Source organism: uncultured Roseovarius sp., from assembly GCF_947259555.1.
In the GTDB taxonomy this organism is placed as follows: domain Bacteria; phylum Pseudomonadota; class Alphaproteobacteria; order Rhodobacterales; family Rhodobacteraceae; genus Roseovarius.
Genome location: NZ_CAMYMD010000100.1, coordinates 1 through 55,728 on the forward strand (window position 1 = coordinate 1; position 55,728 = coordinate 55,728).

Annotated in this window: 55 protein-coding genes and 3 pseudogenes (1 of these 58 only partly in view); 35 read left to right on the plus strand and 23 right to left on the minus strand. The window is 62.9% G+C overall.

Going from position 1 to position 55,728, the window contains the following annotated elements:
• The 7 genes from Q0X85_RS16230 to mdoH all read left to right on the plus strand — a co-directional run.
• Positions 1 to 605, plus strand: a 605-nt coding sequence (locus Q0X85_RS16230) for a thiamine pyrophosphate-dependent enzyme (RefSeq protein ID WP_297773645.1), incomplete at its 5' end; no start/stop codon positions are given.
• A 10-nt stretch (positions 606 to 615) separates the two neighbouring features.
• Positions 616 to 1,791 (plus strand): CoA transferase, encoded by a 1,176-nt coding sequence (locus tag Q0X85_RS16235; protein ID WP_297773647.1) that lies wholly within the window; start codon positions 616 to 618, stop codon positions 1,789 to 1,791.
• Between the two features lie 78 nt (positions 1,792 to 1,869).
• Positions 1,870 to 2,340 (plus strand): DUF302 domain-containing protein, encoded by a 471-nt coding sequence (locus tag Q0X85_RS16240; RefSeq protein WP_297773648.1) that lies wholly within the window; start codon positions 1,870 to 1,872, stop codon positions 2,338 to 2,340.
• Positions 2,341 to 2,549: 209 nt separating this feature from the next.
• Positions 2,550 to 3,926: a tetratricopeptide repeat protein gene (locus Q0X85_RS16245; RefSeq protein ID WP_297773650.1), complete on the plus strand. Its 1,377-nt coding sequence runs from the start codon at positions 2,550 to 2,552 to the stop codon at positions 3,924 to 3,926.
• 36 nt (positions 3,927 to 3,962) lie between these two features.
• Positions 3,963 to 5,195, plus strand: coding sequence for an OpgC domain-containing protein (locus tag Q0X85_RS16250; RefSeq protein ID WP_297773651.1), 1,233 nt, complete (start codon positions 3,963 to 3,965; stop codon positions 5,193 to 5,195).
• Complete coding sequence (locus Q0X85_RS16255) at positions 5,159 to 6,697, plus strand: glucan biosynthesis protein G (RefSeq protein ID WP_297773652.1); 1,539 nt, start codon at positions 5,159 to 5,161, stop codon at positions 6,695 to 6,697. The genes Q0X85_RS16250 and Q0X85_RS16255 overlap by 37 nt, the downstream gene beginning before the upstream one ends.
• On the plus strand, positions 6,685 to 8,568 hold the full coding sequence (gene mdoH / locus Q0X85_RS16260) for a glucans biosynthesis glucosyltransferase MdoH (RefSeq protein ID WP_297773654.1): 1,884 nt from the start codon (positions 6,685 to 6,687) through the stop codon (positions 8,566 to 8,568). The genes Q0X85_RS16255 and mdoH overlap by 13 nt, the downstream gene beginning before the upstream one ends.
• 301 nt (positions 8,569 to 8,869) lie before the next feature.
• On the opposite strand, the gene Q0X85_RS16265 is transcribed toward mdoH, so the two are convergent.
• The 6 genes from Q0X85_RS16265 to Q0X85_RS16290 form a co-directional block, all read right to left on the minus strand.
• Positions 8,870 to 9,832 carry a D-glycerate dehydrogenase gene (locus Q0X85_RS16265; RefSeq protein ID WP_297773655.1) on the minus strand — a complete coding sequence of 321 codons (963 nt, stop codon included), beginning with the start codon at positions 9,830 to 9,832 and terminating at the stop codon, positions 8,870 to 8,872.
• Positions 9,833 to 9,835: 3 nt separating this feature from the next.
• Positions 9,836 to 9,994, minus strand: coding sequence for a hypothetical protein (locus Q0X85_RS16270; protein WP_297773657.1), 159 nt, complete (start codon positions 9,992 to 9,994; stop codon positions 9,836 to 9,838).
• A 15-nt stretch (positions 9,995 to 10,009) separates the two neighbouring features.
• Positions 10,010 to 11,353 (minus strand): amidase, encoded by a 1,344-nt coding sequence (locus Q0X85_RS16275; protein WP_297773659.1) that lies wholly within the window; start codon positions 11,351 to 11,353, stop codon positions 10,010 to 10,012.
• The gene (locus Q0X85_RS16280) at positions 11,343 to 12,764 is read right to left on the minus strand and encodes a TRAP transporter large permease subunit (protein WP_297773661.1); all 1,422 of its coding nucleotides are present in this window, start codon (positions 12,762 to 12,764) and stop codon (positions 11,343 to 11,345) included. Before Q0X85_RS16280 ends, Q0X85_RS16275 begins: the two co-directional genes overlap by 11 nt.
• A complete protein-coding gene (locus tag Q0X85_RS16285; RefSeq protein ID WP_297773664.1) occupies positions 12,761 to 13,345 on the minus strand; it encodes a TRAP transporter small permease subunit in 585 nt (194 codons plus the stop codon). Before Q0X85_RS16285 ends, Q0X85_RS16280 begins: the two co-directional genes overlap by 4 nt.
• 78 nt (positions 13,346 to 13,423) lie before the next feature.
• On the minus strand, positions 13,424 to 14,554 hold the full coding sequence (locus Q0X85_RS16290) for a TRAP transporter substrate-binding protein (protein ID WP_297773667.1): 1,131 nt from the start codon (positions 14,552 to 14,554) through the stop codon (positions 13,424 to 13,426).
• Between the two features lie 286 nt (positions 14,555 to 14,840).
• On the opposite strand from Q0X85_RS16290, the gene pncB reads away from it, so the two are divergent.
• Positions 14,841 to 16,133, plus strand: coding sequence for a nicotinate phosphoribosyltransferase (gene pncB / locus Q0X85_RS16295; protein WP_297773669.1), 1,293 nt, complete (start codon positions 14,841 to 14,843; stop codon positions 16,131 to 16,133).
• A gap of 25 nt (positions 16,134 to 16,158) precedes the next feature.
• Here pncB and Q0X85_RS16300 read toward each other — a convergent pair whose 3' ends face one another.
• From Q0X85_RS16300 to Q0X85_RS16315, 4 genes are all read right to left on the minus strand, one after another.
• Positions 16,159 to 16,878 (minus strand): metallophosphoesterase, encoded by a 720-nt coding sequence (locus Q0X85_RS16300; RefSeq protein ID WP_297773672.1) that lies wholly within the window; start codon positions 16,876 to 16,878, stop codon positions 16,159 to 16,161.
• 138 nt (positions 16,879 to 17,016) lie between these two features.
• Positions 17,017 to 18,612 (minus strand): phosphoglycerate dehydrogenase, encoded by a 1,596-nt coding sequence (gene serA, locus Q0X85_RS16305; RefSeq protein ID WP_297773675.1) that lies wholly within the window; start codon positions 18,610 to 18,612, stop codon positions 17,017 to 17,019.
• Positions 18,613 to 18,699: 87 nt separating this feature from the next.
• Entirely contained in the window at positions 18,700 to 19,854 is a 1,155-nt protein-coding gene (locus Q0X85_RS16310) for a phosphoserine transaminase (RefSeq protein WP_297773677.1), read from the minus strand.
• Positions 19,855 to 20,062: 208 nt separating this feature from the next.
• A complete protein-coding gene (locus Q0X85_RS16315) occupies positions 20,063 to 20,308 on the minus strand; it encodes an accessory factor UbiK family protein (protein WP_297773680.1) in 246 nt (81 codons plus the stop codon).
• 95 nt (positions 20,309 to 20,403) lie between these two features.
• On the opposite strand from Q0X85_RS16315, the gene lgt reads away from it, so the two are divergent.
• The 4 genes from lgt (at position 20,404) to Q0X85_RS16335 (ending at position 23,475) form a co-directional block, all read left to right on the plus strand.
• Positions 20,404 to 21,285: a prolipoprotein diacylglyceryl transferase gene (lgt, locus tag Q0X85_RS16320; protein ID WP_297773682.1), complete on the plus strand. Its 882-nt coding sequence runs from the start codon at positions 20,404 to 20,406 to the stop codon at positions 21,283 to 21,285.
• Positions 21,282 to 22,346: an SAM-dependent methyltransferase gene (locus tag Q0X85_RS16325; RefSeq protein ID WP_297773684.1), complete on the plus strand. Its 1,065-nt coding sequence runs from the start codon at positions 21,282 to 21,284 to the stop codon at positions 22,344 to 22,346. Before lgt ends, Q0X85_RS16325 begins: the two co-directional genes overlap by 4 nt.
• Entirely contained in the window at positions 22,343 to 23,098 is a 756-nt protein-coding gene (gene pgeF / locus Q0X85_RS16330) for a peptidoglycan editing factor PgeF (RefSeq protein ID WP_297773686.1), read from the plus strand. Before Q0X85_RS16325 ends, pgeF begins: the two co-directional genes overlap by 4 nt.
• A 239-nt stretch (positions 23,099 to 23,337) precedes the next feature.
• Complete coding sequence (locus Q0X85_RS16335; protein ID WP_297773688.1) at positions 23,338 to 23,475, plus strand: hypothetical protein; 138 nt, start codon at positions 23,338 to 23,340, stop codon at positions 23,473 to 23,475.
• Positions 23,476 to 23,536: 61 nt separating this feature from the next.
• Here Q0X85_RS16335 and Q0X85_RS16340 read toward each other — a convergent pair whose 3' ends face one another.
• Together Q0X85_RS16340 and mnmD are read right to left on the minus strand one after the other, a co-directional pair.
• Positions 23,537 to 24,403 carry a DMT family transporter gene (locus Q0X85_RS16340; protein ID WP_297773689.1) on the minus strand — a complete coding sequence of 289 codons (867 nt, stop codon included), beginning with the start codon at positions 24,401 to 24,403 and terminating at the stop codon, positions 23,537 to 23,539.
• Positions 24,400 to 25,077, minus strand: coding sequence for a tRNA (5-methylaminomethyl-2-thiouridine)(34)-methyltransferase MnmD (gene mnmD, locus Q0X85_RS16345; RefSeq protein ID WP_297773691.1), 678 nt, complete (start codon positions 25,075 to 25,077; stop codon positions 24,400 to 24,402). Before mnmD ends, Q0X85_RS16340 begins: the two co-directional genes overlap by 4 nt.
• Before the next feature lie 62 nt (positions 25,078 to 25,139).
• Here mnmD and Q0X85_RS16350 point away from each other — a divergent pair, with 62 nt between their 5' ends.
• Both Q0X85_RS16350 and Q0X85_RS16355 read left to right on the plus strand, forming a co-directional pair.
• Positions 25,140 to 26,168, plus strand: coding sequence for an FAD-dependent oxidoreductase (locus Q0X85_RS16350; RefSeq protein WP_297773694.1), 1,029 nt, complete (start codon positions 25,140 to 25,142; stop codon positions 26,166 to 26,168).
• 11 nt (positions 26,169 to 26,179) lie between these two features.
• Positions 26,180 to 26,578: a VOC family protein gene (locus Q0X85_RS16355; RefSeq protein WP_297773697.1), complete on the plus strand. Its 399-nt coding sequence runs from the start codon at positions 26,180 to 26,182 to the stop codon at positions 26,576 to 26,578.
• Positions 26,579 to 26,583: 5 nt separating this feature from the next.
• Here the strand turns inward: Q0X85_RS16355 and rlmH are convergent, their stop codons facing one another.
• From rlmH to Q0X85_RS16370, 3 genes are all read right to left on the minus strand, one after another.
• Entirely contained in the window at positions 26,584 to 27,054 is a 471-nt protein-coding gene (gene rlmH / locus Q0X85_RS16360) for a 23S rRNA (pseudouridine(1915)-N(3))-methyltransferase RlmH (RefSeq protein WP_297773699.1), read from the minus strand.
• Entirely contained in the window at positions 27,055 to 27,420 is a 366-nt protein-coding gene (gene rsfS, locus Q0X85_RS16365) for a ribosome silencing factor (protein WP_366130233.1), read from the minus strand.
• Between the two features lie 181 nt (positions 27,421 to 27,601).
• A complete protein-coding gene (locus Q0X85_RS16370) occupies positions 27,602 to 28,915 on the minus strand; it encodes a mechanosensitive ion channel domain-containing protein (RefSeq protein ID WP_297773704.1) in 1,314 nt (437 codons plus the stop codon).
• 97 nt (positions 28,916 to 29,012) lie between these two features.
• On the opposite strand from Q0X85_RS16370, the gene Q0X85_RS16375 reads away from it, so the two are divergent.
• The 5 genes from Q0X85_RS16375 to Q0X85_RS16395 all read left to right on the plus strand — a co-directional run bounded on the left by Q0X85_RS16375 (position 29,013) and on the right by Q0X85_RS16395 (position 37,009).
• Positions 29,013 to 29,942: a histone deacetylase family protein gene (locus Q0X85_RS16375; protein ID WP_297773706.1), complete on the plus strand. Its 930-nt coding sequence runs from the start codon at positions 29,013 to 29,015 to the stop codon at positions 29,940 to 29,942.
• Between the two features lie 28 nt (positions 29,943 to 29,970).
• Positions 29,971 to 31,143, plus strand: a complete 1,173-nt coding sequence (locus Q0X85_RS16380; RefSeq protein WP_297773708.1) for an MFS transporter — start codon at positions 29,971 to 29,973, stop codon at positions 31,141 to 31,143.
• A 206-nt stretch (positions 31,144 to 31,349) separates the two neighbouring features.
• The gene (locus Q0X85_RS16385) at positions 31,350 to 33,488 is read left to right on the plus strand and encodes a VWA domain-containing protein (RefSeq protein WP_297773710.1); all 2,139 of its coding nucleotides are present in this window, start codon (positions 31,350 to 31,352) and stop codon (positions 33,486 to 33,488) included.
• A 159-nt stretch (positions 33,489 to 33,647) separates the two neighbouring features.
• On the plus strand, positions 33,648 to 34,670 hold the full coding sequence (locus Q0X85_RS16390; protein ID WP_297773712.1) for an aspartate-semialdehyde dehydrogenase: 1,023 nt from the start codon (positions 33,648 to 33,650) through the stop codon (positions 34,668 to 34,670).
• A gap of 725 nt (positions 34,671 to 35,395) precedes the next feature.
• A complete protein-coding gene (locus Q0X85_RS16395; RefSeq protein ID WP_297773714.1) occupies positions 35,396 to 37,009 on the plus strand; it encodes a DUF4139 domain-containing protein in 1,614 nt (537 codons plus the stop codon).
• A 60-nt stretch (positions 37,010 to 37,069) separates the two neighbouring features.
• Here the strand turns inward: Q0X85_RS16395 and Q0X85_RS16400 are convergent, their stop codons facing one another.
• Positions 37,070 to 37,567 carry an invasion associated locus B family protein gene (locus tag Q0X85_RS16400; RefSeq protein ID WP_297773717.1) on the minus strand — a complete coding sequence of 166 codons (498 nt, stop codon included), beginning with the start codon at positions 37,565 to 37,567 and terminating at the stop codon, positions 37,070 to 37,072.
• A gap of 219 nt (positions 37,568 to 37,786) precedes the next feature.
• Between Q0X85_RS16400 and Q0X85_RS16405 the strand changes: the two genes are divergently transcribed.
• Together Q0X85_RS16405 and Q0X85_RS16410 are read left to right on the plus strand one after the other, a co-directional pair.
• Positions 37,787 to 38,782, plus strand: coding sequence for an asparaginase (locus tag Q0X85_RS16405; RefSeq protein ID WP_297773720.1), 996 nt, complete (start codon positions 37,787 to 37,789; stop codon positions 38,780 to 38,782).
• A gap of 293 nt (positions 38,783 to 39,075) precedes the next feature.
• Entirely contained in the window at positions 39,076 to 39,327 is a 252-nt protein-coding gene (locus Q0X85_RS16410) for an EF-hand domain-containing protein (RefSeq protein ID WP_297773723.1), read from the plus strand.
• Positions 39,328 to 39,374: 47 nt separating this feature from the next.
• Here the strand turns inward: Q0X85_RS16410 and serB are convergent, their stop codons facing one another.
• Entirely contained in the window at positions 39,375 to 40,253 is an 879-nt protein-coding gene (gene serB / locus Q0X85_RS16415; RefSeq protein ID WP_297773726.1) for a phosphoserine phosphatase SerB, read from the minus strand.
• 283 nt (positions 40,254 to 40,536) lie between these two features.
• Here serB and Q0X85_RS16420 point away from each other — a divergent pair, with 283 nt between their 5' ends.
• Entirely contained in the window at positions 40,537 to 40,800 is a 264-nt protein-coding gene (locus Q0X85_RS16420) for a hypothetical protein (protein ID WP_297773728.1), read from the plus strand.
• Positions 40,801 to 40,892: 92 nt separating this feature from the next.
• Here the strand turns inward: Q0X85_RS16420 and Q0X85_RS16425 are convergent, their stop codons facing one another.
• Entirely contained in the window at positions 40,893 to 41,768 is an 876-nt protein-coding gene (locus Q0X85_RS16425; protein ID WP_297773731.1) for a LysR substrate-binding domain-containing protein, read from the minus strand.
• Positions 41,769 to 42,108: 340 nt separating this feature from the next.
• Between Q0X85_RS16425 and Q0X85_RS16430 the strand changes: the two genes are divergently transcribed.
• From Q0X85_RS16430 to Q0X85_RS16445, 4 genes and pseudogenes are all read left to right on the plus strand, one after another.
• Positions 42,109 to 42,747 (plus strand): NAD-dependent epimerase/dehydratase family protein, encoded by a 639-nt coding sequence (locus Q0X85_RS16430; protein WP_297773733.1) that lies wholly within the window; start codon positions 42,109 to 42,111, stop codon positions 42,745 to 42,747.
• Between the two features lie 250 nt (positions 42,748 to 42,997).
• Positions 42,998 to 43,144, plus strand: a complete 147-nt coding sequence (locus tag Q0X85_RS16435; protein ID WP_297773735.1) for a hypothetical protein — start codon at positions 42,998 to 43,000, stop codon at positions 43,142 to 43,144.
• Between the two features lie 81 nt (positions 43,145 to 43,225).
• Positions 43,226 to 43,402 (plus strand): annotated as a pseudogene (locus Q0X85_RS16440) (DUF2493 domain-containing protein); the annotation flags it as partial.
• A 133-nt stretch (positions 43,403 to 43,535) separates the two neighbouring features.
• Entirely contained in the window at positions 43,536 to 44,555 is a 1,020-nt protein-coding gene (locus Q0X85_RS16445) for a GSU2403 family nucleotidyltransferase fold protein (protein WP_297773737.1), read from the plus strand.
• A gap of 579 nt (positions 44,556 to 45,134) precedes the next feature.
• On the opposite strand, the gene Q0X85_RS16450 is transcribed toward Q0X85_RS16445, so the two are convergent.
• Complete coding sequence (locus tag Q0X85_RS16450) at positions 45,135 to 46,211, minus strand: helix-turn-helix domain-containing protein (RefSeq protein ID WP_297773960.1); 1,077 nt, start codon at positions 46,209 to 46,211, stop codon at positions 45,135 to 45,137.
• 98 nt (positions 46,212 to 46,309) lie between these two features.
• Between Q0X85_RS16450 and Q0X85_RS16455 the strand changes: the two genes are divergently transcribed.
• From Q0X85_RS16455 to Q0X85_RS16475, 5 genes are read left to right on the plus strand one after another with little or no spacing between them, the layout of a single operon-like run.
• Positions 46,310 to 46,555, plus strand: coding sequence for a hypothetical protein (locus tag Q0X85_RS16455; RefSeq protein WP_297773738.1), 246 nt, complete (start codon positions 46,310 to 46,312; stop codon positions 46,553 to 46,555).
• A gap of 8 nt (positions 46,556 to 46,563) precedes the next feature.
• The gene (locus Q0X85_RS16460) at positions 46,564 to 47,388 is read left to right on the plus strand and encodes a GNAT family N-acetyltransferase (RefSeq protein WP_297773740.1); all 825 of its coding nucleotides are present in this window, start codon (positions 46,564 to 46,566) and stop codon (positions 47,386 to 47,388) included.
• A 16-nt stretch (positions 47,389 to 47,404) separates the two neighbouring features.
• Positions 47,405 to 48,007, plus strand: coding sequence for a DUF1326 domain-containing protein (locus Q0X85_RS16465; RefSeq protein WP_297773742.1), 603 nt, complete (start codon positions 47,405 to 47,407; stop codon positions 48,005 to 48,007).
• 5 nt (positions 48,008 to 48,012) lie between these two features.
• Positions 48,013 to 48,804 carry a DUF2182 domain-containing protein gene (locus Q0X85_RS16470; protein WP_297773744.1) on the plus strand — a complete coding sequence of 264 codons (792 nt, stop codon included), beginning with the start codon at positions 48,013 to 48,015 and terminating at the stop codon, positions 48,802 to 48,804.
• Between the two features lie 55 nt (positions 48,805 to 48,859).
• On the plus strand, positions 48,860 to 50,497 hold the full coding sequence (locus Q0X85_RS16475) for a hypothetical protein (protein ID WP_297773748.1): 1,638 nt from the start codon (positions 48,860 to 48,862) through the stop codon (positions 50,495 to 50,497).
• Positions 50,498 to 50,556: 59 nt separating this feature from the next.
• Here the strand turns inward: Q0X85_RS16475 and Q0X85_RS16480 are convergent, their stop codons facing one another.
• Both Q0X85_RS16480 and Q0X85_RS16485 read right to left on the minus strand, forming a co-directional pair.
• Positions 50,557 to 51,051, minus strand: coding sequence for a hypothetical protein (locus Q0X85_RS16480; protein WP_297773750.1), 495 nt, complete (start codon positions 51,049 to 51,051; stop codon positions 50,557 to 50,559).
• A complete protein-coding gene (locus tag Q0X85_RS16485) occupies positions 51,003 to 51,308 on the minus strand; it encodes a hypothetical protein (RefSeq protein ID WP_297773753.1) in 306 nt (101 codons plus the stop codon). Before Q0X85_RS16485 ends, Q0X85_RS16480 begins: the two co-directional genes overlap by 49 nt.
• Before the next feature lie 706 nt (positions 51,309 to 52,014).
• Here Q0X85_RS16485 and Q0X85_RS16490 point away from each other — a divergent pair.
• Together Q0X85_RS16490 and Q0X85_RS16495 are read left to right on the plus strand one after the other, a co-directional pair.
• Positions 52,015 to 52,257 (plus strand): annotated as a pseudogene (locus Q0X85_RS16490) (Tn3 family transposase); the annotation flags it as partial.
• Between the two features lie 200 nt (positions 52,258 to 52,457).
• Entirely contained in the window at positions 52,458 to 53,186 is a 729-nt protein-coding gene (locus Q0X85_RS16495) for a hypothetical protein (protein ID WP_297773755.1), read from the plus strand.
• A 93-nt stretch (positions 53,187 to 53,279) separates the two neighbouring features.
• On the opposite strand, the pseudogene Q0X85_RS16500 reads toward Q0X85_RS16495, so the two are convergent.
• Together Q0X85_RS16500 and Q0X85_RS16505 are read right to left on the minus strand one after the other, a co-directional pair.
• Positions 53,280 to 53,501: pseudogene (locus Q0X85_RS16500) on the minus strand (hypothetical protein); the annotation flags it as partial.
• Positions 53,502 to 53,528: 27 nt separating this feature from the next.
• Positions 53,529 to 53,711 carry a transposase gene (locus Q0X85_RS16505; RefSeq protein ID WP_366130243.1) on the minus strand — a complete coding sequence of 61 codons (183 nt, stop codon included), beginning with the start codon at positions 53,709 to 53,711 and terminating at the stop codon, positions 53,529 to 53,531.
• Positions 53,712 to 53,815: 104 nt separating this feature from the next.
• On the opposite strand from Q0X85_RS16505, the gene Q0X85_RS16510 reads away from it, so the two are divergent.
• Both Q0X85_RS16510 and Q0X85_RS16515 read left to right on the plus strand, forming a co-directional pair.
• Entirely contained in the window at positions 53,816 to 55,141 is a 1,326-nt protein-coding gene (locus Q0X85_RS16510; RefSeq protein ID WP_297773758.1) for an ATP-binding protein, read from the plus strand.
• Positions 55,138 to 55,728, plus strand: partial view of a HupU protein gene (locus tag Q0X85_RS16515; RefSeq protein WP_297773760.1) — the 5' portion only. The gene runs 402 nt beyond the window's last position; only the first 591 of its 993 coding nucleotides appear in the window; its start codon is at positions 55,138 to 55,140; its stop codon lies off the right edge, out of view. Before Q0X85_RS16510 ends, Q0X85_RS16515 begins: the two co-directional genes overlap by 4 nt.

Here is a 55,728-nt window from a genome sequence, read left to right on the forward strand (position 1 = left end):
CCGGCGGCGAGGTGGCCGGGGCGCGCGCGGCGCTGGCGCGGGCCTTTCCGAGCGATGATGACTGGGGCGCGGCGGCGGTGATCGCCGAGGCGCGTGCGGTGCTGCCCGAGGACAGCATCGCCACCGTGGACAGTGGCGCACATCGTATCCTGCTGTCGCAGATGTGGGTGACACATCACCCCCGTTCGGTGCTGCAATCCACAGCCCTTTGCACCATGGGCTGCGCCGTGCCGCTGGCGATGGGGGCCAAGATTGCCACGCCTGAGAGCACCGTTGTCAGTTTCTCGGGCGACGCCGGGTTCCTGATGGTGGCGGGCGAGTTGTCGACCGTGGCAGAGCTCAAGCTACCGGTAATCTTCGTCGTCTTCGTCGATGCGAGCCTTGCGCTGATCGAGAAGAAGCAGCGCGAGCGGCAGATGCTCAATCTGGCTGTCGATTTTGGCCATCATGATTTCGCAGCCATTGGGGCCGCGTTTGGTGGCAATGGCGTGCGCGTCACCAACCGCGCCGAATTGCGCGCGGCATTGGACGAGGCGCAACAGGCCGACACGTTTACCGTCATCGCCGCCGAGATCGACCGCGGCTCTTACGACAACCGGATCTGAGGAGATGCCCATGCCCGGCCCGCTTGACGGACTCGTCGTTCTCGACCTCAGCCGTATTCTGGCGGGGCCGACCTGCACGCAGCTTTTGGGCGATCTGGGGGCCGAGGTGATCAAGATTGAGAGCCTGGCGGGGGATGACACGCGGCAATGGGGGCCGCCCTTCGCGGTGGATGCGGCGGGGCAGGCGACGGACCTGTCGGCCTATTTCATGTCCTCGAACCGCAACAAAAAATCGGTGGCGGTGGACCTGACCGACCCTGAGGTGCAGACCATGCTGCACGATCTGGCCGGACGCGCCGATGTGGTGATAGAGAATTTCAAGCCCGGGGGTCTGCGCAAATACGGTCTCGATCACGAGACGCTTTGCGCCGCCTATCCGGGACTTGTTTATTGCTCAATCTCGGGCTTTGGCCAGACCGGGCCGAACCGCGACAAGCCGGGCTATGACCTGATGGCGCAGGGCTTTGGCGGGATTATGTCGATCACCGGCGAGGCGGGCGAAGAGCCGATGAAGGTCGGCGTTGGCGTGGCCGATGTGGTCTGCGGGCTTTATGCCGCCACGGGAATTCTGGCGGCGTTGCGGCACCGGGATGCGACCGGTGAGGGGCAGCATATTGACCTGGCGCTAGTGGATACGACGATGTCCTGGCTGGTCAATCAGGGGCTGAATTACCTGACTTCTGGTGTCGCGCCGATGCGTGCGGGCAATGCACATCCCAATATCGTGCCCTATCAAGTCTTTGCCACATCGGATGGGTATGTGATCGTCGCGGTGGGCAATGACAGCCAATATGCCCGGTTTTGTGATTATCTGGGCCAGCCCGACTGGGCCACCGATCCGCGTTTCGTCACGAACACGGCGCGATTGGCACATCGCGAGACCCTCGTGCCGATGATCGCCGAAGCGCTGATGGGCCGGACGATGCAGGATGTGATCGACGGGCTGGAGGCGCGCAAGGTGCCCGTGGGGCCGGTCAACACGATTGAGCAGGCGCTGGAAAGCGATCAGGCGCAGGCGCGCGGGATGACCGTCACCCTGCCCGCGCCGCAGACCGCGACGGGCGAGGTGCGGTTGATTGGCAATCCGCTCAAATTCTCGCGCACGCCTGTCAGCTATCGGTTCGCGCCACCCGCCACGGGGGCGGATACCGAGGCGGTATTGAAGCGGCTAAACGACGATCTGTAACCTCGGATCGCGGGCACGTGATTTGCCGCAACTCGAGGTGTCGCGTAGCTCTCCGGGTATCAACCCGGAGGATTATTCATGCAACGGTTTCTGAAACTTCTCGCAATTCTCACTGTCCTTGCCGCGCCCGCGCAGGCGCTGGAGCCGCGCGAGGGCTGGGTGATCCACGACACCGGCAAGAGCTTTGCCGATCTGGTGCAGGCGGTGCGTGATGCCGTCAGCGCCGCGCCCATCGCCATCGTGACACAGGCGAGCGCCTCGGACGGGGCGCGCATGCAGGGCCATACCATCCCCGGCAACCGGGTCTTTGGGCTCTACCGCAACGATTACGCCCGCCGCATGCTGGAGGCGAGCATCGCCGCCGGGATCGAGGCCCCGATTCGCATGTATGTGACCGAAGACGCCGATGGCACCGCCACCCTCAGCTACAAGACGCCGACGGCGGTATTTTACCCCTATTTCGACGAGGGCGGCGATGATCTACGCGATCTGGCCACGGAACTGGACAGTGTTTTCGAAACTGTCGCGAAATCCGCCATGTCCGAGTGATCCTTGGGCGAGCAACTGCCGATTGCGCGCACTCTGGGCAGAAATGCGCCTATTTTGTTCGCGTTATACGCGACTCGGAGTGCCGTTGTTTCGTCACATTGGTTAAACTCGGGATAACGTATTGGTGAGGTTGGTCCCTCCCGTGTTGCCGCTGTCATATATAGCGGGCTAGCTGAGTGTTGAATTACTGCCGAAAAGGATATCGGGTCATGCGTTTGGATCAATTCGGGTATGATATGACCGTATCATCGCCCATCGCCGCAGAAGCGTGGGACAAGATGGTGCTCGCCTTCCTCGCCCACGCCGCGACAACACCCGAATACCTGGGCAAGGCTCTCGGAGAAGAGCCGGATTTTGCCATGGCGCATGCGACCAAGGGGCTGTTTCTGCTGATGCTGGGGCGGCGCGAGTTGAATGCCACCGCACAAGAAGCCCACGTCACGGCAGAGGCCATCGCCGGGCGTTATGCCCTGACTGCTCGTGAGATGGGCTATATCCGCGCCCTCGGCGCTTGGCTCAACGGCCGCCCGTCCGAGACGGTGCGCGAGATGGAGGCGGTGCTGACGCGCTGGCCTGAAGACGCGTTGGCCATGAAGATCAGCCACGCCACCCGATTCATTCTCGGAGACCGCACCGGCATGCGTGCCTCGGTCGAGGCATTGCTGCCCGCCTACGACGCCCAGAACCCGGCACGCGGTTATCTCTTTGGCTGTCACGCGTTCTGTCTCGAAGAAACCGGAGAATATGCCCGCGCCGAGACGGCAGGGCGCCTGGGGCTCAGCCTCTCGCCGGACGACGCGTGGGGGTTGCACGCGGTCGCGCATGTCTTTGACATGACGGCCAATGCCCGCGCTGGGCTGAATTGGCTGGAAGGACGTGAACACGCTTGGGCGCATTGTAACAACTTTCGCTACCATGTCTGGTGGCACAAGGCGCTGATGCATCTTGATCAGGGCGAGATCGACGCCGTGTTTCGCCTCTATGACACCGAGGTGCGCAGCGATCATACTGACGATTTCCGTGACATCTCCAACGGTACCTCGCTGCTGATGCGACTGGAGCTTGAGGGGCATGACGTGGGCGACCGCTGGGAGGAACTGGCCGATATCTCCGAGCGGCGCACCGAGGATGCCTGCCTGATCTTCGCCGATCTCCATTACCTGATGGCTCTCATCGGTGACAATCGTGATACAGCGATACGACAAATGATGGCGCGCTTGCACCGCGATGCCAAGCACTCCAATAGTGGTGATCTCATGGCACGCATGGCCAATCCCGGCCTTTCGGCGGCAACAGGACTTGAGGCGTTTGGCGAAGGCGATTACAAGACCGCGTTCCTCAACCTTGGAAGAGCGAGACGTTCCATGCAATTGGCCGGGGGTAGCCATGCCCAACGTGACGTGTTTGAGCGGCTCACAATCGATTCCGCCTTGCGCGGCGGGTTTCTCGACGATGCCGAGACCATCCTGCAAGAGCGCACGGCACAGCGCGCGGGGCGGCTTGATGGCTATGCCAGTTCACGGCTTGATCTGATCGCCGATGCCCGCAGTGGGTGGGACGAGGCAGACCGCCTGCCTGCGGAATAGGTGCCGACAAATAAAAGAAAAGGAGCCGACACCGCAATGACGAGTGTTGCCGATCCTGCCATGACGCACCGCCTCGCGACCGAGGCGCATGCCAGTCCCGCCGCCACGACCCGCGATATCCGGCTGGATTTCTTTCGCGGGCTGGCGATGTTCATCATCCTCTGCGCCCATACCCCGAGCAATTTCTTTACCAGCTGGATTCCGGCGCGCTGGGGCTTTTCGGATGCGACCGAGATCTTCGTGTTCTGCTCCGGCATGGCCTCGGCCATCGCCTTTGGCCGCACCTTCGATCGGGCGGGCTGGACGCTTGGCACCGGGCGCGTCGGCTATCGCGTGTGGCAGGTCTACTGGGCGCATATCGGCATGTTCTTTGTCATCGCCACGCTGCTGGCGGCGTTCGACCACTTCGGCGATTTTGACAAGACCTATATCGGCACGCTGAACCTGTGGAAGTTCTTTGCCGATCCGGGGCCGCAGCTACTGGGCCTGTTTACGCTCACCTATGTCCCCAACTATTTCGACATCCTGCCGATGTATATGGTCATCCTCGTGATGATGCCGCTGATGATCGCGCTGAGCCGGATCAGCGTCTGGGCGGTGTTCGGAGCGATGGCGCTGATCTGGCTATTCGCACAACGCGCGGTGCTCGATGCGCTGGGCCTGATCGACCTGCATCTCGGCTTTCCGGCAGAGCCGTGGTCGGATCGCAAGTGGTTCTTCAACCCGTTCGGCTGGCAGCTGGTGTTCTTCACCGGCTTTGCCTTCATGCGCGGCTGGATTCCGAAACCGCCGGTGAACATGTGGCTGATCGGGCTGGCGCTGGTGATCGTCATCGCCAATGTGCCGCTGTCGCATATCGGCATGCGCGAGTTCGGCTTTGACTGGGCGCGCGGCTGGCGCATCGACAACACGGGCCTGTTCAATAAGTCCGATTTCGGAATTCTGCGCTACGTGCATTTCCTTGCCCTCGCCTATCTGTGCTGGGCTGCGGCGGGTGACGGCGGCGCGCGCCTCAGGGCAGTGGGGAGCGGGCTATTGTCGCGTATCTGGGGCGGGCTTCTGAAGATGATCCTCAAGGTCGGGCAGCAATCGCTCGCGGTGTTCGTGTTCTCGATGGTGTTTGCCCGGCTGTCGGGGTTCGTGATGGACCAGATCGGGCGCACGACGTGGAACATGGTGCTGGCCAATTTCGTGGGTTTTGGCGCGCTGATCGTGGTGGCCTATAGCGTCGCATGGTTCAAATCACAGCCGTGGCGGGCCGCGAAATGATCCGGCGTGACGTTCTGAAATCGCTGAGCGCGGTCGCGCTGTTCCCCGGCCTCGCCCGCGCGCAGGAGGCGCAGCCGTTTTCCGAAGGTATGCTGCTCGATCTCGCGCGCGAGGTGGCGGCAAAGCCCTATGCCAAACGCCCGACCGTGCCGCAGGCGTGGCGCGACATGAGCTATGACGAATATCGCTCGATCTGGTTCCGCAGCAAGGATGCGCTCTGGTCCGAGGCCGATAGCACGCTCGAAGTCGATCTTTTTCTGCCGGGGCTGTATTTCCCGCATACCGTCGAGGTGAACCTTGTCGAAGATGGCATGACCCGCACCCTGCCGTTTGATTTCTCGCTGTTCGACAAGACCGACAAGGCCCCCGATCTGCCGCTTGACGGGCATCTTGGCTATTCCGGCCTGCGCCTGCGGGCGGAACTCGAAAAGCCGGGGATTTTCCAGGAATACGCGGTGTTTCAGGGGGCCAGCTATTTCCGGGTGATCGCGCGCGATCTGGTCTACGGCCTGTCGGCGCGAGGGTTGGCGCTCAATACCGGCGCGCCCGAGGGTGAGGAATTTCCCGATTTCACCCGGTTCTGGATCGAGAAACCGGCGCCCGGTGTCAGCACCCACAAGGTGCATGCGCTGATGGAGAGCCCGTCGGTGACCGGGATCTACCATTTCACGATGCGTCCCGAGGGGGCGGAGACCGAGGTGGAGGTGCGCTGCACGCTGATGCCGCGCGTCGCGCTGGAGAATGTGGGCATCGCACCGCTGACCTCAATGTTCTATTTCGACGCCACCAACCGGCACCGGTTCGACGATTTCCGTGCGGCTGTGCATGACAGCGACGGGCTGAGTATTCTCAACGGCAATGGCGAAATGCTCTGGCGGCCCCTGGGCAATCCGCGTGATCTGCAAATTTCGAGCTTTGTGGACACCAATCCGCAGGGCTTTGGCCTGTCGCAGCGGTCGCGCGCCTATTCGGATTTCCACGATCTTGAGGCGCATTATCATGAGCGTCCCAGCCTGTGGATCACGCCGGGCGAGGATTGGGGGCGCGGGGCGGTCACGCTGGTGGAGATCCCTACGACCAAGGAAATCTACGACAATATCGTGGCCTATTGGCGCCCGCGTGAGCCGCTGGCCGACGGGGCTGAGCACAGTTTCAGCTACGGCATGACATGGACCGGCGGTATTGAAGAGAAAAAGCCGGTGGCGCGGGTGATCGAGACCCGGATCGGGCGCGGCTTTCCCAATGACCTGCGCCAAGTGGTGACGATTGATTTCGCCCCGCATGATGCGCTGCCCGAGGATTTCGACGATCTGGTGCTCTACGTCTATTCCGCCCGGCTGGAGACCTCGGAGGGTCTGGTGCAGCGCAATCCCGAAACCGGTGGACCGCGCCTTGCGTTTTCGTTTGACCCCGGCGAGGTGACGGCGGCGGAAATGCGCGCGCAGCTGTTCCACGAGGGGCGCGGCGTGTCGGAGGTGTGGCTCTACCGATGGACCGCCTGACTCCCTTTCCCGGCGCGGCGCATATGCCGCCGCCTGCCCCTCTGGATCACCCGATTCAGAGCCTGAACCGGGCGCATCACGACCCTAACGCGCCCGCCTGGCGACCCAATCTGAATTACTGGTGGCGGCGCGCGGCCACCTTCCTGCCCGCCACGCTGACCACCGGAGCGCTAGGCCTTGCCTTTGGTGACTGGCTGTCGGTGGGGGGCATGTGGTGGCTGGAATGGGTGCTGCTGGCGCTGGTGATGATCACGTTTTTCTGGATCGCGCTGGCCGTGGGCACCGCGACGCTGGGGCTGGCCTGTCACCTGATGCACAAGCGCGCGCAGGCGCGTGCCACGCCCGCGCCGCTGAGCGTGGCGCTGTTGGTGCCGATCTATAACGAGGAGACGTCAGAGGTGTTCGGCAATGCCTGCGCCATGATGTCGGCGCTGCGCGCGGCGGGGCCTGCGCACCGCTTTGACCTGTTCATCCTGTCGGACACGCAGGACGCGGCCATCGCGATGGCCGAGCAGCGTGCCTTTGCCACGTTGCGCGCCGCGCTGCCGCGCGATCGCGCGGTCTGGTATCGCCGCCGGGTGCAGAATACCGGGCGCAAGGTGGGCAATATCGGGCAATGGCTGGAAAACTGGGGGGCGGCGCATGATGCGATGCTGGTGCTCGACGCCGATAGCCTGATGAGCGCCGAGGCGATTGTCGCGCTGTCGGACGAGATGTCGGCCGATCCCACGGCGGGCCTCATTCAATCGGCGCCGATGGTGGTGGGGTCGGACACGCTCTTTGGCCGGATGCAGCAGTTTTCGGCGGCGGTCTACGGCACGCTGCTGTCCGAGGGGCTGGCGGGCTGGACCGGCTCCGAGGGCAATTACTGGGGTCATAACGCGATCCTGCGCACCCGGGCCTTTGCCGATTGCGCGGGGCTGCCGGAAATGCCGTCGCTGACCGGGCGGGGCGGATTGATCCTGAGCCATGATTTCGTCGAGGCGGGGCTGTTGCGGCGGGCCGGGTGGGCGGTGCGCTTCATGCCCTCGGTCAAAGGCAGCTATGAAGAGCCGCCTGCCACCCTGATCGATTATGCGCTGCGCGACCGGCGCTGGTGCCATGGCAACCTGCAACACCTTAGCCTGCTGGCCACGCGCGGCTTTCATGCCGTGTCGCGCTTTCACCTCTTTCACGGGGCGATGAGCTATCTGTTGTCGCCTGCTTGGTTCGGGCTCCTGGTGATCTGGGCGCTTCTGGGCAACGGGCATAACAGCGTGATCACCTATTTCTCGATGGAAAACCCGCTCTACCCGGTCTGGCCGGAGATGAGCCGGGTCAGTTCGGTTCTGATCCTGCTCTTCATGTATGGCATGTTGCTGGCGCCGAAGCTGATGGGCGCGGTGGCGCTTGGACTGACGGATGTGCCGATCCGCAGCTTTGGCGGGGCGCTGCGGTTCACCGTGTCGCTGGTGGTCGAGATCCTGCTGTCGATCCTGTTCGCGCCGATCATGATGGTGCAACAGCTGGTGGCGGTGCTGCGTTCGGTCATCGGGATGCGCCCGATCTGGTTACCGCAGGCGCGCAAGGGCGGCGATTACAGCCCCGGCACGGTGCTGAAATTCCACCTGCTGGAGACGGTGAGCGGGGCGCTGCTGTTCGCGGGCATGGCGGCGGGGCTCGTGTCGCTCTGGCTGTTGCCGATCGCGATCAGCCTGATCGCCGCCGTGCCGCTGTCGATGCTGTCGGGTCTGCGGCTGGGCGAATGGCGCTGGTTGCGTGACGTGATGGCGACGCCCGAGATGATCGACACGCCGTCGATCCTGGAGGAGGCCCGCGCACATCGCGCCCTGTTTCGCGCGGCAGACGCACCGCCGATTGCGGCGGAATAGGGTCTGATTTAAGTATCTTGCTACCAATATGGGTTGCCGGCGTGGTATTTGCGCGCCTGGAGCTGCCGTTGCCGTGAGCCGCGCATCGTCGTGCCGCGGTGTGGCGATCCAACGTGAGTTAGGCAGTCCTTTATGTCTGCCAAATCCGTAAAAGAACTGATCACAGAGCAGGTTGCAGCCAAATCGCCGCGCCGGGGGGCGGCACGGCGATGCGCGGCGGCCTTCGGTCGCGTTTCGCGCAGGGTACTTCAATCAGATGTGCGCTCCAGGCCAACACATACCCGCAGCCCACACCGCCCTCTCAAACCAGACGATCCCCCGGCGCATCCCCTGCAAAGAACGCATCCAGATTGTCGAGCGCCCGAAACCCCATCGCGTCGCGCGTGGCGCGGGTGGCACTGCCGATATGCGGCAGCATGAAGATGTTTTCATGGCCCGCGAAGGCCGGGTTACCGCCCGGCTCGACCTTGAAGCAATCGAGACCGGCGGCGGCGATATGATCGGACTCTATTCCGGCCAATAGCGCGTCTTCATCGACCAGCGCGCCGCGCGCGGTATTCACCACAACCGCCCCCTTGGGCAGCTTGGCGATACGCTCGGCATTCAGCAAATCGACCGTGTCGGGCGTCGCCGGGCAATGCAGGGACAGGAAATCCGCAACCTCCAGCAGGCTCTCCACATCTTCGTGAAAGACCGCGCCCTGCTCGACATCCGGCGCGAGGCGCGAACGGTTGTGATAGTGGATCTCCATGCCAAAACCGCGCGCCTTTTCGGCAAAGGCGCGCCCGACGCGGCCCATGCCCACGATGCCCAGCCGTGCGCCGGTCATCTGCTTGCCGACCATGAATGACGGCGACCAGCTGTCCCACTCGCCCTGCCGCACCAGACGATCACCGCGCACCGCATGGCGCGCCGCGCCCAGCATCAGCAGCATGGCGATCTCGGCGGTGGCATCCGACAGCACGTCGGGCGTGTTCGTCACCACCACGCCCGCACCTTTCAGCGCCTCCAGATCGCAGTGATCGACACCCACCGAGTGATTGGCCACGATCTTGAGCCGCGGATCAAGACGGGCCACCACATCCGCGCTGAAATGCTCGGAGTGACACGGGATCATCCCGTCCACCTTTGCGCTCATCGCGACGATGTCCTCGGCGCTGCCGGGGGTGTCGGCCTCGTTCACGATCACCTCGTAATCGCGGCGGGCACGCTCCAGCGTCGCATCCGACAGGCGGCGCGGAATCCAGATCACCGGCTTGGCCATGGCTCAGCTCTTGTTCTGGCTGGAGGTGATGAAGTCATAAGCCGCCAGCCCGGCGGCAAAGACCGTCACGATCCAGAGATCAATCGCGCCGATCTCGCTGGCCAGAATATAGAGAAACGCAGCCAGAACCGCGAAGGCGAAAAGGGCCAATAGCCTGTTCATGTCGTCATCCTTTCGTCATTCCCCGGCCTCGCTCAGCCAGGTTTGAAACCAGTTTGCCGTGCGCAAGAGGCGCGCATCATTGCCGCGCGCGGCGACCATCTGCACGCCCATCGGGAGGCCGTTCTCGGCGGTGAAGGCAGGCACCGTCACGGCCGGCACGCCGGTCAGCGTCCAGAGCCCGTTGAAGATCGCGTTGCCCGTAAATTCCAGCCCCTCGGGCGCGGGGCCGGTGGCGGCGGGGCAGAGGACCGCGTCGCAACGCTCGAAGATCTCTTCCAGCCCGGCATAGAGCACACCGGGCCAGTCGAGTGCCGCGAGGTAGTCGCGCGCTAGGATCGCGTTGCCCTTGGTCAGGGCGTCTTGTGTTCGCGGACCAAGCATATCCATCTGTTTGCTGTAGCGATAGTAATAGCGCGCCATTTCCGCGAAATTGATCCGTTCGCGAATAACCGCCGCCTCCTCGAACGCCTTGGGCAACGGCGCCTCGAAGACCTGATCGCCAAGCGCCTCGGCCAGTTCGTCAAAGGCGGCATGGAGTTGCGGGTCGGCCTCGGCCCAGCCGGGTGGTTTGACCAGAGCAAAGACCGGCTTTACCAGCGGTTTGGATTGCGCGATGGACAACAGGGCCGGGGTTGGCTGCGGCGATGTGGCCGTGTCCCCGGCATCGTGCCCCATCAGCACCTCGGACAAGAGCGCGGCATCCGCAGGCGTGCGGGCGAACACCCCCACGGTGTCGAGCGTTGGTGATTGCATCAGCACGCCTGTCCGCGGAATCGCGCCAAAGCTGGGCTTGTAGCCTGTCACGCCGCAATAGGATGCAGGCCGGATCACCGATCCGCCGGTCTGCGTACCTACGGCGAGCGGCACCATTCCATCAGCCACCGCCGCCGCGGACCCTGAAGAAGATCCACCGGGGCTGTACGCCGGATTGTGCGGGTTGCGCGTCTTGCCGCCCTGCAGATAGGCCAGTTCGGTCGTGACCGTTTTGCCCATGATCACCGCGCCGGCCGCCTTCAGCCGCTCCACGAGGGCTGCGTCCTTGATCGGCACGCGGCCCGCATCGAGGGCACAGCCGTTTTCCGTCGGTATTTTGGCGGTATCGATGATGTCCTTCAAGGCAACGGGTAGCCCGTGCAGCGGGCCAACGGGCCGCCCCGCCTGCCGATGCGCATCGAGCGCCTTGGCCTGATAGCGGGCGAAGTCGGGATCGAACCACGCCCAAGCCTGGACCTCGGGTTCGCGCGCCTCGATCCGGGCGATACAGGCTTCGATCAGGTCAACCGCCTTGATCGCGCCCGAGGCCAGACGCTCGCGCAAGGCGCAAGCGTCCAGGGAGAGCATGTCGATCTTATCCGCCATACATCAACTCCGGCAGATAAAAGACGATCTGCGGATAGATATACATCAGCGCCATTGATATGAAGACGCAGAACAGGAACGGCATCACCCCCGAGAAGATCTGTGTCAGCCGGATTTCCGGTGGCGCGATCCCTTTGAGATAATAGGCCGACATGGCCATTGGTGGCGTCAGAAAACTCGTTTGCAGGTTGAGCGCCACGAGAATGCCGAAGAACAGCGGATCGACCTCGAAGAACTGCAACAATGGCAAAAAGATCGGCACGAAGATGATGATGATCTCCGACCATTCCAGCGGCCAGCCGAGCAGGAAGATGATCAGCTGTGCCAACAACAGGAAGGCCAGCGGGCTGAGGTTGAGGCCCTGCACGAACTCTGAAATCACATGCTCGCCACCCAGATAAGAGAACACCGCCGAGAAGGTGTAGGAGCCGACGAAGAGCCAGCAGACCATCGCCGTGGTGCGCACCGTGAGATAGACGCTCTCGCGCATCCGCTGCCATGTCATCGCCCGGTAGACGAAGGCGAGGAAGATGCCGCCAAGCGCGCCGATGGACGCGGCCTCGGTGGGCGTTGCCAGACCGAAGAGGATCGAGCCGAGCACCGCCATGATCAGAAACGCCAGCGGCACGAAGGAGGTCACGATCATCAGGATGAGCTTGGTCATCGGGATGTCGGGCACTTCTTCCTTGCTGGGTTTCGGCGCAACCGAGGGCTGGATCATCGCGCGTCCGATCACGTAGATCAGATAGAGGCTCACCAGTGTCAGGCCGGGCAACAACGCCGCCGCGTAAAGCCGCACGATCGACACGTTCGAGGCCGCCGCATAGACGATCAGCATGATCGACGGCGGAATGAGAATGCCCAATGTGCCGCCCGCGCAGATGATGCCGGAGGCGAACGACGGATCGTAGCGCGCCTTGAGCATCGCCGGCAGCGCCAGCAGACCCATCAGCGTGACAACCGCGCCGACGATGCCGGTGGCGGTGGCAAAGAGCGCGCAGGTGATGAGCGCGGCCACACCCATCGAGCCCGGCATGTTCTTGGCCGCGACATTGAGCGTGGAAAACAGCCGGTCGACGATATTGGCGCGTTCGACGATATAGCCCATGAACAGAAACAGCGGCACGGCGGTCAGAACTTCGTTCGACATCACCGTGAAGGTCTGATTCACGAACAGATCGAATATTCGGTTGCTGAAGAACCCCTCTATCCAGAGAGACCACTGGTCCCATGTGCTCGCCACCGTCTCATCGAGACGGTTGAATTCGCGCCACATCCGGCGCTCTTCGAAATAGGCGTAATAGCCAAAGCCGATGCCCATGGCCATCAATGTAAAGGCGATCGGAAAGCCCAGAAACACGAAGACGATGAACAGGCCCAGCATCATCAGGGCGATTTGCGGATCGGTCATGGATGTGCGTCCTTTTCGGCCTCGGCGGCCTTTTGCATCAACAGGTCTTCGGTCTCGAAGACGTCTTCCTCGGCGGCCAGCCATTCATTGGTGCGCATGCAATGAATGCAGCGGCAGACCTGGGCCAGTCCCTGAATGAAGAGCAGAATGCCTGCGGCAACGATCACCGTCTTGAACTGGTAGATCGGCACACCCGCCGGGCTGTTGACCGACACCTCGCCATAGGACCACGAGCGCGCGGCGTATTTCCACCCCGCGAGGATCAGAGCGGTGACGCCCGGAAAGAAGAACAGGATATAGAGCACCAGATCGATCTTGGCCTGGTTGCGCGGCTGCCACAGGCGATAGAGGAAATCGCCCCGCACATGCCCGCCCCGCGACAGCGTATAGGCCCCGCCCATCATGAACAGGGTCCCGTACATTATAAAGGACACGTCGAGGGCCCAGGCCGTCGGATTGTTGAAGAGGTAGCGCGAGACCACCTCATAGCCGGTACCGACCGACATCAGAACGATCAGCCAGGCGAATGCCTTGCCGAACCAGGCCGACAGGTTGTCAGCGAAACGTATGAAACCGATCACGCGGAGCCCCCATTAGTTGGAAAGCGGCCCCGGCGTTTCATGCGCCGGGGCCTGTTTCAATCAGGTCTTTGCCCGTGCTCAGAGCTTGAGCTTGCCGGGGAAATAGTGATCGTAGGCCAGGGCATAATCCGGCGAGTTCATCAGCTCATAGAAGGTCACCTGCTCGACCCAGGCGCGCTGGCTGTCGAGGGTCTTCTTCATGAACGGATCCTGCTCCAGTTCCGGGATCAGCTTGTCCCAGGCTTCAAGCTGTGCCGCGAGGATGTTTTCCGAGGTGCGGTGCACGGTGACGCCCGCCTCTTCCTGCAACCACTTGAGATCGGACGAATACCGACGCATCGCCTTGGCGGTGTTCGCGGTCGAAGCGGCTTCGACGCCGTATTTCAGGATCGCGCGCAGATCCGGGTCCAGCTCTTCCATGGTGAATTTGGAGAACAGGAACTCGAAGCTTTCCGATGCCTGGTGGTAGGACGACAGATAGTAGTTCTTCGCCACGTCATGCGCGCCGAAATCCTTGTCCGAGGACGGGTTGTTGAACTCGAACGCGTCAATCACGCCACGCTCCATCGCGGGCACGATCTCGCCGCCCGGAAGCTGTGCAACCGACATGCCCATGCTCTGCAGCAGGTCCGCCGCGAGGCCAACGGTACGATACTTGAAGCCGTCGAGGTCCTCGGCGGTGTTCACCTCTTCCTTGAACCAGCCAAAGGGCTGCGCGAACATCGGGAAGCCGAGATAGCCGTCAACATCCATGCCGAGGATGTCCTGGGTCAGCTCGTCATAGAGCGCCTTGCCGCCGCCTTCGTAGAACCAGCTCAGCATCGTGGTGGCCGAGCCACCAAAGACCGGGCCGGTACCAAAGAGCGATGCGGCCTTGTTCTTGCCATACCAGTAGACCGGCACCGAGTGCGCGGCGTCGAGAACACCATCGTTCACCGCATCGAGCACCTGGAACGCAGCCACGACGGCGCCTGCGGGCAGCACGTCGATCTTGAGACGGCCACCGGACATTTCCTCCACCCGGTCGGCATAGTCCTGTGCGAATTCCTGCCAGATATTCCCGGCCCCCCAGGATGTCTGCATTTTCAGCACGATCGGCGCTTGCGCCAATACCGCCGGTGCCGCGAGCGTGCTCGCAGCCGCCACCGGCGCCCCTACCGCCGCGCGGCGCAGGAACGAACGGCGGTCAAACTTCGCCTTGTCTGTCATAGTATCCTCCCATAGTTTTCTTGCGTCAGATCGCGATCTGGATGGCGGGCAAACCCTATTTACCACGGCCGATTCGAGGCCCTGCAATCCTCCACACGAGCACAATCGTAACGGTTATCCGTCCAAAGGCAAGCATTCTGGTAAGATTAATTTACCAAATACCCGCATTTTGCACGTCAAACAGCCTCCGCGGGCCACGGCTCGGGGCAAAGGCCCCTCCGATCCGCCTTGCACGCCCCGGTTCGCTTTGCTTTAACCGCTGCAATTATCCCCCGGAGGTCGCGCCATGGTCGATATTGCCGCACGTGTGCACAATCACAAATGGAAGATCGACCCGATCGTCCGGTCCCTGATCGACACGGATTTTTACAAGCTCTTGATGTGCCAATCAGTATTTCGCAACAGCCGTGATACGACCGTAACATTTTCACTGATCAATCGCAGCACCTCCATTCGCCTCGCCGATCTGGTGGACGAGGGCGAATTGCGCGAACAACTCGATCACATCCGCTCGCTGTCATTGTCCCGCGGCGAGAGCACGTGGATGCGGGGCAACACATTCTATGGCAAACGCAGCATGTTCACGCCCGAATTCATGGACTGGTTCGAGACGCTGCGCCTGCCACCTTACCATCTCGAAAAACGCGATGGTCAGTACGAACTGACATTCGAAGGAAAATGGCCCGAGGTCATGCTCTGGGAAATCCCCGCGCTGGCCGTTCTGATGGAATTGCGCTCACGCGCGGTGTTGCACGACATGAAGAAATTCGAGCTTCAGGTGCTCTATGCCCGCGCGATGACCAAGCTGTGGGAGAAAGTCGAGCGCCTACGGCCCATTGACGGCCTGCGCATCGCCGATTTCGGCACACGGCGCCGACACTCCTTTCTGTGGCAGGACTGGTGCGTTCAAGCCATGCACGAAAGACTGGGCCAGCGGTTCGTCGGAACATCCAACTGTCTCATCGCCAAGAACCGCGATCTGGAGGCCATCGGGACCAATGCCCATGAATTGCCGATGGTCTACGCCGCCCTCGCCGACGATGACGCGGCCTTGGCGCGCGCGCCCTACGATGTTCTGTCGGATTGGCACGAGGAACACGACGGAAACCTGCGCATCATTCTCCCGGACACATATGGCACCAAGGGTTTTCTGGAAAACGCGCCAGACTGGCTCGCGGGCTGGACCGGTATACGCATAGACTCGGGCGACCCCGAGGCCGGCGCGGAAATCGCGATAGACTGGTGGCGCGACCGCGGCGAGGACCCCAGGCAGAAGATGGTCATCTTCTCCGATGGCCTAGATGAAAATCGTATCATCGCTCTGCACCAGCGGTTTTCAGGGCGAGTGCGCTGCTCTTTTGGCTGGGGCACTCTATTGACCAACGATTTTCGCGGATTGACACAGGATGACTCGCTGGCCCCGTTTTCTCTGGTCTGCAAGGCCGTCGCGGCAGACGGCCGCCCCACCGTCAAGCTGTCGGACAATCCTCGCAAGGCGATGGGCCCCGAAAGCGAGATCGCGCGTTACAAGCGCGTGTTCGACGTCGGCGCGCAAGAAGAAATCGACGTGGTCGTATAAACGCCGCCGCGCGCAGGCCCTTCGCTCAGGGCAAGAGCGCGCGGCGACCGTCATCCGTCAAGAGCCAGCACTGCCCCGCCTCGAAGACGGCAGGCCAGAGCGGGCGACCATAGCCCGCACCGCCATCCAGATCGATCCGATTGCCGAAATGTTGCGGCCAATCCAATGCGGTGTGCCCATGCACCACCAGCCATGGATGCGCGGCCTCGTGATCAAGAAACCCCTTCCTGATCCACATCAGATCGGCGGCGTCCTGATCGTGCAGCGCAACACCCGGCCGGATTCCTGCATGAACGAACAGCAACGGGCCCGCCTCGTGCCAGAGCGGCAAGCCCGCGAGCCAGTCACGATGGGCCTGTGGCACGGCCGCCCGGGCCTCGGGCCAGGCGGGCATGTCCTCAGTCGCGATCACATTGTAAGAGGCAAGCGTCGCCGCGCCGCCAAGCCGGGGATTCAACCAGCTGAGACCCGAGCGCACATGCTCCGAACGCGTCGCGCCGGTATCGATGAAATCCACAAACATCTGATCGTGATTGCCCCGCAACACGGTCCACGGACGGCCCTGCGCTTGTCCGGTCATCAAACGCTCGATCACGTCGCAGGAGGCAGCCCCCCTGTCGACCAGATCGCCCAGAAAAACGATGGGCGCATCCGCCCCGCCGTCCTGAAAAACCAGATCCAGAGCGGCATCGAGCAAGGCGATCTGCCCGTGAATGTCAGGAATGGCATATATGCGATCAGTCATGCGCCCGTTGAACCCGTGCAAGCCGCGGATGTCCAGTCATTTCCCGATGCACATTCCTCAAGTCCGACATGCAAAACCGCCGCCCAAAGGTCGTTGGGCGGCGATCGTCTCGGCTGAATGAAACAGGATATCCGGGCTTTAATTCACATCGAACCGCAATTCGCGAATCTGCTGGAACTTGCCGGTCGCATGCAATGCCTTGATCGCCGCATCCGGCACCGAGGCATCGACATACAAGAGCGCAATCGCCTCGCCCCCCGCATCCGAGCGGCCAAGGGTAAAGTTGGCGATGTTCACGCCATTCTCGCCCATCGTGTGGCCGAGCGTGCCGATGATTCCCGGCACGTCCTCGTTCGTGGTATAGAGCATGTGGCGGCCGATCTCGGCGTCGATATTGATGCCCTTGATCTGGATGAAACGCGGCTTGCCATCGCTGAACACCGTGCCGCCGATGGAGCGCTCGCGCTTGTCGGTGACGACGGTGATCTTGACATAGCCCTCGAAGGCGCCGGACTTGTCCTGCTTGGTGGTCGAGATCTTGACCCCGCGTTCTTTGGCCACCACAGGGGCCGAAACCATGTTCACCTCGGGGTTCACCGATTTCATGATCCCCGCCACGGCGGCAGAGGTCAGGGCGCCGAGGTTCATTTCGCTGGCCACACCATCGTACAGGATGTTGATCGCCTTGATCGGCTCGTCGGTCATCTGGCCGATGAAATTGCCCAGGTGATCCGACAGCTTGATCCACGGCCCCATCACCTTGGCCTCTTCGGCTGTCACCGACGGCATGTTGAGCGCGTTGGTCACAGCGCCCGTCAGCAGGTAGTCGGACATCTGTTCGGCCACTTGCAGCGCAACGTTTTCCTGTGCCTCGGTGGTCGCGGCCCCGAGATGCGGCGTGCAGACCACGTTGGGCAGGCCGAAGAGCGGATTGTCCACCGCTGGTTCCTCGGCAAAGACATCAAAGCCCGCGCCCGCGACATGGCCGTCTTTCAACAGATCCGCCAGCGCCTGTTCGTCCACCAGCCCGCCACGCGCGCAGTTGATGACGCGCACGCCGGTCTTGGTTTTTTCGAGGTTCTCACGGCTCAGGATGTTGCGGGTCTGATCCGTGAGCGGCACATGCAGGGTGATGAAATCGGCGCGCTTCAGCAACTCGTCAAGCTCGACCTTTTCCACCCCCATCTTGTCGGCCTTTTCCTGCCCGAGGAACGGGTCATAGGCCACCACCTTCATCTTGAGGCCGCGCGCGCGATCGCAGACGATGCCGCCGATATTGCCCGCGCCGATCACGCCAAGCGTCTTGCCGGTCAGTTCGACACCCATGAAGCGCGACTTTTCCCACTTGCCTGCTTGGGTCGAGGCCGACGCCTCGGGGATTTGCCGCGCCACGGCGAACATCATCGCAATGGCATGCTCGGCGGTGGTGATCATGTTGCCGAACGGCGTGTTCATCACGATCACGCCTTTTTTCGAGGCCGCGACCTTGTCGATATTGTCGGTGCCGATGCCCGCCCGCGCGATCACCTTGAGGTTTGTCGCATTGGCGAGGATCTTTTCCGTGACCTTGGTGGCCGAGCGGATGGCGAGACCATCATACTCGCCGATCACTTCGGCCAGCTTGTCCTTGTCTTTGCCCAGATCGGGCTGGAAATCCACGTCGATGCCGCGATCGCGAAAGATCTGCACGGCGGTTTCAGAGAGTTTGTCGGATACGAGTACCTTGGGAGCCATTTTTGCTGGTCCTTTGATGAAACATTTGGGGGGAGGGCCCGAATTCCTGCACGGAATTCGGACCGATTTCTTTTCAAGAAATCGGGGTCACGCCGTCTCGGACAGCGCCGCGATTTCAGCCTCAAAGGCCCATTCGATCCATGGCATGAGCGCGGCCACATCGGTGGTCTCGACCGTACCGCCGCACCAGATGCGCAATCCGGGGGGCGCGTCGCGATAGGCGCCGACGTCATAGGCCACGCCCTCGGCCTCCAGCCGCTTGGCCACCGCCTTGGCGAAGGCCGCCCCATCGGTGATACGCTCATCAGTGAACTTCAGGCAAACGGAGGTGTTGGACCGGATCGCCGGCTCGTCCGCCAGAAAGGCCAGCCATTCGGCCTTTGCGACAAAGCTCTGCACCGCCGCGAGGTTGGCATTGGCGCGCGCGCGCAGGCCGTCGAGCCCGCCCACTGACTCCGCCCAGTCCAGCGCCACAAGGTAATCCTCGACCGCGAGCATGGAGGGGGTGTTGATCGTCTCGCCCACGAAAATCCCGTCGATCAGCTTGCCGCTCTTGGTGAGGCGAAATATCTTGGGCAGCGGCCATGCCGGCGTGTAGCTTTCCAGCCGCTCCACTGCGCGGGGGCTCAGGATGATCATGCCATGCGCGGCCTCGCCGCCCAGCACTTTTTGCCAGCTGAAGGTGGTCACATCCAGCTTGTCCCAAGGCAGGCGCTGCGCGAAGGCGGCCGAGGTGGCGTCGCAGATCGTCAGACCAGCGCGATCCGCCTTGATCCAGTCGCCATTGGGCACGCGCACGCCAGAGGTCGTCCCGTTCCAGGTGAACACCACGTCTTTATCGGTATCCACGCTCTCCAGATCCACGATCTCGCCGTAGTCGGCTGTCTTGACCTCTGCATCGAGCTTCAACTGCTTGACCGCGTCGGTGACCCAGCCTGCGCCGAAGCTCTCCCATGCGAGCACTTCGACAGGACGAGCACCGAGCAGGTTCCACATCGCCATTTCCACCGCCCCGGTATCGGAGGCGGGAACGATGCCGATGCGATAGTCGTCGGGGATGCCCAAAATCTCACGCGTCCGCTCTATCGCGGCCTTGAGCTTGGCCTTGCCCACGGCGGCACGGTGACTGCGCCCCAGTGATGCGTCAGACAGCTTGTCGAGCGAGAATGTCGGGATTTTGGCACAGGGGCCAGAAGAAAAACGCGGATTTGCCGGCCGCGTCGCCGGGTATTGCATAGCCATTGCTGCTATCCTTCCAGATAAGCGCCCCTCGTTGGGGAGGGGTGTCCCACCGAGGTGGATACGCCCAAGAAGGATAATCGGCAAGGGTTACAAATGCCGCAGCTGCAAAAAGACGCCCATTTCAAGGTGCAAAGCGGCACTTGGGTTTCCGATCGGCGCCAAGGCGACGATTTACGACACCTCGCCAAGCGGGCCCTGCCCCGGCCTGTCAGCCGGCGCGGTTTTCCAACGCTTCTATCCGTGCCTTCAATGTCTCGTTTTCCTCGCGGGCCTTCTGCGCCATGGCACGCACCGCGTCAAATTCTTCGCGGGTCACGAAATCATGCTCCGAGAGCCAACGGTCAATGAGCGACTTCATGGCCGTTTCGGCCTCTGTTCGCGCCCCTTGCGCCACGCCCATGGCATTGGTCATCAACTGGCTGATATCGTCGAGCACTTTGTTTCGGGTCTGCATCGATCTCTCCGGCATTGCATTCGCCCTCTTATATGGGTCACGAGACGCAGATCACAAGGTTGACTTGCCCCCGGCCCAGAGGCAGAGAGACGCATATGCACGCCATGATCCCCTTTCCCGACATCAGCCCTGAATTGTTCTCCATTTCGGTTTTCGGGATGGAGTTCGCGCTGCGCTGGTACGCCCTCGCCTATATCGCGGGCATCGTGATCGGCTGGCGTCTGGTTGTGGCGAGTGTCAGGCGGCCCGACCTGTGGCCGGATCGCACCGCGCCGATGGATCCGCGCGCCGTCGAGGACTTGCTGACCTGGGTCATTCTAGGGGTCATTCTGGGCGGTCGGCTTGGGTATGTCCTGTTCTACCAGCCTGGGTATTACATCGCCAATCCCGGCGAAATCCTCGCCGTCTGGCAGGGCGGCATGGCGTTTCACGGCGGCTTGCTCGGCGTCGTTGTGGCTGTTCTGGTGTTTTCCATGCGGCGCGGTATTCGCTGGCTATCTGTGGCCGATGCGCTCTGCATGGTAACGCCGGTCGGATTGCTGCTCGGCCGGATCGCGAATTTCATAAATGCAGAGCTGTGGGGCCGTCCGACCGACCTGCCATGGGGCGTAATCTTTCCCGGCCGCGCGGCACAGGATTGCGCGGAGGTTGTCGGTCTTTGCGCACGCCATCCGTCCCAGCTCTATGAGGCGGCGCTTGAGGGGCTGCTGCTCGGCGCGGTGCTGTTGTGGCTGGGCTGGCGCCGCGGCGCGCTCCGGGCGCCGGGTACGCTCACGGGGGTATTCTTTGCTGGCTACGGGGCGGCACGGTTTCTGGTCGAATTTGTCCGGCAGCCCGATGCACAGTTCGTCAGCCCCGGCAATCCGCTGGGTCTTGCGGTGCACATCGACGGCTATGGCCTCACGATGGGACAGCTCTTGTCCTTGCCGATGATCGCCTTCGGGATCGCAATGGCGCTATGGGCACGGCGGGCATGACCGGGCTGCACACCGACCTCATACGCCGGATCAGTGAGACCGGGCCGATCACCTTGGCCGACTTCATGGCGACCTGTTTGATGGACCCGACGCATGGCTACTACGCCACCCGCGATCCCTTTGGCACGGACGGCGATTTTGTCACCGCTCCCGAGATCAGCCAGATGTTTGGCGAGTTGCTCGGCTTGTGCCTTGCGCAATCCTGGCTGGATCAAGGACAGCCCGCTCCTTTTATCCTGGCAGAGCTAGGACCGGGGCGCGGGACACTCATGGCCGACATCCTGCGCGCCACACGCGCCATGCCCGGCTTTGCCGAGGCCGCAGAGGTGCATTTCGTCGAGGGCTCATCCGCATTGCGACGCATTCAGGCCAAAACCGTTGGTCGGGATGATATTGTCTGGCATTCACACATCGAGAGCCTGCCCGATGCGCCGCTCTGGCTTGTCGCAAACGAGTTCTTTGACGCGCTGCCGATCCGCCAGTTTCAGCGCCACGACGATGCGTGGCGTGAGCGGGTCGTCGGGGTTCAGGACCAGACCCTCGCATTCGGTCTCGGCGGGCCGGTGGACCCTCCGGCGCTGACCGAGAGGCTTGACGATACCCGCGATGGCGATCTCGTCGAGATCTGCGGACCGGGCGAGGCCATCGCCGCCGGTATCGGTCACCGCATTGCCACACAAGGCGGCGTCGCGCTGATCGTGGATTATGGAGACTGGCACTCCCTGGGCGACACATTTCAGGCGGTTCAGGGCCATGCCCCCGTCGATCCACTCTCAGAGCCGGGCGCGGCGGACCTGACCGCACATGTGGATTTTGAGGCGCTGGCGCGAGCGTCAGCCCCGTGCGCCCATACGCGCCTGACGCCGCAGGGCGTCTTTCTTGAGCGGCTTGGGATCGGCGCGCGGGCAGAGGCGCTGGCGCGCAATCTGGACGGCCCGGCACGCGAAAACCATCTCGCCGCATATCGACGCTTGACCGACCCTGCTGAAATGGGGAGGCTCTTCAAGGTGCTCGGCCTCTATCCCGAGACCGCCACGCCGCCACCCGGATTGGACCCATGACGCTCGAAATCCTGACCTCGGATAGCCTGGCACCACTGCGCCACGGGTTCTTTACCCGGCGGGGCGGGGCATCTTCGGGCGTGTTTTCCGGCCTCAACTGCGGGCCGGGTTCTTCGGATCAATCCGATGTCGTCCGTATCAACCGGACGCGCGTGGCCGAGGCGATGGGCGTCCTGCCGGAAAATCTCATCACCGTGCATCAGGTGCATTCGGCCGATGTGGTGCCGATAAGCGGCCCGCTCGGAGCAAAACCGCGCGCCGATGCGATGGTCAGTGCGACCCCCGGCGTGGTGCTTGGCGTCCTGACCGCAGATTGCCAGCCAGTGCTCTTCGCGGATGCCGACGCCGGCGTCATCGGAGCCGCGCATGCTGGGTGGCGCGGAGCGCTCGATGGCGTGCTGGAGGCCACAGTCGACGGGATGGAACAATTGGGCGCGACCCGCTCCAGCATCACCGCCGTGATCGGGCCTTCGATTTCACAGGCCGCTTATGAGGTAGGGCCGGAATTCCTAGAAGATTTCCTTGCCGAAGACCCGGAGAACAGCTGGTTTTTCGCCAATGGCAAGGATGGGCGATATCACTTCGACCTGCCCGGCTATGGTTTGCACCGGTTGCGCAGCGCGGGCATCGGCCTGGCAGAGTGGACGCGCCATTGCACCTATGTCGATCCCGCGCGGTTCTATTCATACCGGCGCAGCACCCATGCCGGCGAGGCCGATTATGGGCGCTTGATCTCGGCAATCCGCCTCTGATTGCGGCGTGAATCGGCCCCAAAGCACGGGTTTTTGGCAGAAATTAAGGCGCACCTTCTTCTTGAAATCAGGAAATTTCATTTTTTTCATAGAGTTATGAGGTGATCCCCGCCTCCCTGATCTGACCTGTCTTGCCTGAATTTTTACCATTTCCGTCAAAACTTGGCCCCAAAGCCTGAGCATAGTTGCGAGTAGAGAAACAATGCGGCCTGCGGGTCCAGACCAAAGAGGACAGAGTCATGAAAGCACGTTGGTTGAAATCCGTGGTGAAGCACAGCAAAGAGGCGGCACCGTCCCTGCCCTACTCCCGGTCGCAGCGACGCATGACACCGCGCGCACGGATCGTCGACTTGCCCAAGCCTGCAAAAACCGCCTGATCAAGAGGGGTGGGGCGGTATCTCGAAGCTCCCGCTCCGAGTGCGCCGGAAAGATCGGGCTCTACGTTGCCTGCCGCTGACGCCAGAGCGTGAACAATCCCGCCGCCACGATCAGCGCACTGCCCAAGGCCACGTTCAGGCGGATGGCCTCGGAGAACACCACGATGCCGATGGTGCTGGCAAAGAGCAGTTGAAGGTAGGCAAAAGGCTGCACGGCGCTCGCTTCGGCCACTTCGTAACATTTGATCAGCGTGTAGTGGCCTGCCGCCCCTGTTATGCAAAGCGCACCCATCCAGATCCAGTCCGGGCGGGTCATCGGCTCCCAATACCACATGCCAACGGCGGTCATCGCCACCGAGCCCACCGTCCCGGTCCAGAAAAAACTGGTCGCGGCGCTGTCGAGCCGGGCGACGTATCGGGTCAGCAGCCCGTAGAGCGCGAACATAAGCGCGGCGATGAAGGGAACGATGGCCTGCGGCTGGAACACGCCGATGCCGGGTTTGAGGATAATGATCACCCCAATAAAGCCCACGCCAATCGCGACCCAGCGCCGCCAGCCCACGCTCTCGCCCAGCACCGGCCCCGAAAGCGCGGCGATCAGCAACGGGTAACAGGCAAAGACCGCATGGCTCTCGACCAGACCCAGCAGAGTAAAGCCAAAGATCATCACGCAGATCTCGGCCACCAGCAGCACGGCGCGAAATCCCTGCATCAGCGGCTGGCGCGTGGCGGCGGCGGCGCGCAGCCCACCGGCCTTGCGCGCGGCGATGGACATCACGAAGGCGGCGAAGAACCAGTAGCGGATCATCACCACCATCAGGACATTATATTCGCCCGCCAGATGCCGCGAGATGCCATCCTGCACCGCGAAAATGAACGTGGTCAGCACCATCAACCAGATGCCGAGGCGGGTGTTTTGCAGGGTCATGGCTGGCCTTTCACAGCGGTGGTCATGTGCCGCTTGCGCCCATAACCCGCCTGACGGGTAACACAAAACCCGGCAGCCTCAAGACCCCTGCGGACAAAGCCCGCTGCGGTATAGGTCGCAGCGGTGCCTCCTGAACCGGTATGGCGGGCAACCTCTGCCATCAGCTCCGGCTGCCACAGTTCGGGGTTCCTCGCCGGGGAGAACCCGTCCAGAAACCACGCATCGGCCAGGCCCGGCCACGCCGCCACGGTTTCGCGCGCATCCCCCGTGACAAGGTGGAAACACAGGTCGGGCAGCTCGATCCGTTGCGACTGACCTTGCCAATGCGGCGCAAGCTCTGCTGCGATATCAGCCAGTTGCCCAAAGCGATCTTGCGCGCGGCGCATGTCGGCGGGTGCCATTGGAAAGGCTTCGAAACTGGTGAAATACAACCTTCCCGCACAGCCCCTGTTACGCCACGCATCCAGAGCCGCCAAGAGATTCAGCCCGGTGCCAAACCCCAGCTCCGCAATGTGAAAGCCATCGGTGAACCGCGCTGGCAGATCGTTGCCGGCAAGAAACACGTGGCGGGTCTCTTCAAGCCCGTTTTCAAGGCTGAAATAGGGATCGTCGAATCGCGTCGAGACGGGAACATCGTCGTCGCGCCAGATCAGGTCTGCGGGATGGTCCTGCACGCGGCGATCCTCTAAGACAGGGGGGACGCGCGCAACCATGGGGTGGGAACAGGCGAATGGCAATGGCCGATGTCACGGTAAGGGGAGCGGGTATTTTCGGCCTCTCCGTCGCATGGGCCTGCCTGCGTCGCGGCGCGCGGGTGCGGGTGATCGACCCATATGGCCCCGGTGCCGGCGCGTCGGGTGGCGTGGTCGGGGCGCTCGCCCCGCATGTGCCGGAGAACTGGAATGAAAAGAAGGCGTTTCAGTTCGAGAGCCTGCTGATGGCCGAACAGTTTTGGGCCGAGGTCGCTGACATATCGGGGCTGTCGCCCGGCTATGCACGTCTGGGCCGGATACAGCCGATTACGGACGCTGCCGGATTAGCGCTCGCGCGGGCGCGCGAGCACGGTGCCGCACAGCTCTGGCAGGGCAAGGCGGGCTGGCATGTTGAGCAGGCTGACAACGCGTGGTGTCCCGCCAGCCCCAGCGGATACGTGATCCGGGATACGCTGACCGCACGGCTGCATCCCCGCCATGCCTGCGCCGCGCTTGTTGCGGCGCTGCGCGTGACGGGGGCGGATGTGGCGCCCGATGGCTCAGACGAGGGGCGCGTGCTCTGGGCCACCGGCGTCGCCGATCTCGAACGGCTGAACGCCACCCATCACCGTCTGGTCGGCAATGGCGTCAAGGGTCAGGGCGCAGTGCTGGATTTCGACGCCCGCGACCAGCCTCAGCTATTTGCCGACACGGTGCACATCGTGCCCCACGCCGACGGGACCACAGCCGTAGGCTCAACCTCCGAACGCGAATATAACGACCCAACCGACACCGACGCGCAGTTGGACGCCGTGATTGCACGGGCCCGTCAGGCGGTGCCCGCCCTGGCCGAAGCGCGTGTCATCGCACGTTGGGCCGGTGTGCGCCCGCGCTCGCGCTCGCGCGCGCCGATGCTCGGGGCACATCCACTGCATCCGGGCGCGTTCATCGCCAATGGCGGGTTCAAGATCGGCTTTGGCATGGCACCCAAGGTGGCACAGGTGATGGCCGATCTGATGCTCGACGGTGTCGACCGCATCCCCGAGGGCTTTCGTCCCGAGGCATCGCTTTGAAAGGGCCAGACATGGCACCCAGGATTGACCGCATCGACCACCTTGTCCTGACCGTCGCGGACATCACGGCAACCATCGCATTTTACCGCGACGCACTCGGCATGGACGCGGTGGTGTTTCATCCCTCGGATGGCACGACCCGGCATGCTCTGCGGTTCGGCACCCACAAGATCAACCTGCACCCGGCGGGCGCGGAATATGAACCCAAGGCGAGTCATCCGCGTCCCGGCAGCGCCGATCTGTGTTTTCTCAGTCCGACTCCGCTTGCGGAATGGCAAGCGCATCTCGCGCGCCTCGGCGTGCCTGTCGAGCAAGGTCCGGTAGACCGGAGCGGCGCTGTGGGGTCACTACTGTCGATCTATCTACGTGACCCGGATGGCAACCTCATCGAGATATCCAACCAGCAATAACGCAGTCAGACCCGGTGATAGGGACTACCGGCGAGGATCGAGGCGGCGCGGTAGAGCTGTTCGCTCAGCATCACCCGGGCCAGCATATGCGGCCAGACCATCTTGCCAAATGACAGCGAAAAATCGGCCTGCGCGCGCAAGCCCGGCGCAATTCCGTCCGCGCCGCCGAGGACAAAGGCCACATCGCCGCGCCCGGCATCGCGCCATCCGGCCAGACGGTCTGAAAAGTCAGGGGAAGACATGAGCGTGCCACGCTCATCCAGCACCACGATCACCGCGCCCTTGGGGATCACACGCTCCAGCAGGGCGGCTTCGGCCTCCATGCCGCCGCCCTTCTTGTCCTCGACCTCGTGCAGAGCAAGCGGGCCGAGGCCCAGCGCCCGCCCCGTTCGGTCGAACCGGGTGATGTAATCGTCGATCAATGCGCGTTCCGGGCCGGTCCGCAACCGGCCCACCGCGCAGATATGCACCCGCATTCAGGCTTGGGTCGCTGCCGTCTGCCCGGTGGGCATCCACATCTTCTCAAGCTGATAGAACTCGCGCACTTCGGGGCGGAACACATGGACGATCACATCGCCCGTGTCGATCAGCACCCAATCGCCGGTCTCCTTGCCCTCGGTGCGGGCCAGAACGCCGTGCTCCTGCTTGAGCCGATCCATCAGCTTTTCCGCGATCGACGAGACCTGCCGCGAAGAGCGGCCCGAGCAGATCACCATGTAATCACCAATGGCAGTCTTGCCGCGCAGATCAATCTGCACGACATCCTCGGCCTTGTCGTCTGAAAGGGATTGAAGGATCGCCGCAAGCTGCGCTTCGCTATCTGCGACCGTTCCGGGCGTCATCGAAAACGCCCCCTGCTCAGCGGCGCCTGCCGCATGCGTCGTAAAAGACAGGACATAGTCCTCCTCTCTGGCACACCGCAAAGCCCCGGTGCCGGGCGTGCATTAAAAATAGCAAGACACACGTGACTTTTCAATGAAGCGCAACCCGAGATACGGTCACACACGCGAATATGCGTGATTTTTACCCATGGTTGGCCTCTTCGCCCAACATCCGAACCTCGCGTTGAGGGAACGGGATGGAAACACCATTTGCCTGAAACGCGTCCCAGAGGGCCAGATAGACATTACCGCGAATGTTTGTGAGGCCGCCGGTGGGATCGCGAATCCAGAACCGCAGGATATAATCCACGCTGCTGTCGCCAAACCCCACGATATGGCAGACCGGCGGTTTGCTGCTCAACACACGGTCGACGCTCTTGGCCGCCTCGATGGCGATCTTGCGCACCTTGTGCGGGTCGTCGCCATAGGCCGTGCCGAAATAGATGTCGAGCCGCACGAAATCATTGGAATGGGACCAGTTGACCACCTGCCCGGTGATCAGGTCCTCGTTCGGGATGAGATATTCGCGCCCGTCGCGCGTGGTGATCGACACATAGCGCGCGCCGAGGCTGTTGATCCAGCCAAAGGTCTCACCAAGGCTGATCACGTCGCCGGGCTTGATCGACTTGTCGAGCAGGATGATCACGCCCGAAACAAGGTTCGACACCACTTTTTGCAGACCAAACCCAAGCCCCACGCCGATGGCGCCTGACAGCACCGCAAGGCCCGTCAGATCGACACCCACCGTGCGCAGGCCGATGAAGAACGCCGCGCCATAAAGCAGCACTTGCAGGAACTTGACCACCAGCACCTGCATCGAGGGCGAAATATCGGCGTTCTTGCGCACCTGCGCCGCGCTGGTGGTCGAGATGAAGCGCGCCATGGCAAACAGCACGCCGATCACGATCACCGCCTGCACGATCAGCCAGAGCGACAGCCGCGTCTCGCCAAACTCGACCGCCCAGCCATCGAGCAGGGTTTGCGCCTCCTCGGTCAGGTTCAGGATGCTGAGCGTGACCCATGTCCAGGCCGCGTAGCGCACCAGCGCCCGCAGAAAACTGTTGCCGATCAGCCGCGTGACGATGGCGATCATCAGCCATGCAAGGGCCAGTTCGGCGAAGATCGTCAGCAGATAGGATCGGCTGGGCCAGGTGTAGGTCTGCATCAGCCAGACCACCGGCCAGATCAGCATCACGAAAAAGATCAGCCGCAATCGCCGGTGCAGCATGACCAGCAGGCGCATGCGCCATTTCGGCCAGCCCTCGCGCCGCCGCATCCATTCCCGGCAGGCCGGGCCAAGCAGGGCGTTCAGCAGATGCGCCAGCCCGAACAGACCGACGGCGATGACGATCTGATACGCATTCCACGGGCGCAGCAGGCTGCGCAGGAACAATTCAAGCTGCGCCCAGAGCCCGAGCGCGATATCCTGTGTCAACGTGACCGCATCACCTTCCATGCCTGGCAGAGTGGCACGCGCCTGACGCCCCCACAAGGCCGCACTGGACAAGGGGCGGGAATCCGGTTCTTTTCCCGGGAACCGAAGGAGGAGCGCCATGACCACTGCCCTGATCACCCATCCCGATTGTCTGGGGCACGAACCGCCCGACGGCCACCCGGAGCAGGTGGCCCGGCTGGAGCGGGTTCTGACAGCGCTCAAAGACAAGGACGTGACCCGCATTGCCGCGCCGCTGGTGGCTGAGGACGACCTGCTGCGCGTCCATCCCAGGCGCTATATCGACGCGATCCGCGCCGCCGCCCCCGAAGAGGGGCTGGGGCAGCTTGACGGAGATACATGGATGTCGCCGGGCAGCCTTGCGGCGGCGCATCGCGGTGCCGGTGGCGCGATCCGCGGCGTCGATCTGGTGCTGTCGGGCGAGGCGCGGAACGCCTTTGTCGCCAGCCGCCCGCCGGGGCATCATGCCGAGCGCGAGACCCCGATGGGCTTTTGTCTCTTCGGCAATGTCGCCGCGGCGGCGAAATACGCGCTCGATCATCACCGGCTGGGCCGCGTCGCGGTGGTGGATTTCGATGTGCATCACGGCAATGGCACGCAGGATCTGCTTGAGGACGAGCCGCGCGCGCTCTTTGCGTCGTCGCATCAGTATCCGCTCTGGCCCGGCACCGGCGCCCCGGATGAGACCGGGCCGCACGACACGATCCTCAACGTGCCGCTCGCGCCGCGCTCGGGCGGCGAGGCGTTCCGCCGCGCCTATGAGGAGACGGTTTTTCCACGTGTCCGCGCCTTCAAGCCCGATCTGATAATCGTTTCCGCCGGCTTCGACGCGCATCGCGACGACCCGCTGGCGGAGCTGATGCTGGAAACCGAGGATTTCGCCTGGATCACCGAACGGCTCTGCGATCTGGCGGATGAGCTTTGCGCGGGCCGCCTCGTGAGCTGTCTTGAGGGCGGCTATGACCTGCATGCCCTCGCCGAGAGCGCGGCGGCGCATGTCGATGTGCTGATCAAACGCGGCACCGCCTGAAAGCCGTCCCCAAAAGGAACCCCGATCCATGCGTGCCGGTCTGGCCCTGCTGTGCCTCGCCTATGTGCTGAGCCAGTTCTTTCGTGCCTTCCTGGCGGTTCTGAGCGGGCCATTGGCGCGCGATATCGGCACCACGCCGGACGATCTGGCCTTCGCCTCGGGGCTGTGGTTCGTGATCTTCGCCGCCATGCAGATCCCGGTGGGCTGGGCGCTCGACCGGATCGGCCCGCGCCGCAGCGCCGCCATGCTCCTGCTGATCGGCGGCGGCGGCGGTTCGGCCCTCTTCGCGCTGGCGACGACACCGCTGCATATCAGCCTCGCGATGGGGCTCATCGCGGTGGGCTGCTCGCCGGTGCTGATGGCGTCCTACTACATCTTCGCGCGACAGTTTCCGCCGGCGCGCTTTGCCACGCTTGCCGCCTTGATGCTGGGGGTGGGATCGGTGGGCAACCTGGTGGCCGCCTGGCCGATGGCCTGGGCGGCGGAAACCATAGGCTGGCGCGCGGCACTCTGGGGGTTGGCGGGCATATCGGCGGTCATCGCCCTCGGCATTCAGACCCTCGTGCGCGACCCCGAGGCGGTCACCGGCGAGCAGCGCGGCTCGGTGCTCGACCTGCTGAAGATGCCCGCCCTCTGGACGATCCTGCCGCTGATGTTCGTGGCCTATGCGCCCGCCGCGGCGCTGCGCGGGCTTTGGGCGGGGCCGTACCTTCGGGATGTCTTCGCGCTCGACACCGGGCAGGTCGGGCAGGCGACGCTGGTGATGGGGCTGGCGATGGTCGCGGGCACGCTGGCCTATGGCCCGCTCGACCGGGTGTTCCAGACCCGCAAATGGGTGATCTTCACCGGCAACCTGATCTGTGCGCTGGCCACCTTCGCGCTGATGCTCTGGCCGGAGACGAGCCTTGCGCTCTCCATCGCCCTTCTGGCGATCATCGGCTTTGCCGGCGCGACCTTTCCGGTCATCATCGCGCATGGTCGCAGCTTCTTCCCGCCGCATCTGGCGGGGCGGGGCGTCACGCTGCTCAACCTCTTCGGCGTCGGCGGGGTCGGCGTGGCGCAATTCGCCTCCGGCCCGTTGCATGCGGCGGCGGCCCCCGCTGGCCCGCTGGCGGGATATGTGGCGATCTTTGGGCTGTTCGGCGTCGCACTGCTGGCCGGGCTGGCGATCTATCTCTTCAGCCGCGACAGCATGGGGTGACGGCGCTCTTTGCAGCACGATCCGAAGCGGCATCCGGGCGTCGTGGTCACGACATGCACCCCATGAGCGGCGATGCCGAAAGGCTTGCCCGGTGCCGGTGAGGGGGCTATGCTCCGTCATCTTTGGATGGCAGGTGGATTTGAGGGCGACGCCCGTACTCTCCGGGCGGATGCTCTGCAAGTGGACAGGTCGGGAAGGGTATTGCTATGCGCTTGGTATTGATAACAATCGGATTTCTTTTCGCGGCGGTAAGCGCATATGCCCAGCAATTCGCGCTGGAGGCCCCGGCGCGTGTCGGGATGCGCGCCACCTTTGACGTCGGGTGGACCGCACCGCAAGCCAAGGGCGGGCTGATCGAGATTCGCCCCGAGGGCGAGAATGCGCGGCGTGTCGGCTATGCCTACTTGCAGAAGAACCCGCAGGCGATCGGGGCCCCCGAGGCACCGGGCGATTACGTGATCGTGCTGACCTTCGAGGGTGAGGACCGCGTATCGCAGCCGCTGCGCGTCGATCCGGCGAGCGCGACACTGAGCGCGCCGGGCACCGTCGATGCCGGGTCGTCCGTCACCGTCACCTGGGACGGGCCCGACAACCGCAACGATTTTGTCACCTTCGCACAGCCGGGCGCGGACCCGATCCGCGGTGCGGGCTATGCCTATACCGGCAACAGCAAGGACGGCACCGTCACGGTGCAGGCGCCGCAGGATGCGGGCACCTATGATATCGTCTATGTCAGCGGCAAGACGGTGCTGGCGCGGCACCCGGTGCAGGTGGCTGGCATTTCGGCGACGCTGAGCGCGGCGGGCACCGTCGATGCCGGGTCGACCGTTACCGTCACCTGGGACGGGCCCGACAACCGCAACGATCATGTCACCTTCGCACAGCCGGGCGCGGACCCGATCCGCGGGGCAAGCTATGCCTATACCGGCAACAGCAAGGACGGCACCGTCACGGTGCAGGCGCCGCAGGATGCGGGCACCTATGATATCGTCTATGTCAGCGGCAAGACCGTGCTGGCGCGGCACCCGGTGCAGGTGGGTGGCATTTCGGCGACGCTGCGCGCGGCGGCGGAGGTAGCGGCCGGGGCGCGGCTTGAGGTCGGGTTCGAGGGGCCGGACAACAACGGCGACCTGATCACATTCGCGGCGCGCGACGGCGGGCCGATCAAGCCTGCCAGCTATGGCTATACCGGCAACGCCCCCGCAGACACCGTGACGCTGCGCGCCTTCGAGGAGCCGGGCAGCTATGATGTCGTCTACCTGTCCGGGGGCCGCGTGATCGGACGTGCGCCGGTGGAGGTCGTGCCGCCGCGCATGGAGATCCTGGCCCCCAAGGCCGTCGAGGCGCGTCTTGTTTTCGAGGCGGAGTGGCGCGGCACCGGCAACCAGGGCGACCGTATCCTGATGGTGGCACCGGGGCAGACCAGGGGCGACGTCTACACCTATATCGACCCTTTGGTCGAAACGGTGAGGCTGACGGCGCCGGAGGCCGAAGGCGCGTATGAGCTTGTCTATGTCACCCGCGGAGGCCGAGAACTTGCGCGCCGCGCCATCGAGGTGACACCGGCACCGGTCGAACCCGGCGAGATCGAGGTCTTGCCAGGGCCTGGGCTGGGTCTGGGGCCGCGGGATGCCGTCGAGGTGATCCTCGATGCGTCGGGCAGCATGCTGCAACGGCAGAATGGCGAGCGCCGGATCGAGATTGCCAAGCGTACCCTGTCGGAGCTGGTGAGCGACACGATCCCGGCGGGCACCGGCTTTGCCCTGCGGGTCTTTGGCAACCGCGAGGCGGATGCCTGCCGCACCGATCTGGAGCTTGCCCTCGGGCCGCATGACCCGGCAAGCGCAAGGGCGGTGATCGGGGGGATCACGGCGATCAACCTCGCGAAGACGCCGATCGCGCGGTCGATTGCGCTGTCGGCGCAGGATCTGGCCGGGGTCGAGGGATCGCGTGTGCTGATCGTGATCACCGATGGCGAGGAAACCTGCGAGGGCAGCCCCGGCCAGGCCATCGAGGCGCTGCGCGCGCAGGGCACGGATGTCCGTATCAATATCGTGGGCTATGCCATCGACGACGCGAACCTGGCCCGGACCTTTGAATCCTGGGCGGCGGCGGGGGGCGGCGGTTACTTCGATGCTGCCGATGCCGAGGAGTTGGGCGCGGCGTTGCGCCGGGCCGCGGCCGCGCCTTTCGAGATACGGGATGAGGCGGGCGCGCTCGTGGGGGCGGGGCTGGCCGGGGATGCACCGGTGACAGTGCCTGCCGACACCTATGCCGTCCGCATCGGCGGTCGGGACGTGTCGGTCGTCGTCGAGCCCGGCGCTCGGACGCGCGTCACCCCGTGACGCGTCGCCCGTTGCGGTGGCGTGGGGGTGGCGTGGGGGTACCGGGCCGCTGCCCGGTCCCGTGAGGCGCGACAGCATGGCCGGAGCAAACCGCTTTTATCCCCCCGTCATTGCCTGTATGACGCGCCCCGCAACCCCCGCTCAGGAGGCATGAAACACATGGGTTACAGAATCGCCGTCGTCGGCGCCACGGGCAACGTGGGCCGCGAAATGCTCAACATCCTCGCCGAACGCGAGTTTCCGGTGGACGAGATCGCCGCACTTGCGTCGCGCCGCTCGCTCGGCACCGAAGTCAGCTTTGGCGACCGCACACTCAAGACCCTCGATCTCGACACGTTCGATTTCACCGGCTGGGATATCGCGCTCTTCGCCATCGGCTCGGACGCGACCAAGACCTATGCGCCCAAGGCGGCCAGGGCGGGCTGCGTGGTGATCGACAACTCGTCGCTCTATCGCTACGACCCCGACGTGCCGCTTGTGGTGCCGGAGGTGAACCCGCAGGCGGTCGAGGGCTATGCCAAGAAGAACATCATCGCCAACCCCAACTGCTCCACCGCACAGATGGTCGTGGCGCTGAAGCCGCTGCATGACCGCGCCCGGATCAAGCGTGTGGTGGTCTCGACCTATCAGTCGGTCTCGGGCTCGGGCAAGGACGGCATCGACGAGCTGTGGGACCAGACCAAATCGGTCTACAACCCAACCGACAATTATCAGGCCAAGGTCTACCCCAAGCAGATCGCCTTTAACGTCATTCCCCATATCGACGTCTTCCTCGAAGACGGTCAGACCAAGGAGGAATGGAAGATGGTGGCCGAGACCAAGAAGATCGTCGATCCGAAGATCAAGGTCACCGCGACCTGCGTGCGCGTGCCGGTCTTTGTCGGCCACGCCGAGGCGATCAATATCGAGTTCGAGGACCATCTCGACGAGGCCGAGGCGCGCGATATCCTGCGCGAGGCCCCCGGCATCATGGTGATCGACAAGCGCGAGGATGGCGGCTACGTCACCCCCGTCGAATGCGTTGGCGATTTCGCCACCTTCATCAGCCGCATCCGGCAGGACCCGACCATCGACAACGGCATCAACCTGTGGTGCGTCAGCGACAACCTGCGCAAGGGCGCGGCCCTCAACGCCGTGCAGATCGCCGAGACGCTGGGCCAGCGGGTGCTGAAAAAAGGCTGACCATGGATCAGTCGCAGGGAAAGGGCGCGTTTTCCGGCGCGTCCTTTTCAACAAATGATGCAGCGCGGAGCTGAGAGCCGTTCAGCGCAACACGATGACAAGGATCCAGCTTCCGAAGATTTCTTCGGGAGGTGGATGCGATGAATGTCGGCTGTGCGGGACGAAGTTGCTCTTGGTGAAAGTCGGGATCAAGGTCGGCCATTGGCCTTGAGCGGACGTTGCCTTGAGCCGCGCATCGTCGTGCCGCGGTGTGGCAACCCAACGTTAGTTTGGCAGTGCTTAATACCAGCCAAACCCGGAAAACATCAGAGCGCAGCGCAGGTTTCAGCCAAATCGCCGCGCCGGGGGGCGGCACGGCGATGCGCGGCGGCCTTCGGCCTTGTTCCGCGCAGGTGCTTCAATCGAATGTCCGTTCCAGGCCAGTTCGTTTCTAGCGCAATCGACAGTCTGGGCTCGAAGCGGTCATCGCGCTCCGAGCCCACTGCGTGTTCTCACGTGCATCATTTACTGCAAGGGGCTGGCTTCCGGCGCGCCCTTTTGCGTTTTAAGGACCGGGCGGCGACAGCAGATTTTTTGACGGGCGTCCGATCACGGCCTTTTCTCCAGTCACGCACGACCCGCGGTCACGACAAACAAGGCATGAATCCGCCCAAGCCATGTGCCTGCGCTTGCGCTTGTCGTCCCCAGCACTGAAATATCATGCAAGTTGCTCAGGAGTGTCCCCAATGCGAGCCCTTTCTCTTCCGCTCATTCTTCTCGCGGCCCCGGCGTGGGCCGGTGATATCACGTTGACCAGTCATGTCAGCGACGTGACCCTCTATCCGCAAGGTGCCACCATCACGCGGCAAGTGCCCTTTGTCGCACCGGCCGGCAATCATGATCTCATCGTGGCCGACCTGCCGCGCGGCACGCCGCTCGCCTCTGTGCGCGTCTCGCTGGAGGGCGCGAAGATAGGTGGCGTGACCACGCGCCACGATTACGTCCCGCCGCGCGATGTGGCCGAAAGCCCGGCGCGTCTCGCCGCGCGCGCCGAGGTGGAGCGGCTGGAGGACGCGCTGCGCACCGCACGCGACCGGGTTGAGGATATCCGCCTTGAAGCTGATGCCGCCCGCGCGCGCATTGCCTTTCTCGACCGTATCGGACAGGGCGACGGGGTCGCCGATCTCGACGTGGACCGCCTGAGGGCGCTGACCGAGATGATCGGGACCGAGACCCTTGCCGCCCGTCAGGCTGCGGCCGCGGCGACACGACGGGCAGAGGCCGCGATGCGCGCCCTCGAAGATCAGGAAACCGCTCTGAAAAAGGCACGTCAGGCGCTGGCCGCGTTGGTCCCCGAAGACAAGGCACGCGCCATGCTCGCCGTTTCGATCACCGCTGCGGACGAGACAGAGGGCACCCTTACCGTGTCCTACACGACGCCCAAGGCTGGCTGGCAACCGCTCTACGATTTTCACCTCGCGTGCGACAGTGGTGATTTGCGAATTGAACGCGGCGCATTCCTGCATCAATCGACAGGCGAGAACTGGCAGGATGTGGCGCTCAGCCTCTCGACGGCTCGCCCCTCGGAGCAAACTGCGCCGGGACAGATATGGCCATGGGTGCCACGTATCGGCGCTCCCGAGGAGATCCGCCCTATGGTTCGGCAAAAAGAAAACGACGCGCTCATGTCGCTCGGCGCGACAGCGCCGGCGGAAGCAGACGTGGCGACAGCAAATTTCGATGGCCTGTCGGTCACATACACCTACCCGTCGCCGGTCGATGTCACGACCGGCGCAGACCGGGTGCGGCTGATGCTCGGGCAGAGCGAGACCACGGCAGAAGTTATCGCCAAAGCCGTGCCGATGGTCGACGAGACCGCCTTTGTCGTGGCTGAGTTCACCAATGACACCGAGGAGTTGCTGCTGCCAACCCCAGAGGCGCGCTTTTATCTGGATGGCCGCTATGTCGGGCAGCGCAACCTTGATCTCATCGCCGCAGGAGACGACGCCGATCTGTCGTTCGGCCCTGTAGAGGGGCTGCGCCTCAGTCGCACCCTGCGCGACCGGAACGAAGGCGACCGGGGGATCATCAGCAAATCCAGCGAGACGACCGAAACAGTCGTGATCGACGTCGAAAACCTGACCCGCGAGGAATGGTCGGTTCGCCTGATCGACCGTGTCCCGGTCTCCGAGCAGGAGGATCTGGAGATCACGTGGCAAGCACGGCCCATGCCCGCAACGCGCGATGTCGATGGTGCGCGCGGCATTCTGGCGTGGGAGTTCGATCTGCCAGCGGACGCGACCCAATCCGTCGTGCTCGAAACCGAGATGCAATGGCCCGAAGACAAGGTGCTGCGCTGAGCATGAAAAAGCGGCGGTGCCAGTCTGGCCCGCCGCCCGCGCATCACCTGTCCGCGCGCCTTATTGACAGCGCTTTTCGGCCTCTTCGACCGCCGCCGTATATCCAAGAAGCGAGAATGTATCCTTGGTCTGCGTCCCGCGTGACGAGCGCGCGGTCAGCACCGCCTCCGCGCCACGCTTCATCGCGGCCAGGACCTTGGCATCGTCATCCGTATTGGCAGGCCATGCCCACTCGCCTTCGGTGAACATCTCGAATTCCGTGCCGTCGATGTTGAGGTTCACGGTCGAGCCTCCGGCAAACGGGTATCCACCGGTAAAGGTGATCTGGCCCTGAACCCCGGCACCGGGGCGGAAAAACGTCATCAACAGGATATCGCCGCGCCGCACCGCGACCACGCGGCCATCCTTGGTATTGACCGTTTCGGTCGGGGCCGATACCGCCCAGCACTCCCTCGGATCGTTATCCTCGAACACGCTCCATGCCGTGTTGGTCGCCACCTGATTGGTGCTCGTTTCCTGCGCCTGCGCGCCGGATGTGATCATAAGGGCCAGTGCCATGGCCACGCCGCCTGCAAATCTTGATACCATATGTCCAGCCTCCAAGCTGTCCTGAGCCTCAATTCCAACGGTCGCCTCTCCCTTTACTACAGGATTTTTATATGCGACCTGTCCCGTCTCGACATTGCAATAATAGTCTGAAACAGGCGAGAAGTGAAAGACGCAATTGGCGGAATTTCGCACATCTCGCCTATGGCCCCTGTTCGCCGGAAGGAACCGATGACCAACCCCGTCCCCATGACCGAGATCTGGCGCGGCTCGCGGCCTGAAAGCGTACATCTGGGCCATGCCGTGATCTGCGATGAAAAAGGCGCGATCGTCGAGGCATGGGGGAACCCGTCCGAAGTGGTTCTGCCGCGCTCTTCGGCCAAGATGCTTCAGGCGCTGCCGCTCATCACCAGCGGGGCGGCGCAGGCCCATGGGCTTGGCCCCGAGCAACTGGCGCTCAGCTGTGCGTCTCACGACGGCGGCGAGAGTCATACCTCAAGGGTCCGCCGGTGGCTCGGTGACCTTGAGCTGGGCGATGACGCGTTTCGCTGCGGGGCCCATATGCCGTGGGACAAAGCTGCGCACAAACGCCTGCTGTGCTCTGATACCGCGCCGTGCCAGGTGCATAACAACTGTTCGGGCAAGCATGCGGGCTTTCTCACGCTAAACCGGCACCTGCGCGGCGGACCCGACTATGTCGAGATCGACCACCCCGTGCAAAAAGCCGTGCTCGAAGCGTTCGAGGAATTGACGGACGAGTCCTCGCCCTATTACGGCATTGACGGCTGCTCTGCCCCAAATCACGCCGCGTCGCTGCATGGCATGGCGCGTGCGATGGCGTGGTTTGCGAGCGCCTCAGAGACCGGCGGCATGGTCGAGAATGCGGCGGTCCGGCTATGGCAGGCGATGGTGGCCCATCCCGATCTGGTGGCGGGCGAGGGACGCGCCTGCACCGAGCTGATGCGCGCCTGCTCAGAGCCGGTCGCGCTCAAGACCGGGGCAGAGGCGTTCTTTGTCGCCATTCTGCCGCGGCGCAAACTGGGTGTCGCACTCAAGATCGCCGATGGCGGCACGCGCGGCGCGGAATGTGCCGTCGCCTCCATCCTCGTGCGGCTTGGGGTGCTGGACCCGGCACATCCCAGTGCCCTCAAGTATCGTAACGCCCCGATCGTCAACTGGCGCGGCATGGAAACCGGCATGATAAAGCCCGCGTCGGCCCTCGACTGAGTCGGCACTCGCGCTGAATCGCCCTGCACCGGGGCCATGCGCGACAATCCACTTACGCGCGGCTGGCCGCTTTTCGGGCGGTCTCCCGCCCAAACCCGGGACGGCCATGCGCAGGCTCTCGCGCACAGCCGTTCACCAGCGGCGAGCTGCCGACACAACCCCCTGATTCTGGCCGGTTTTCGCAAGTTTTCATACGATTTTCAGACACCCCGAGACAGTCTCGGCCCAAGGTCTCATGTTGCGAATACGGCGGCGCATTACCGCGCCCCGCACACGACATGAAAGGAACGATTATGACCAAGGAACTCACCTCAGCAAGCCTCGCCTTCGCTATGATCCTGCCTGCGGCTGCCTTCGCAAGCGATTTTTCTTCGATGGACACGAATGGCGATGGCTACGTCACCATGTCCGAATTTCAGGAGGCCATGCCGGATGCCCCGGCAGACGCGTTCATGGCCGCCGATGCGGATGCCGATGGCGCGCTGAGCGAGGACGAACTCGCAGCCGCGAAGGACGCCGGCACGTTCTCCTCCAACGAGGGCTGATCCGATATATCGAGTTTTTCGGGGCGGGTATCTGCCCGCCCCGAACGCTAGCGCGCTGGTGAGACGAATTCGGTGCGGGAATATCCCTGAATGTAAAGCAGCGCGGTCAGATCGCCGTGATTGATGCGGATATCGCACTCGGCCGCGACGCTCGGCTTGGCATGCAGCGCGACACCCGCGCCCGCGCGCCCCAGCATGCCCAGATCGTTCGCGCCGTCGCCCACGGCAACCACATCCTGATCCGAGATCCCCAGACGCGCGGTGATGTCGTCCAATGCCTGCACCTTGGCCGCACGCCCGAGGATGGGCCGTGCGACATCGCCAAGCAGCCTGCCATCGCGGGCCAGAAGTGTGTTGGCGCGGTTCTCGTCAAATCCAAGACGTGCCGCGACCACCTGTGTGAACGCCGTGAACCCGCCTGACACAAGCGCGCAGTAGGCGCCGTTGGCGCGCATCGTCGCGACCAACTCGGAGCCGCCCGGCATGTAGGTGATGCGGCTTTCGAGCACCTCGGAAATAAAGCGCTCGGGCAAGCCTTCGAGAAGCGCCACGCGCTCGATCAGCGCGCCCTCGAAGTCCAGCTCCCCGTTCATCGCGCGCGCCGTGATCTCGCGCACATGCGGGCCGACGCCCGCCACTTCGGCCAACTCGTCGATACATTCCTGCTCGATGATCGTGCTGTCCATATCGGCCAGTAGCATCCTCTTGCACCGTCCGTCAGAGGGTTGCACCACCAGATCGGCCCCCTGCCCCTGTAGATCCTCCCAGACATCCCACAGATTGCCGGGTGTCTCGGCAATGGCAAACTCTGCGGCCTCGTCCGGCGCAAGCCATTGCACCGCAGCCCCTCCCCAAGCGTTGCGCAGCGCCTCGACAAGGGCGGGCTCAAGCGCAGCGGGTGCTGCGATTAATGTGGCCGTGAACATAGTGAAACCATCCGATCAAGGGCGCGCAAGGCCGTGGTGTCCTCTTGCCGAGGTCATAGCGCCCTTGGCGGCTTTGCGAAAGACCCGACCTGTCGCCAGCCCTTTGCAGTAAATGTGTCAATGTGCATTCAAAACTGACCCGGTCTGATCATTGTGTTTGGCTCAATCGGCCGGATTAGCCTGCAGGGCGACACGCTCGCGCTTGTTATGATGGCGGCCATGGCCACAATTATGGTGATCTACCGAAAACACCCCGCCCCCCCCGGGGTCCGGTCCAGCAGTCATGCAGTCATTGTTCCTGTTGCCACCGTCCTTCCTTCTGGGCGCGCCTTTTCTGACCGAGCCGACTGACGTTGCTGTGTTGGCGGCCTTCGGGCTCTTGTTTGCGATCGCGTCAGTCACGCTTGCAGAGGGTGCAAAACGTGATCCCTCGGGTCAAACAGCGCTCATCAGCGCCCTGGAAATACCGCTGGCGCCGATCCTGGCCTTCATCGTTTTGCCGAGCGTCCCAATGCTGCGACTTTTGTCGGCGGGACTGTTGTATTGATTGCGGTATTGGTTTCGATCAGAAGAAATGGCGACGTGTGATCGCGATCAACGCCCCGGCACCTGAACGCACCTTTGCCACAAAGAAAACCGCTATGAGCGTGCGGCGCTCGACCTGAGCCAATCCAGAAAAGCGGTTGCTGCTTTGGACGGCTTCGCTTGGGCCGGAATGATCCAGTAAGCATCTGACAGGTCAATAGACAGAGCCTCGAATACGCGTTCAAGAACGCCGCTTTTCAGACTGTCCTCAATCAATCGATGATGCGCAAGCGCTATGCCCAGGCCTTGTTCTGCGGCGCGGATAACAAGATCGGAGGACCCGAAGCGCTGGCCTTTGCGCACATCCAGATCAGCTGGACCATACATATCGCGCCATCGCTGCCAGGACGTATTGGGATCGCGGTCGTGCAGCAGTCTGTGGACGCGCAGGTTATCGGAGGTTTCAGGCTTTGGATGGAGGCTCCAATACCGCGGACTCGCGACCGGCACCAAATGGTCGGACATCAGCGGAGCGGCGAGCCTGTCTTCCCAAGGGCCTGCGCCCATTCGTATGGACAGATCACATCCCATCATATCCGGGTGGCGCTGCCGTTGGTCGACGAGAACAGACACTTTCACCCAAGGGGCTGTGTCCTCAAAGTCGGGCAGCCGTGGCAACAGCCACCTGGCCGCAAAAGAGGGCGTTGTGTCCACAAGAACCGAATTGTTCGCCCGCCTTTCTCGAAGGTTTTCTGTCACCTGGTGCAATTCGGAAAGTGTCTTGCGCGCCGTGTCCGCCAGCCGGACGCCTTGCGCGGTGAATGTCAGGGTGCGGTGCCCCGTCTCGCGGTCTGTCAGATCCGTTCCGATCCAAGCCTCAAGCTCCCGCAGGTGGCGGCTGACGGAGGAATGGCTCACCCCGAGCAAACGCGCCGCCGGACGAATGCCGCCCTCGGAATAAATCAGCGCAAAGGCGCGGAGGGCGTTCATTGGTAAATCTCGCATGGTCTATTTAATAGACCAAATAGAGCACAGTTTGCAACATCCCGGCGCTACAACACCTGCTATTCTTAGATTGAAATCAGGAGACACACCATGGGCATGCTCATCGAAGGAAGTTGGACGGACATCGAAAAATTTATTAATAACGGTGCATTTACTCGTGCGCCAAGTGCGTTCTCAGGACCAGTCACGCTGCCCCCCAATGCGTCAACAGGCACCGCCCCACGATTCTGGCTGATCGCATCGAAAAGTTGCCCTTGGTCACATGGTACGACCATTATCAGGGCGTTGCACACACTTGAGCTACAGGTGGGGCTCCACATCGCCCATGGGGTGCGTGGATTGCGCTGTTCTGGATGCTTTGGAACGATCCGCCAGACAGGCGCAGACGACCGTGCGCATACTCTATACCGGTGGGTGCTGGCTCTATGGTGCAACCGGAGAGCTCGTCGCCGATGAAATGACGCCATTCAATCCGATCGAACCCTTCGCATGGATGGTGGAAAATGCATCCCGTCTCGAACGATCGTCCTTCTTCCGAGCGAGCGTGCTTCACCCCGCTATGGTTTATCACAAAGGGGGCGGCGCTTTCGCGCGCTACCTGGAGCAAGCCAGACAAGGACAGCCCGTTGAAATCTGGGGAAGCGCCGACACCCGCTGGCCGCTCATCCATCGCGACGATCTGGCCGTTGCGTATCGCATTCTGGTCGATAACCCGGAAATGGTAGGACATTACAATGTCAGCGCCGAGATGGGCCGGCGAACCGGGGATATCGCGGCAGAGATTGCGAAGGTTTTGGGGAACGGCGAAGTAATCGTAACCGCTCCACAAGACATTCTCGCGGCGCACGGGGCTTGGGCCGAAGGGCCAATGCTCGATCAGCAAATGAGCTCGGGGAAATTAGCTGCGACAGGCCTTTGGAAACCCCGATTTATCGATTTCGTAGCATCTGATGTTCTGACCTGATCGACAGGACGTTGGCGTCGTTTTGTGAGAGAGTATACTTGCCAGGCACGACATTTTGGGCGGACTGTCGTGCCTGGCAAAGCGGTCCTTGACGCAATTTACGTGACGACGGACAATCCGAATTCCTGTTGTTCTGAACATCAATGCCGATGGCAGCTCATTGCCGTGATCCAAGGGGGATGCGGCCAGCCTGTCTGCTTGCTGCGCTTGGGTCATGGCTCGGGAGATAGACCGTCGGATTCTTGGCGGCATGAGCAAGGATTTGTCGGTGTGTCTCGATTTCAGCTTCAATGTCGGTGCCAACACCGTCGGCAATCATCTGGACCACGTGGCTCTCGGTGTAAGATGTATCACCGGCGAACATGATCGTCGCCCCGCCGTCTTCAAGCAGAACTGACAGGTGCCCCGGGAAAGGCCCCAAGCCGCCATCCTCAAAGTTCAGCAGCGTTGGCGCAAAATTCGCTGGCCAGCGTTGGTTGGGCGAGCGGCTCCGTTCAAGTGCAACGACGAGATGCTGGATGACAAGTTCGCCGCGACAGGCGTCGTGCTCTTCGGCGGCAACGGGGTTGCGCTGAACCTCGGGCACAAGGCGGAAGCGAAAGGGTTGACGGTCATGCAGGTTGCGGACCCGGCGAAGAAGACCGCGGAGACATGACCTGCGAGGGTCGCCTTTGCGCGGCCCTTTTTCCCTTTCTCATCGGCGTGATGGTGCCCCAAAAACCTTGTGCCTAGCAATTTTATATTTTGATAGGTATATGCGTGCCAAGCAAAACATGGAAATGATAGGCATGACCCCACTCAGCAGCATCGGGATGAGCGCCTACACCGATCTGGTGCGGCTCCTGAAGGTTGACGCCTTGTCCGGTGTGGAGGGCAAACCGACACTGAAAGAACGCGGTGACAAAGCCTACTGGTACGCGGCCCGTCGTGTCGGAACAGAGATGCGCTTTATCTATATCGGCGAAGACAGCGACGGGACGCGTGCGCGCATCGAGCGTATCGAGGTGCTGCGCGCGACCGCAAAGGAACGTCAGGCCGAGAGGTCGCGACTGGTTCGGCTCTTGCGCGCCGAAGGCATGACGCCCACCGACCGGGCGACCGGTTCCATCCTCTCCGCCATGGCGGCCGCGGGTACATTCCGGCTGGGCAGTACCATCGTCGGGACGAATGCGTTCCGCCTCTATGAAGGCGAGCTTGGTACCCGCCTGCCTCTCGGCGGTATGGCCAACACCGGCGATATCGACATCGCGCAGTTCAAGAAGCTCAGCGTCGCCTTGCAGGATCAGGTCGATCCCGGACTGGCCGAGACCTTCTCGGCGCTGAAGTTCGACCCGGTCCCCGGGCTCGACAAGGGCCGGACCTGGCGATGGGCGCAGGGCGGCAGTGGCCAGTTGGTCGAGTTCCTGACGCCTGCCTTCGGGGATGAGACCATCCGCGACTTGCCCGCCCTTGGCGTGGGCGCGCAGGCGCTCAACTATCTCAACTTCCTGATTGCCGAGCCTATCTTTGCCGCGGCCCTCTATCGGTCCGGTATTCTCGTTCAGGTGCCGCGCCCGGAGCGCTACGCGATCCACAAGTTGATCATTGCTGATCGGCGGCGCGACGGCGCAGGCAGCCTCAAATCCGCGAAGGACCGCGAGCAGGCAGCCATTCTGATTGAGGCGATGGCAGAGGACCGTCCCGATGATCTGGGCAGGGCATATGCCACCGCGCTGGAGGTTGGCCCGCGCTGGCGCGAACACATCGGCAGTTCGCTGAAGCGCTTGCCGGAGACGAAGACCATGCTCGAGAGCCTGGGTGTTGATTGATGGCGCGATGATCGTCGCGGTAATTCAGGAACCTGCAGGACCACTTTCAAAGCCCTCCTTGATCTGATCGCCGCCAGAAACTGCCCCTTTTCCCTAGGGCGCCGGCCAGCGGCCCATCCACGTCGGGTTGGCCTGGGGTCGTCGCGATGGGTGATCATCTCAGGGCACCCAGACCGCGACAGATCTGCCGGTGTGCAGAGGGCGCGCGGTTTTTCTGCGCCCCTCTACGACATCCTCTTCGATGGCACGCGGCGCCCCCTACCCCGGATGTTTGCGGTTGCGCCGACCCAAGAGCCCAGCATGCCGGAGTTCAATTTCGTGCGTTCGATCCGTGTGTTCGATGTCCGCTTCGCATCGCAAAGAGAGGTGGGAGAAAACGACGCGTGTAGACGCTTTGCCAGCGTCTATCTTGGGACATATGGCACACAAGGTGATTTTGCCTGACGTCTGTCGTCGCCGTTGGCTTTTCCGGAGGTTCATTCAGGATTGGAAGGTTGCGTCCGTTCAGTGATTGTCCGATGTTGAGTGTCCTTCGGTCATGGAGTTGCAGGTTTTCTTCGCGGGTTGCTGTCTCAAGGCTCATCCGCCGCCATTCTCGGCCTCCACCAGCACCTTGCGGAAGGACTGGAACTTCTGCCGGTAGGTGCGCGGGGTTAGGCCGACCTTGCGGCGGAAGAGGCGGCGGAAGAAGCTGTCGTCGTCATAGCCAACCTCGGTGGCAACCTCCTCGATCGGCCGGTCGGTGGTCTCCAGTTCCTGCTTCGCTTCTTCCAGGCGTACCGAATGCACGTAGTCCAGCGGCGGCAACCCCGTCGCCGCCTTGAACCGGCGCTTGAAGGTGCGTTCAGGCAGTCCGCTCAGGCTCACCATCTCCGACACGGGCGAAGGATGTGCGTAGTGTTCCGCGATCCATTCCTGCACCTCGGCGATCTGCCCGTCCCGAGTCTGCGCGGAGCGCGCCAGTGATGCGTAGGGCAGTTGTCCCTCGCGGTGCCAGTCGATCAGCCAGCTTCGCGCCACCTGCATCGCCTCATCCGAGCCAAAGAAGCGCGCAATCAGGAACAGGCCTAGATCCAGATAGGAGGTGACGCCGCCCGCAGTAATGATCCGCTGGCCTTCGCCGGAGGCGACGAGGAAGCGGTTCGGCTGCACGTCGATGTCGGCGTGCCGTGCGTCCAGTGCATCGCAATAGGCCCAGTGAGTCGTCGCCTCGTGCCCATCGAGCAGTCCCGCCTCGGCCAGCATCAGCGTGCCGGAACAGGCTGATGCCAGAGTCGCTCCCTGTGCGTAGCACTGGCGCAACCAGCGACGCTCGGCCTTGAACCGGTCGTTTGGCGCGTCCTCTGGGGGAACGAACAGTTCCGGGACATAGACGATATCGGGCGGCGGACAGGTTCGGAAGGTTTCCTCCGCACGCATCCACACGCCGTTGGCGACTTCCATCGGGCGCGCGGTCCGCGCCACCAGTATGGATCGTGCGCGCGGCGTTCCGGCTTCGCCCTCGGTCAGGAACGCCCAGTCGCGACCTGCGGAGGCGAACATGTCGTAGATGCCGAACACGGTCGAGGCCGTGACCTCGGGTGTTACGATCACGGCGATGATGAGTTGGTTCCTCTCCGGCATGGCACGATCGACCTGTTTTCGGCTTGTCTGCATCTGTTCCAATCTAGCGATTCCGGCATGATGGGCACACCCTGAAAGGGTGCAAAGCCACCGGATGCCAGCCTGGCATCCCGAAGCGAAAGGAGAAAGCCATGAGAGTCCGATTCACGGAAATGTTCAGGCGAGGTCTTGCGCTGACCGGCCTTTTCATCGGGCTCGGCCTCGGTGCAGCGCAGGCCGGAAGCCACGAGAAGATCACCGATTTCGACGTGGCCGAGGATCACACCCGCTTCGTCTTTGACGAGGCGCCGGTCCATGACGAGATCATCCAACAGACGTTTCTCGGCTTCGGGGAGCATGGCGGCGTGAAGGTCCGGTTCGCAATCCCCGAAATGTGAGGCACGCCATGAGCAAGCACGAACATCTGCGCGAAGCCGAGGATATTGAACTTGCGGGGCTCACTGCCTTGCACGGGGCGGCCGATGGGCCACTCCGCGACCGGCTCGGCCTGGAACTGAAGGAAATCGGCGACGGTGTCGCATCCGTCGCCGGGACCCTGCCTGCCCCAGCGATCACCATCAACCGGATGCTGGGCCTTGGCCGCCGACAGGCGCCGCAGGCAGCCGACGTGCAAGCGGCGGTGGACCTTTACCGCGCGGCCGGGGTGGAGCGCTTCTTTCTGCAACCCGATCCCTCGACGGCGGACGACCGCATGGCGCCGCTCTGCGAGGCGGCGGGGCTGACCCGCGCCCGCGCCTGGCAGAAATTCGAACGCGGCCGCGACGCGCCGGTGCCCGAGATCGAGACCGCATTCGCGATCCGCAAGGCGGGACCCGAGGACGGCGAGACCTTCGCCCGGATCGTCTGCGACGCCTTCGACCTGGGCGAGGCCGCGATCCCCTGGATCGCACGGCTACCGGCTGCAGAGGACTGGCATGGCTATCTGGCCTTTGCCGGGGACGAGCCCGCAGGCACCGGGGCGTTCCACGTCTCGGGCGAGGCGGCCTTCACCGATTTCGGCGCCACCGCGCCGGCATTCAGAGGCCGCGGCGCACAGACCGCCAATCTCGCTCACCGGGTTACGGAGGCGCTGCGCCTGGGTTGCAAGCGCATCCACACCTGCACCGGCGTCGCCGTAGAGGGCGATCCGCAGCAGTCCTACGCCAACATCCTCAAATGCGGCTTTGTCGAAACCCACGTGCGTGAGGCATGGCAGCCGGCGACGCACTGAATTCAAGGAGAACCTCATGACCTACAAACTCGAAGGCAGGCTTCTGGAAGTCTGCGACTGCAATGTCCTGTGCCCCTGCTGGATCGGTGAGGATCCCGATGGCGACACCTGCCAGGCCTCGCTCGCTTATCACTTCGACAAGGGCGAGATCGACGGCGTGGACGTGACAGGGCCGACCGTCGCCGCGTCCACGTTCATTCCCGGAAATGTGCTGGCAGGCGACTGGCGCGTCTGCCTCTACGTCTCCGAGGACGCCGACGATGCGCAGTTCGACGTGCTGAAGGCGGCGTTCAGCGGCGAGAAGGATGGCCCGCTGGCCGACATCGCGTCACTGATCGGCGAGGTCATGTCGTTCGAGCGCGCCCCGATCACCTTCGAGGTGAAGGATGCGCACGGCCGCTACAGCGTCGGCGATGTGGTGGAGGCCGAGATCGAACCCTATCGCGGCCCGACCGGCGAGCCGACGACGCTGCGCGAGAGCATCTTCTCGACCATCCCTGGCTCGCCCGCTTTTGTCGGCAAGGCACCGCGCTACCGCAACACCAACCCGGCGCTCGGGCTGGATGTCGATCTGAAGGATCACAACGCCATCCAGGGCCATTTCGCCTTCGAGGCGTGAAGAGAATGCGGACGATCCGACATCCGCGCCTGTTCCTTGGTCTCATGGGCTTGCTGCTGACGCTGGCCTGGGTGGTCCTCTGGCTGTGGCAGCATTCGCCCTACGGACGGTATCTCGACCACGGCGACTGGACCCGCGCCGGGCTGGCGCAGAGCCTCTGCGCCAGTCTGCCGGGCGGCGAATGGCTCCTGCCGCTCGGCCTTTATGCGGGCGGCTGGCTTCTGATGTCGGCAGCGATGATGCTGCCGACCGCATTGCCACTGCTGGCCGGATTCCGGCGCATGGTCGCCGCGAGGCGCGACGGGGGCCGCCTGATCGCGCTGCTGATCACCGGATACCTCGCCCTCTGGCTCGGGTTCGGGATCACGGCCCATCTGCTCGACCTGGCAGTGCACGAAATCGCCGGACGCAGCCTCTGGCTTACCTTCAACGGCTGGGCGATCGGCGCGGGGGTCCTGGCACTGGCCGGACTGTTCCAGTTCTCGGCCCTGAAGGATCACTGCCTGACCCGCTGCCGCGCACCGGCGGGCTTCATCCTGCGGCACTGGCGCGGGCCCCGGCCCAATCGGCAGGCCATAATGATCGGGCTCGACCACGGACTCTACTGCGTCGGCTGCTGCTGGGCGCTGATGCTGCTGATGTTCGTCACCGGCACAGCCAGCGTCGGCTGGATGCTGCTTCTGGGCGCGGTGATGGCGGCCGAGAAGAACCTGCCCGGCGGCGAGCGCCTCTCGAACGTTATCGGGCTGATCCTGATCGGATTTGCCGTTCTGATGACTGCACAAAACCTTGTCTGACACCGTCCGCGACGCTGGCACGAAGAAATCGGGCACGAAGAAATGGAGAAGATCGATGACCTATTATAACCTTGGACCCTACAGCCGCAAGATCACGACCAACTCGGACGATGCGCAGCTCTGGTTCGACCGGGGGCTCAATTGGGTCTACGGCTACAACCACGAGGCGGCGATCCAGTGCTTCAAAGAAGCGGTGAAGGCCGATCCCGGCTGCGCGATGGCGCATTGGGGCATCGCCGCCGCCTCGGGCCCGAACTACAACCAGCCCTGGGAGGACATGGTGCCCGACGAGCGGGACGAGACCGTCGCCACCGCACGCGAGGCGATCGAGGCGACGCAAGGGCTGACCGACGGATTGCCGCCGGTAGAGAAGGCGCTGATCGGCGCGGTCGCGAAGCGCTTTCCCGACGAGCCGGTGGACGACATCGCGCCGTATCTTGACGCCTATGCCGACGCCATGCGTGATGTGAACAAGGGGCATCCCGAGGATCCGGATGTCGCCGCGCTCTTCGCCGAGGCGATGATGAACCGCACACCATGGCAGCTTTGGGATCTCAAGACGGGCAAGCCGGCCGACGGCGCCGACACTCTCGAGGCGCGTGTGGTTCTGGAAACCGCGCTGGATGAGTTGCCCGGCGCCTGGGATCATCCGGGCCTCCTGCATTTCTACATCCACTTGATGGAAATGTCGCCAACGCCCGAGATTGCGCTGCGCCACGGCGACCGGCTTAACACGCTGTTGCCCGATGCCGGGCACCTGATCCACATGGCCACCCATATCGACGTGCTCTGCGGCGACTATCACAACGTCGTCGCGCGCAATACCAAGGCTATCGAAGCCGACCGGAAATGGCTGGAGCGTGAGGGCGCGGACAATTTCTATACGATCTACCGCTGCCACAACTATCATTTCAAGATCTACGGCGCGATGTTCCTGGGCCAACCCGCGCCCGCGCTGGCAGCCGCCAACGAACTGGTAGAGACCCTGCCGGGTGACGACACGCTACGCCAGATGGCGGATTGGTTTGAATCCTTTGTGCCGATGAGGATGCACGTGCTGATCCGCTTTGGGATGTGGGAGGAGATCCTCGCCGCCGAACTACCCGAGGATGCCGAGCTCTATGCCATGACGACCGCGCTCATGCGCTATGCGCGGACCGTGGCGCTGTCCAACACGGGCAAGATCGACAAGGCCGAGGCGGAGGCAAAGAAATTCGACGCCGCCCACAAGGCCGTGCCCGAGAGCAGGATGCTCTTCAACAACACCTGCCAGGATATCCTGAAAGTGGCCGAGGCGATGATGCGGGGCGAGTTGGAATACAAGAAGGGTAACGAGGAAGCCGCGTTCGAGCATCTGCGCCGGTCGGTCGAGTTGGACGACAACCTGCCCTATGACGAGCCGTGGGGCTGGATGCAGCCGACGCGCCACGCGCTCGGCGCGCTGCTGCTCGACGCGGGGCGCTATGACGAGGCGGAGGCGGTCTATCGCGCCGATCTCGGGCTCGACGACACGCTCGCCCGCGCCTGCCAGCACCCTGCAAATGCCTGGAGCCTGCACGGGTTGCACGAATGCCTGACCCGTCGCAGCGAAAAGGTCGAGGCGCTGCACGTCAAGCGCCTGCTCGACCACGCGCTGGCCCGCGCCGAGGTGCCGATCAAATCCTCCTGTTATTGCCGGCAGAAAGGGGCTTGAACAGCATGCGGTATCTTGTGGCTCGTTGCCATTCCAACCCGCCAGATTCCGGCGGAGATTTATCTGCCGTCTGGTGGCCGAACCTGCCGCAGCGTGGTTCGGCGGATGGTTCGACCAAAGGTAGAAGCTGGGGGCATCCCCACACCCGCGGTCAGCTCAAGGCATTTCTCAGGATGCGCTTCCTCGTGCAGCCTGATCGCCTCCAGCACGACCGGCGGGCGGCATGTCCCGTCCGTCGATCTTGGCAGAGGTGGCGTGATCTCGCAGGTCCACGGATTTGCCGTGGCAGCCGCGCCGGACTGGGGGACGAATTTTTTACCGACAGAGGCCCTTTCCCTGATCCCGGTCTGGTAGCTTGGCAGATGGTCGCCAGAATAGAACGGAGCCGTCCTGTAGCGATCGGAATCGTCAACCCCGTTCGGCCAGGCCATTTCACCGGGAGCGATCCCCGCCTGTTCGTATGTCCGTGCGTGATCCAGAATGGCAGGATCGGAATAGAGCGAGATCATTTCGTCCGCATGCGCGATCCAGTCCCCGCCCCCCTGCACAAGCATTCAGGCGCCCCGGCATAGCCACTATAGTCGCCTTCCGCATGCGCGACATTGATGACGAACGATCCCGAAACCTTGCCCTCGGACGCCGCCATGACCGTCAGCGTGGCATCCTCCGACGGGGCGATGCCGAGCGCCGGACTGCCCTCGATCTTGACGCGGATCGGGCGGCCTGCGTCCAGATTCAGAAACTCGTCCGCTTGGTATTCGCCGAGCAGAGCAGTCGGGAGGTTACCCTTGAGAACAGCCAACCCCGACATCTTCGAAGGGCTCTCTGTGCCGGAACGGCTGGCGCTCTTCATTCGCCGGATCATACTGGCAGATTGCCGGGAAGAGGCCGATTTCGCCTTCGACGTTCATCCGACGGGCTACTGCTGCCTCGGATGGGTATGGTGCGGTCGCTGGACCGGCAGCGTCAACGGACACCGCGTGTTCGACTCGGAGCGCGGCGGTCTGCTGTTCTGTTCCGGCCAGGTCCTCGACTGCGACATCGTCGACCGGGTCAGCGGCGAGCCCGGCACGATCTTTGTGGAGCTCAATCCTTTCGGGCACTACCAGTTGCTCGGCATACCGGGTGCGGAGACCATAGAGACCGCGGCCCTGCCGCAGCGCCTCAACCCGCGACTGTCGCCGGTTCTGGCCCCGCTTCTGGACGCGGCCCCGAGATCAGCGGCGGCGAAGCAATCAGCCAGCCGACCGACACGCTCGATATCCTGGCCGGCTCGCCCAATCCGTTTCCCGAAAACCTGCTGGAAGCCGCGCGTCGCATTGACACTGCCGACGGCGCGGTTCAACTCGGCCGGGTTTGCGACGATCTCGATTTGTTACCAAGGGATTTTCGCCGAAAGTCTCGGCGCTTCCACGGGCTCACGCCCAAGCGGTTTTGCCGCATCCTGCTGGTCACCAAGGCATTCAACCAGATGTTGGAGCAGGCGGCCAGTTCCCTTGCGGAAATCGCCCTTGGTCCTCAAGAATGCCCTGCGCATTGGCCGCCTGGGTGAAATCCGCGATCGAACAACCGAAGGACAGCAAGTCCGAATGGCCGGACTGAACCTGCTCACCGCCATCATCATTTACTGCAACACCAAACACCTCGGCCAGGCTGTCGCCAGCCGCCGCCGCAATGGATTGGATTGCTCACCCGACCTTCTGGCCCATATCTCACCCCTCGGATGGGCCCACATCCTGCTCACTGGCGATCACAGATGACCCAAAAGGCGATCAAACCGCCCTAGCGTAGGATTCGCCCCCCTCCGGCATTAGACACCCACTATGCCAAACGTCGGGCCCATGGGCTTGCGCAAAAGACAATTCGGGTGGGGGACGGAGGGCCAACAACGCCGGCGGGCCTCTTCCATGCCATCGTGACACTGACACAGAGAGCATGACGGTTTCATCCATCAGATGCGTTGTTCGTTTTCGACCATGCCTGCGGTTGTCGCGATGTCGTGCGGTATCCTGAACCGACCCTGCGCCATTGGGTGTCGCAGCATCGTATTGCCGATGATGAGGGCAAGCCGCTGAAGCTGTTGCTGTCGCGCCTGCGCAATACGCACAAGGCTCTTTGGTACTTGAAGACTGGTGATCATATGGCACGGTTCGCAGTGGGTCACACGACCGAGATCGCCGCGCGGCACTATGCCGATATTCCGTCGCTGCGACCGCTCCATGAGGCGACGGTCGCTGAAGGTCTGGAAGATGCGATAGGGGTGAGTGTGCAGCCAAGAGCCCGCAGCGATGCTGACGATACGCCTTCCGCAGCTTTGACAGACACAGACAATAACCCAGCTCCCCCTGGAACCCAAGGCGTCTGGCTCGCAGGGTGTTCCGGCTTCTTTGACAGCCCGTTTTCCAAGCCCGGAGCGCCGTGTGGTCATCCGTTCCGGGGCTGCCTGGATTGCCGCAATGCAGTGATCACCGAGCGCAAGCTCCCCGCCATCCTGGGCCTTCCGGATTTCGTTCTGGCACAGCGCACATTGCTCGGCGCGCAGGATTGGGAGGCCAAGTTTGGTCATGTTCATGAGCGGATCACGCGCCGGGTCTTGCCAGGCTTCTCCGATGAGGTGACCGCGTCAGCGCGGGCAACCCTCAACGCAGATCCTCCGATGACCTATCTGCCGTCCGAGGCGGCACAATGAGCGGCGCGCAAGCAACCCGCGCCGGTGCCACTGTACGGTCAAGTTTGACACGCTGTCTGATCCGGCCATTACGATAATGATGGGCGCTTATCTTTATGCGCGACTCAATGTTCGTCTCCCGGGCTGGGCGCCTGTGCTGTCCTCAACTGGCAACAGGCAGGCATTCAACCATAGTTTCCGGAGGTTGTGGGCGGTTGCTGCGCGGGTGAACTCATCCTGAACGTCACATGGTTCGCGTAATCGCAGCCTTCCGAGGCCGAGGATGCGTTTGAGATGGGCGAAGAGAATTTCGACCTTCTTTCGCTTCCTCTGAGCCGCCGGATTGAACGCGGACGCTGTGCATTAGCGGGCGAAGTCTCTGACGCTCTCGTATGTCTCGCGGTGGATCGCCCGGGCCTCAGAAATGCGGTCGGTCAGGTCGAGGCGGCAGAACCAGCGATAGGCCAGGTTCAGATCCACCTCCTCGCAAAGACGGCGTTCTGCCGGATGCCAAAGCAATGTCTGAGCAGCACGGGGCACCTTCACTTCGGGCTGAGCATATCGAGAGCGAATTGGAAAGTTTTCCGTGACGTGACTCTGTTGTTTTACAAAGCTTGTGGTTGCGTTATCTATTGTTGGAGAGGTAGCCGATGCGCACAGTTGATATAGCTGATACAGGTGAAACCGGTTTTGATGATGCGGTATGGAGCGATGTCATCGAAGCCGTAGACCGGACCTACTCAGAGCTGGTTGCCTATCAGGAAAAACTAGAGCACCAGAACCGCGAACTTGATGACTTGCGCCGGTTCATGAATTCAGTGTTTCAATCGGTTTCGGATTTGTTGATTGTCGTCGGCCGGGACAACCGGATCGAACAGACGGGTGGGTCCTTCGATCGTTTGATGGCGGGCCAGAACAAGACAGTCACCGGCGAAGTCGTTGATCGGTTGTTCACAAGTGGCTCACGGCCGGTTTTCACAGACGCCATCGAGCAAGCGATACTTACACGTGAATTTGTCACCGTTGAGATCGAGATTTTGACGGTCGAGGGACCCGCGCCATTGGAATTGAGCATTGCGCCACGATTGAACGAGCGTGGCAAAAGCGTAGGTGCGGTGATTGTTGGCCGTCCCCTCGGCGAGTTGCGCCGTGCCTATTCCGAACTGGCAGCCAGCCACAAAGCGCTAAAAGAGGCGCAGGCCCATCTGGTGCGAAATGAAAAGCTCGCCTCATTGGGTCGGCTAGTGGCAGGCGTGGCGCATGAGCTGAACAACCCGATCAGTTTTGTCTATGCCTCAACCCATGCTATGGAAAAATATGCCACCCGGTTCGAGACCTATTTCGAGGCGGTACAGGCCGGCGCCACGCGCGATCAGCTGATTGCAATGCGCGGTGATCTGGGGCTGGACCGGGCGCTCAAGAACATGCGCGAGGCGATCAGCGGTGCCAAAGACGGGGCCGAGCGGGTGCGCGATATCGTCGAAGACCTGCGCCGCCTGTCGTCGGAAGGGCCAGGCGAGGCGGTTGAATTCGATCTGGTGACCACCACCCGCACCGCCGCCGATTGGGTGGTACGCGGCACTAAAACGCCGGTGCAGGTGAAGTTTGAGGGCGACATGCGGCCCGTGGCGCGGGGCAATCCGGGCCATATCCAGCAGATCGTCATGAACCTTGTGCAAAACGCCATTGATGCCGTGGCCGACACAGATAATCCACAAGTCACTCTGACCCATGATGTGGCGGGCGAGCGCGCCGTTCTGAAAGTGCGCGACAATGGCCCCGGCATCCCCGAGGATGTTGCGGCGTCGATCTTTGATCCATTTTTTACCACCAAAGCAGTGGGCAAAGGCACCGGGCTGGGCCTGTCGATCTCAAGCAAGATCGCACAGGAACATGGCGGTGATCTGCACCTTAGCGAGACCGATCAGCCCGGCACCTGTTTTTGCCTTGATCTCCCGCTGGGTGGCCAGACATGAACGTGCTGTGGTTGCAATCGGCCGGCTGTGGTGGCTGCACCATGTCGCTGCTGTGCGCCGAGGGGCCGAATGTGTTCGATCTTCTGGATGGCGCGGGCGTCGACTTTCTGTGGCACCCCGCCTTGTCCGAAGCGACGGGGGGAGAAGTGTTGCCCCTGCTGAGCGCGGTTGAGAGCGGTGAGATTGCCCTGGATGTATTGGCCATCGAGGGCTCGATCCTGACCGGCCCCAAGGGCACCGGCAAGTTCCATATGCTCTCGGGCACGGGCCGCTCGATGCTCGATTGGGTACGCTCACTGGCACCGAAAGCCCGTCATGTGATGGCCGTTGGCACCTGTGCCACCTATGGCGGAATTACCTCGGCCGGCGGAAATCCGGCCTCGGCAGTGGGCGTGCAATATGACGGACACCATCCTGGCGGGGTCTTGGCGCCCGAGTTCAGATCGCAAAGTGGTCTGCCCGTAATCAATGTCGCAGGTTGTCCCACTCACCCAGATTGGGTGACCGAAACGCTATTGTTGCTGGCCGCCGATGACCTGCCTGCTGCCGCGCTGGATGAACTGGGCCGCCCCCGGTTTTATGCCGAT

Bases quoted from the DNA above. Each gene is read 5' to 3' on its own strand.
- Q0X85_RS16235 (WP_297773647.1), top strand. From the start codon at position 616: ATGCCCGGCCCGCTTGACGGACTCGTCGTTCTCGACCTCAGCCGTATT.
- Q0X85_RS16240 (WP_297773648.1), top strand. From the start codon at position 1,870: ATGCAACGGTTTCTGAAACTTCTCGCAATTCTCACTGTCCTTGCCGCG.
- Q0X85_RS16245 (WP_297773650.1), top strand. From the start codon at position 2,550: ATGCGTTTGGATCAATTCGGGTATGATATGACCGTATCATCGCCCATC.
- Q0X85_RS16250 (WP_297773651.1), top strand. From the start codon at position 3,963: ATGACGAGTGTTGCCGATCCTGCCATGACGCACCGCCTCGCGACCGAG.
- Q0X85_RS16255 (WP_297773652.1), top strand. From the start codon at position 5,159: ATGGTTCAAATCACAGCCGTGGCGGGCCGCGAAATGATCCGGCGTGAC.
- mdoH (WP_297773654.1), top strand. From the start codon at position 6,685: ATGGACCGCCTGACTCCCTTTCCCGGCGCGGCGCATATGCCGCCGCCT.
- Q0X85_RS16265 (WP_297773655.1), bottom strand. From the start codon at position 9,832: ATGGCCAAGCCGGTGATCTGGATTCCGCGCCGCCTGTCGGATGCGACG.
- Q0X85_RS16270 (WP_297773657.1), bottom strand. From the start codon at position 9,994: ATGAACAGGCTATTGGCCCTTTTCGCCTTCGCGGTTCTGGCTGCGTTT.
- Q0X85_RS16275 (WP_297773659.1), bottom strand. From the start codon at position 11,353: ATGGCGGATAAGATCGACATGCTCTCCCTGGACGCTTGCGCCTTGCGC.
- Q0X85_RS16280 (WP_297773661.1), bottom strand. From the start codon at position 12,764: ATGACCGATCCGCAAATCGCCCTGATGATGCTGGGCCTGTTCATCGTC.
- Q0X85_RS16290 (WP_297773667.1), bottom strand. From the start codon at position 14,554: ATGACAGACAAGGCGAAGTTTGACCGCCGTTCGTTCCTGCGCCGCGCG.
- pncB (WP_297773669.1), top strand. From the start codon at position 14,841: ATGGTCGATATTGCCGCACGTGTGCACAATCACAAATGGAAGATCGAC.
- Q0X85_RS16300 (WP_297773672.1), bottom strand. From the start codon at position 16,878: ATGACTGATCGCATATATGCCATTCCTGACATTCACGGGCAGATCGCC.
- serA (WP_297773675.1), bottom strand. From the start codon at position 18,612: ATGGCTCCCAAGGTACTCGTATCCGACAAACTCTCTGAAACCGCCGTG.
- Q0X85_RS16310 (WP_297773677.1), bottom strand. From the start codon at position 19,854: ATGGCTATGCAATACCCGGCGACGCGGCCGGCAAATCCGCGTTTTTCT.
- Q0X85_RS16315 (WP_297773680.1), bottom strand. From the start codon at position 20,308: ATGCAGACCCGAAACAAAGTGCTCGACGATATCAGCCAGTTGATGACC.
- lgt (WP_297773682.1), top strand. From the start codon at position 20,404: ATGCACGCCATGATCCCCTTTCCCGACATCAGCCCTGAATTGTTCTCC.
- Q0X85_RS16325 (WP_297773684.1), top strand. From the start codon at position 21,282: ATGACCGGGCTGCACACCGACCTCATACGCCGGATCAGTGAGACCGGG.
- pgeF (WP_297773686.1), top strand. From the start codon at position 22,343: ATGACGCTCGAAATCCTGACCTCGGATAGCCTGGCACCACTGCGCCAC.
- Q0X85_RS16335 (WP_297773688.1), top strand. From the start codon at position 23,338: ATGAAAGCACGTTGGTTGAAATCCGTGGTGAAGCACAGCAAAGAGGCG.
- Q0X85_RS16340 (WP_297773689.1), bottom strand. From the start codon at position 24,403: ATGACCCTGCAAAACACCCGCCTCGGCATCTGGTTGATGGTGCTGACC.
- Q0X85_RS16350 (WP_297773694.1), top strand. From the start codon at position 25,140: ATGGCCGATGTCACGGTAAGGGGAGCGGGTATTTTCGGCCTCTCCGTC.
- Q0X85_RS16355 (WP_297773697.1), top strand. From the start codon at position 26,180: ATGGCACCCAGGATTGACCGCATCGACCACCTTGTCCTGACCGTCGCG.
- rlmH (WP_297773699.1), bottom strand. From the start codon at position 27,054: ATGCGGGTGCATATCTGCGCGGTGGGCCGGTTGCGGACCGGCCCGGAA.
- rsfS (WP_366130233.1), bottom strand. From the start codon at position 27,420: ATGACGCCCGGAACGGTCGCAGATAGCGAAGCGCAGCTTGCGGCGATC.
- Q0X85_RS16370 (WP_297773704.1), bottom strand. From the start codon at position 28,915: ATGGAAGGTGATGCGGTCACGTTGACACAGGATATCGCGCTCGGGCTC.
- Q0X85_RS16375 (WP_297773706.1), top strand. From the start codon at position 29,013: ATGACCACTGCCCTGATCACCCATCCCGATTGTCTGGGGCACGAACCG.
- Q0X85_RS16380 (WP_297773708.1), top strand. From the start codon at position 29,971: ATGCGTGCCGGTCTGGCCCTGCTGTGCCTCGCCTATGTGCTGAGCCAG.
- Q0X85_RS16385 (WP_297773710.1), top strand. From the start codon at position 31,350: ATGCGCTTGGTATTGATAACAATCGGATTTCTTTTCGCGGCGGTAAGC.
- Q0X85_RS16390 (WP_297773712.1), top strand. From the start codon at position 33,648: ATGGGTTACAGAATCGCCGTCGTCGGCGCCACGGGCAACGTGGGCCGC.
- Q0X85_RS16395 (WP_297773714.1), top strand. From the start codon at position 35,396: ATGCGAGCCCTTTCTCTTCCGCTCATTCTTCTCGCGGCCCCGGCGTGG.
- Q0X85_RS16400 (WP_297773717.1), bottom strand. From the start codon at position 37,567: ATGGCACTGGCCCTTATGATCACATCCGGCGCGCAGGCGCAGGAAACG.
- Q0X85_RS16405 (WP_297773720.1), top strand. From the start codon at position 37,787: ATGACCAACCCCGTCCCCATGACCGAGATCTGGCGCGGCTCGCGGCCT.
- Q0X85_RS16410 (WP_297773723.1), top strand. From the start codon at position 39,076: ATGACCAAGGAACTCACCTCAGCAAGCCTCGCCTTCGCTATGATCCTG.
- serB (WP_297773726.1), bottom strand. From the start codon at position 40,253: ATGTTCACGGCCACATTAATCGCAGCACCCGCTGCGCTTGAGCCCGCC.
- Q0X85_RS16420 (WP_297773728.1), top strand. From the start codon at position 40,537: ATGCAGTCATTGTTCCTGTTGCCACCGTCCTTCCTTCTGGGCGCGCCT.
- Q0X85_RS16425 (WP_297773731.1), bottom strand. From the start codon at position 41,768: ATGAACGCCCTCCGCGCCTTTGCGCTGATTTATTCCGAGGGCGGCATT.
- Q0X85_RS16430 (WP_297773733.1), top strand. From the start codon at position 42,109: ATGGGGTGCGTGGATTGCGCTGTTCTGGATGCTTTGGAACGATCCGCC.
- Q0X85_RS16435 (WP_297773735.1), top strand. From the start codon at position 42,998: ATGAGCAAGGATTTGTCGGTGTGTCTCGATTTCAGCTTCAATGTCGGT.
- Q0X85_RS16445 (WP_297773737.1), top strand. From the start codon at position 43,536: ATGACCCCACTCAGCAGCATCGGGATGAGCGCCTACACCGATCTGGTG.
- Q0X85_RS16450 (WP_297773960.1), bottom strand. From the start codon at position 46,211: ATGCAGACAAGCCGAAAACAGGTCGATCGTGCCATGCCGGAGAGGAAC.
- Q0X85_RS16455 (WP_297773738.1), top strand. From the start codon at position 46,310: ATGAGAGTCCGATTCACGGAAATGTTCAGGCGAGGTCTTGCGCTGACC.
- Q0X85_RS16460 (WP_297773740.1), top strand. From the start codon at position 46,564: ATGAGCAAGCACGAACATCTGCGCGAAGCCGAGGATATTGAACTTGCG.
- Q0X85_RS16465 (WP_297773742.1), top strand. From the start codon at position 47,405: ATGACCTACAAACTCGAAGGCAGGCTTCTGGAAGTCTGCGACTGCAAT.
- Q0X85_RS16470 (WP_297773744.1), top strand. From the start codon at position 48,013: ATGCGGACGATCCGACATCCGCGCCTGTTCCTTGGTCTCATGGGCTTG.
- Q0X85_RS16475 (WP_297773748.1), top strand. From the start codon at position 48,860: ATGACCTATTATAACCTTGGACCCTACAGCCGCAAGATCACGACCAAC.
- Q0X85_RS16480 (WP_297773750.1), bottom strand. From the start codon at position 51,051: ATGCTTGTGCAGGGGGGCGGGGACTGGATCGCGCATGCGGACGAAATG.
- Q0X85_RS16485 (WP_297773753.1), bottom strand. From the start codon at position 51,308: ATGTCGGGGTTGGCTGTTCTCAAGGGTAACCTCCCGACTGCTCTGCTC.
- Q0X85_RS16510 (WP_297773758.1), top strand. From the start codon at position 53,816: ATGCGCACAGTTGATATAGCTGATACAGGTGAAACCGGTTTTGATGAT.